General features: G+C 64.0%; 51 protein-coding genes (2 of these 51 cut by a window edge). 26 read left to right on the forward strand and 25 right to left on the reverse strand.

Annotated elements, in window-relative coordinates; genetic code table 11:
* Nucleotides 1-1,452, reverse strand: partial view of an HAL/PAL/TAL family ammonia-lyase gene (locus MESAU_RS16015; protein ID WP_015317081.1) — the 5' portion only. It extends 66 nt beyond the left edge of the window; the window shows 1,452 of its 1,518 coding nt (coding positions 1-1,452); the start codon lies at nt 1,450-1,452; its stop codon lies off the left edge, out of view.
* Nucleotides 1,449-2,450, reverse strand: a complete 1,002-nt coding sequence (locus tag MESAU_RS16020) for an ornithine cyclodeaminase family protein (protein ID WP_015317082.1) — start codon at nt 2,448-2,450, stop codon at nt 1,449-1,451. The genes MESAU_RS16015 and MESAU_RS16020 overlap by 4 nt, the downstream gene beginning before the upstream one ends.
* A 126-nt stretch (nt 2,451-2,576) precedes the next feature.
* Between MESAU_RS16020 and MESAU_RS16025 the strand changes: the two genes are divergently transcribed.
* The 12 genes from MESAU_RS16025 to MESAU_RS16080 all read left to right on the forward strand — a co-directional run bounded on the left by MESAU_RS16025 (nt 2,577) and on the right by MESAU_RS16080 (nt 17,098).
* Entirely contained in the window at nt 2,577-4,010 is a 1,434-nt protein-coding gene (locus MESAU_RS16025) for a DHA2 family efflux MFS transporter permease subunit (protein ID WP_015317083.1), read from the forward strand.
* Nucleotides 4,011-4,280: 270 nt separating this feature from the next.
* Nucleotides 4,281-5,267 carry an ABC transporter permease gene (locus tag MESAU_RS16030; RefSeq protein WP_041163416.1) on the forward strand — a complete coding sequence of 329 codons (987 nt, stop codon included), beginning with the start codon at nt 4,281-4,283 and terminating at the stop codon, nt 5,265-5,267.
* Nucleotides 5,268-5,354: 87 nt separating this feature from the next.
* A complete protein-coding gene (locus MESAU_RS16035) occupies nt 5,355-6,380 on the forward strand; it encodes a sugar ABC transporter substrate-binding protein (protein ID WP_015317085.1) in 1,026 nt (341 codons plus the stop codon).
* A gap of 90 nt (nt 6,381-6,470) precedes the next feature.
* Nucleotides 6,471-8,594: an ABC transporter permease gene (locus MESAU_RS16040; protein WP_015317086.1), complete on the forward strand. Its 2,124-nt coding sequence runs from the start codon at nt 6,471-6,473 to the stop codon at nt 8,592-8,594.
* Entirely contained in the window at nt 8,591-9,646 is a 1,056-nt protein-coding gene (locus MESAU_RS16045) for an NHL repeat-containing protein (RefSeq protein WP_015317087.1), read from the forward strand. Before MESAU_RS16040 ends, MESAU_RS16045 begins: the two co-directional genes overlap by 4 nt.
* Nucleotides 9,646-11,142, forward strand: a complete 1,497-nt coding sequence (locus MESAU_RS16050) for a sugar ABC transporter ATP-binding protein (RefSeq protein WP_015317088.1) — start codon at nt 9,646-9,648, stop codon at nt 11,140-11,142. Before MESAU_RS16045 ends, MESAU_RS16050 begins: the two co-directional genes overlap by 1 nt.
* A 381-nt stretch (nt 11,143-11,523) precedes the next feature.
* Nucleotides 11,524-11,934: a carboxymuconolactone decarboxylase family protein gene (locus tag MESAU_RS16055; protein ID WP_015317089.1), complete on the forward strand. Its 411-nt coding sequence runs from the start codon at nt 11,524-11,526 to the stop codon at nt 11,932-11,934.
* A 138-nt stretch (nt 11,935-12,072) separates the two neighbouring features.
* On the forward strand, nt 12,073-12,909 hold the full coding sequence (locus MESAU_RS16060; protein ID WP_015317090.1) for a metallophosphoesterase family protein: 837 nt from the start codon (nt 12,073-12,075) through the stop codon (nt 12,907-12,909).
* Nucleotides 12,906-14,063 (forward strand): ABC transporter ATP-binding protein, encoded by a 1,158-nt coding sequence (locus tag MESAU_RS16065; RefSeq protein ID WP_015317091.1) that lies wholly within the window; start codon nt 12,906-12,908, stop codon nt 14,061-14,063. The genes MESAU_RS16060 and MESAU_RS16065 overlap by 4 nt, the downstream gene beginning before the upstream one ends.
* Nucleotides 14,056-14,979 carry a carbohydrate ABC transporter permease gene (locus MESAU_RS16070; RefSeq protein WP_015317092.1) on the forward strand — a complete coding sequence of 308 codons (924 nt, stop codon included), beginning with the start codon at nt 14,056-14,058 and terminating at the stop codon, nt 14,977-14,979. Before MESAU_RS16065 ends, MESAU_RS16070 begins: the two co-directional genes overlap by 8 nt.
* A complete protein-coding gene (locus tag MESAU_RS16075) occupies nt 14,976-15,806 on the forward strand; it encodes a carbohydrate ABC transporter permease (protein WP_015317093.1) in 831 nt (276 codons plus the stop codon). The genes MESAU_RS16070 and MESAU_RS16075 overlap by 4 nt, the downstream gene beginning before the upstream one ends.
* 26 nt (nt 15,807-15,832) lie before the next feature.
* Complete coding sequence (locus MESAU_RS16080) at nt 15,833-17,098, forward strand: ABC transporter substrate-binding protein (protein ID WP_015317094.1); 1,266 nt, start codon at nt 15,833-15,835, stop codon at nt 17,096-17,098.
* A 50-nt stretch (nt 17,099-17,148) separates the two neighbouring features.
* On the opposite strand, the gene MESAU_RS16085 is transcribed toward MESAU_RS16080, so the two are convergent.
* From MESAU_RS16085 to MESAU_RS16135, 11 genes are all read right to left on the reverse strand, one after another.
* Entirely contained in the window at nt 17,149-18,036 is an 888-nt protein-coding gene (locus MESAU_RS16085; protein WP_015317095.1) for an amidohydrolase family protein, read from the reverse strand.
* Nucleotides 18,036-19,307: a vWA domain-containing protein gene (locus tag MESAU_RS16090; protein ID WP_015317096.1), complete on the reverse strand. Its 1,272-nt coding sequence runs from the start codon at nt 19,305-19,307 to the stop codon at nt 18,036-18,038. The genes MESAU_RS16085 and MESAU_RS16090 overlap by 1 nt, the downstream gene beginning before the upstream one ends.
* The gene (locus MESAU_RS16095; RefSeq protein WP_015317097.1) at nt 19,304-20,185 is read right to left on the reverse strand and encodes an AAA family ATPase; all 882 of its coding nucleotides are present in this window, start codon (nt 20,183-20,185) and stop codon (nt 19,304-19,306) included. Before MESAU_RS16095 ends, MESAU_RS16090 begins: the two co-directional genes overlap by 4 nt.
* A gap of 8 nt (nt 20,186-20,193) precedes the next feature.
* Nucleotides 20,194-21,198 carry a xanthine dehydrogenase family protein molybdopterin-binding subunit gene (locus tag MESAU_RS32240; RefSeq protein WP_015317098.1) on the reverse strand — a complete coding sequence of 335 codons (1,005 nt, stop codon included), beginning with the start codon at nt 21,196-21,198 and terminating at the stop codon, nt 20,194-20,196.
* 1 nt (nt 21,199) lies between these two features.
* Entirely contained in the window at nt 21,200-22,567 is a 1,368-nt protein-coding gene (locus tag MESAU_RS32245) for a xanthine dehydrogenase family protein molybdopterin-binding subunit (protein ID WP_015317099.1), read from the reverse strand.
* A 10-nt stretch (nt 22,568-22,577) separates the two neighbouring features.
* The gene (locus tag MESAU_RS16110) at nt 22,578-23,060 is read right to left on the reverse strand and encodes a (2Fe-2S)-binding protein (protein WP_015317100.1); all 483 of its coding nucleotides are present in this window, start codon (nt 23,058-23,060) and stop codon (nt 22,578-22,580) included.
* A gap of 53 nt (nt 23,061-23,113) precedes the next feature.
* Nucleotides 23,114-23,908 (reverse strand): FAD binding domain-containing protein, encoded by a 795-nt coding sequence (locus tag MESAU_RS16115; RefSeq protein WP_015317101.1) that lies wholly within the window; start codon nt 23,906-23,908, stop codon nt 23,114-23,116.
* Between the two features lie 10 nt (nt 23,909-23,918).
* Nucleotides 23,919-24,362 carry an SRPBCC family protein gene (locus tag MESAU_RS16120; RefSeq protein ID WP_015317102.1) on the reverse strand — a complete coding sequence of 148 codons (444 nt, stop codon included), beginning with the start codon at nt 24,360-24,362 and terminating at the stop codon, nt 23,919-23,921.
* A gap of 114 nt (nt 24,363-24,476) precedes the next feature.
* Nucleotides 24,477-25,304 (reverse strand): AraC family transcriptional regulator, encoded by an 828-nt coding sequence (locus tag MESAU_RS16125; protein ID WP_015317103.1) that lies wholly within the window; start codon nt 25,302-25,304, stop codon nt 24,477-24,479.
* 179 nt (nt 25,305-25,483) lie between these two features.
* The gene (locus MESAU_RS16130) at nt 25,484-26,482 is read right to left on the reverse strand and encodes an ABC transporter permease (protein ID WP_015317104.1); all 999 of its coding nucleotides are present in this window, start codon (nt 26,480-26,482) and stop codon (nt 25,484-25,486) included.
* A 61-nt stretch (nt 26,483-26,543) separates the two neighbouring features.
* Nucleotides 26,544-27,287, reverse strand: a complete 744-nt coding sequence (locus MESAU_RS16135) for an ATP-binding cassette domain-containing protein (RefSeq protein ID WP_015317105.1) — start codon at nt 27,285-27,287, stop codon at nt 26,544-26,546.
* A 449-nt stretch (nt 27,288-27,736) separates the two neighbouring features.
* Between MESAU_RS16135 and MESAU_RS16140 the strand changes: the two genes are divergently transcribed.
* Both MESAU_RS16140 and MESAU_RS16145 read left to right on the forward strand, forming a co-directional pair.
* Nucleotides 27,737-28,726 (forward strand): sugar-binding protein, encoded by a 990-nt coding sequence (locus MESAU_RS16140; RefSeq protein WP_015317106.1) that lies wholly within the window; start codon nt 27,737-27,739, stop codon nt 28,724-28,726.
* Nucleotides 28,727-28,913: 187 nt separating this feature from the next.
* A complete protein-coding gene (locus tag MESAU_RS16145; protein WP_015317107.1) occupies nt 28,914-29,696 on the forward strand; it encodes a FadR/GntR family transcriptional regulator in 783 nt (260 codons plus the stop codon).
* 20 nt (nt 29,697-29,716) lie between these two features.
* Here MESAU_RS16145 and MESAU_RS16150 read toward each other — a convergent pair whose 3' ends face one another.
* Nucleotides 29,717-30,655, reverse strand: a complete 939-nt coding sequence (locus MESAU_RS16150; protein WP_015317108.1) for an NAD(P)-dependent oxidoreductase — start codon at nt 30,653-30,655, stop codon at nt 29,717-29,719.
* Nucleotides 30,656-30,775: 120 nt separating this feature from the next.
* Between MESAU_RS16150 and MESAU_RS16155 the strand changes: the two genes are divergently transcribed.
* The 3 genes from MESAU_RS16155 (at nt 30,776) to MESAU_RS16165 (ending at nt 33,148) form a co-directional block, all read left to right on the forward strand.
* Nucleotides 30,776-31,672 carry an NAD-dependent epimerase/dehydratase family protein gene (locus MESAU_RS16155; RefSeq protein WP_015317109.1) on the forward strand — a complete coding sequence of 299 codons (897 nt, stop codon included), beginning with the start codon at nt 30,776-30,778 and terminating at the stop codon, nt 31,670-31,672.
* A 101-nt stretch (nt 31,673-31,773) separates the two neighbouring features.
* The gene (locus MESAU_RS16160) at nt 31,774-32,550 is read left to right on the forward strand and encodes a FadR/GntR family transcriptional regulator (protein WP_041163417.1); all 777 of its coding nucleotides are present in this window, start codon (nt 31,774-31,776) and stop codon (nt 32,548-32,550) included.
* Between the two features lie 154 nt (nt 32,551-32,704).
* The gene (locus MESAU_RS16165; protein ID WP_015317111.1) at nt 32,705-33,148 is read left to right on the forward strand and encodes an SRPBCC family protein; all 444 of its coding nucleotides are present in this window, start codon (nt 32,705-32,707) and stop codon (nt 33,146-33,148) included.
* Between the two features lie 95 nt (nt 33,149-33,243).
* On the opposite strand, the gene MESAU_RS16170 is transcribed toward MESAU_RS16165, so the two are convergent.
* Nucleotides 33,244-33,534: a DUF3175 domain-containing protein gene (locus MESAU_RS16170; RefSeq protein ID WP_015317112.1), complete on the reverse strand. Its 291-nt coding sequence runs from the start codon at nt 33,532-33,534 to the stop codon at nt 33,244-33,246.
* Between the two features lie 171 nt (nt 33,535-33,705).
* Here MESAU_RS16170 and MESAU_RS16175 point away from each other — a divergent pair, with 171 nt between their 5' ends.
* From MESAU_RS16175 to MESAU_RS16205, 7 genes are all read left to right on the forward strand, one after another.
* Complete coding sequence (locus MESAU_RS16175) at nt 33,706-34,935, forward strand: MFS transporter (protein ID WP_015317113.1); 1,230 nt, start codon at nt 33,706-33,708, stop codon at nt 34,933-34,935.
* A 159-nt stretch (nt 34,936-35,094) separates the two neighbouring features.
* Complete coding sequence (gene gntR, locus MESAU_RS16180) at nt 35,095-36,123, forward strand: HTH-type transcriptional regulator GntR (protein WP_015317114.1); 1,029 nt, start codon at nt 35,095-35,097, stop codon at nt 36,121-36,123.
* 308 nt (nt 36,124-36,431) lie between these two features.
* Complete coding sequence (locus MESAU_RS16185; protein ID WP_015317115.1) at nt 36,432-37,559, forward strand: sugar ABC transporter substrate-binding protein; 1,128 nt, start codon at nt 36,432-36,434, stop codon at nt 37,557-37,559.
* Nucleotides 37,560-37,635: 76 nt separating this feature from the next.
* Entirely contained in the window at nt 37,636-39,183 is a 1,548-nt protein-coding gene (locus MESAU_RS16190) for a sugar ABC transporter ATP-binding protein (RefSeq protein WP_015317116.1), read from the forward strand.
* On the forward strand, nt 39,180-40,160 hold the full coding sequence (locus MESAU_RS16195) for an ABC transporter permease (RefSeq protein ID WP_015317117.1): 981 nt from the start codon (nt 39,180-39,182) through the stop codon (nt 40,158-40,160). The genes MESAU_RS16190 and MESAU_RS16195 overlap by 4 nt, the downstream gene beginning before the upstream one ends.
* A complete protein-coding gene (locus MESAU_RS16200; protein WP_015317118.1) occupies nt 40,157-41,143 on the forward strand; it encodes an ABC transporter permease in 987 nt (328 codons plus the stop codon). The genes MESAU_RS16195 and MESAU_RS16200 overlap by 4 nt, the downstream gene beginning before the upstream one ends.
* Before the next feature lie 2 nt (nt 41,144-41,145).
* Nucleotides 41,146-41,694, forward strand: coding sequence for a gluconokinase (locus MESAU_RS16205; RefSeq protein WP_015317119.1), 549 nt, complete (start codon nt 41,146-41,148; stop codon nt 41,692-41,694).
* On the opposite strand, the gene MESAU_RS16210 is transcribed toward MESAU_RS16205, so the two are convergent.
* The 3 genes from MESAU_RS16210 to MESAU_RS16220 all read right to left on the reverse strand — a co-directional run bounded on the left by MESAU_RS16210 (nt 41,689) and on the right by MESAU_RS16220 (nt 44,535).
* Complete coding sequence (locus tag MESAU_RS16210) at nt 41,689-42,837, reverse strand: hypothetical protein (RefSeq protein ID WP_015317120.1); 1,149 nt, start codon at nt 42,835-42,837, stop codon at nt 41,689-41,691. The two genes, MESAU_RS16205 and MESAU_RS16210, sit on opposite strands and share 6 nt — an antisense overlap.
* A gap of 10 nt (nt 42,838-42,847) precedes the next feature.
* Nucleotides 42,848-43,297 (reverse strand): RrF2 family transcriptional regulator, encoded by a 450-nt coding sequence (locus MESAU_RS16215; protein WP_023769580.1) that lies wholly within the window; start codon nt 43,295-43,297, stop codon nt 42,848-42,850.
* A 251-nt stretch (nt 43,298-43,548) separates the two neighbouring features.
* Complete coding sequence (locus tag MESAU_RS16220; RefSeq protein ID WP_015317123.1) at nt 43,549-44,535, reverse strand: sulfate ABC transporter substrate-binding protein; 987 nt, start codon at nt 44,533-44,535, stop codon at nt 43,549-43,551.
* A 287-nt stretch (nt 44,536-44,822) separates the two neighbouring features.
* On the opposite strand from MESAU_RS16220, the gene MESAU_RS16225 reads away from it, so the two are divergent.
* Both MESAU_RS16225 and MESAU_RS16230 read left to right on the forward strand, forming a co-directional pair.
* Nucleotides 44,823-45,062 (forward strand): type II toxin -antitoxin system TacA 1-like antitoxin, encoded by a 240-nt coding sequence (locus tag MESAU_RS16225; protein ID WP_051041297.1) that lies wholly within the window; start codon nt 44,823-44,825, stop codon nt 45,060-45,062.
* Nucleotides 45,062-45,547 (forward strand): GNAT family N-acetyltransferase, encoded by a 486-nt coding sequence (locus tag MESAU_RS16230; protein ID WP_015317124.1) that lies wholly within the window; start codon nt 45,062-45,064, stop codon nt 45,545-45,547. Before MESAU_RS16225 ends, MESAU_RS16230 begins: the two co-directional genes overlap by 1 nt.
* A 44-nt stretch (nt 45,548-45,591) precedes the next feature.
* Here MESAU_RS16230 and MESAU_RS16235 read toward each other — a convergent pair whose 3' ends face one another.
* The 7 genes from MESAU_RS16235 to MESAU_RS16265 form a co-directional block, all read right to left on the reverse strand.
* Entirely contained in the window at nt 45,592-46,632 is a 1,041-nt protein-coding gene (locus MESAU_RS16235) for a sulfate/molybdate ABC transporter ATP-binding protein (protein ID WP_015317125.1), read from the reverse strand.
* Between the two features lie 12 nt (nt 46,633-46,644).
* The gene (gene cysW / locus MESAU_RS16240; protein ID WP_015317126.1) at nt 46,645-47,529 is read right to left on the reverse strand and encodes a sulfate ABC transporter permease subunit CysW; all 885 of its coding nucleotides are present in this window, start codon (nt 47,527-47,529) and stop codon (nt 46,645-46,647) included.
* A complete protein-coding gene (cysT, locus tag MESAU_RS16245; protein ID WP_015317127.1) occupies nt 47,522-48,373 on the reverse strand; it encodes a sulfate ABC transporter permease subunit CysT in 852 nt (283 codons plus the stop codon). Before cysT ends, cysW begins: the two co-directional genes overlap by 8 nt.
* Nucleotides 48,374-48,395: 22 nt before the next feature.
* The gene (locus tag MESAU_RS16250) at nt 48,396-49,424 is read right to left on the reverse strand and encodes a sulfate ABC transporter substrate-binding protein (protein ID WP_015317128.1); all 1,029 of its coding nucleotides are present in this window, start codon (nt 49,422-49,424) and stop codon (nt 48,396-48,398) included.
* A gap of 222 nt (nt 49,425-49,646) precedes the next feature.
* On the reverse strand, nt 49,647-50,369 hold the full coding sequence (locus MESAU_RS16255) for a M15 family metallopeptidase (RefSeq protein WP_015317129.1): 723 nt from the start codon (nt 50,367-50,369) through the stop codon (nt 49,647-49,649).
* 18 nt (nt 50,370-50,387) lie between these two features.
* Complete coding sequence (pbpC, locus tag MESAU_RS16260; protein ID WP_015317130.1) at nt 50,388-52,478, reverse strand: penicillin-binding protein 1C; 2,091 nt, start codon at nt 52,476-52,478, stop codon at nt 50,388-50,390.
* 212 nt (nt 52,479-52,690) lie between these two features.
* Nucleotides 52,691-57,671: the 3' portion of an alpha-2-macroglobulin family protein gene (locus MESAU_RS16265; RefSeq protein ID WP_015317131.1), read on the reverse strand. Its footprint extends 500 nt past the window's final position; 4,981 of the gene's 5,481 nt are visible here — the last part of the coding sequence; its start codon lies off the right edge, out of view; the stop codon is at nt 52,691-52,693.

The following is a 57,671-nucleotide window of genomic DNA, read 5'->3' on the forward strand; positions in this document are numbered from 1 at the left end:
TGCGTGGAGTGCTTCCGCATCGATGCCGAGCGGCCGGTCATGCTTGAGCGCGGGGACGAGCGCGCGTGTCGCCGTGTGGACGACTGATGTGCGTGGCGCCAGCGCCAATCCCTCACGCAGGTCGACGGCTTGCGCCGCCGCCATTAACTCGAAGGCGATCAGCCGCCGCCACAGCGTGATCATGTCGGCGCATTTCGAAACCACCAGCGGCGTCTGCGTGGCGTGATCCTCCACGCCTTCCGAAACCGGCAGGAAGTCAAGCATCACCGGATTGGCCTTGTGGCGGATGGCAGCCAGGATCGATGTCACCGTCTTCTGCAACGGCACGAAACCGGCCGAGGCGCCACCGACCGGCGACAGGTATTTCGGCAGGCCGTTCCGACCCGAACCGGTGAGCTGGATAAAGCGGGCGGCACTGGCGGCGGCACATTGAGCGATTGCCAGGCTTAGCGCCTCGAAGGCGAGCGCCAGCGAAGCGGTGTGAAAGTTGCCCGTCGACAGCACCAGCTCGTCGTCGCTCAGAACCAGCGGGTTGTCGGCGGCGGCATTGAGTTCGGTCTCGACGGCGCGTCTTGCCTGGCCGATCGCCTCGATCAGCGCGCCATGGATCGAGGGCATGCAGCGGATCGAGAGCGGGTCCTGTATGGTGGTGGGGGCCGGCGCTTCGTCGCGGGCGAGAAGATCGTGCAGCGCCTTGGCGGCTTCCTGCTGGCCGGCGGCGGGCCGCGCCATGTGCAGGCGGGGATCGAGGATGGTGCGGTTGGCGCCGAAACCTTCCATGGTCAGCGCGCCAGCCTGCTGCTGCTGGGCAAGAGCCGACAGCGCGTCCGTGACCGCAAGCGCGCCGCCGCCGGCGGAGACGGCGGAAGCGTTGATCAGCGACAGTCCATCCTTGGGCGCCAGGCCGATGGGGCCGAGGCGGGCCATCATCAGTGCCTTGACAGCCGGCATGCGCCTTCCCTGATAATCAGCTTCACCTTCGCCGATCAGCAGGCGGGCGATCGTGGTCATCAGCACCAGGTCGCCAGCGCCGATCGAGCCGAGCGACGGCATCACTGGATGGACGCCCGCGTTGAGGACTTCGACCAAGGCAACGAACACGGCGGGCGACAGGCCGGAGCCACCGGCCGACAACATTGTCAGACGGGCAAGCATGGTGGCGCGCACGGCCTCGATGGGCAGCGCTTCGCCGACCGCGCCGCTGCGGCCCTCGAGCAACTGGCGCTGGAAGGCGCTGGCGTCACCCTCGACCGATGTGCGAAGATTAGCGCCGAGCCCGGTGTTCAGGCCGTAGATCTGCTGGCCGGAGGCTGCCGCCTGGTCGAGCACCTTTCGCGCCTTCTCCAGCCTGCCGATGACATTGGCTCCGATCTCCACCTTGCGCGCCTCGCGGGCGACGGCGGCGACATCGTCGACACTGACGCCGGCCCCGGTGAGGACGAGCGCGCTCATGCGAAGCGCAGCCTTTGGCCGATGCCTTGCGCCTGCGCCTTGGCCAGCATCGCCTTGCCGAGCGCAATGTCGGACAGCGACAGGCCGCGATGCCAGAAGAGGATGGTTTCGTCGTCGCTCTGCCGTCCCGGCCTGAGGCCAGCGGCGATCTGGCCGAGTTCGGCATGCAGCGTCGTCTCGCTCAGTCGCCCGGTCTCGACATGCGCACGCAGCGAGCCGAACTTGCCGCCCTTGCACTGGCCCCAGTCGTCGACGACCATCTTCTGCATGATGTCGGTCAGCGACAGCTCCACCGCGCTCATCGTGCCATAGGGAATGACAAGCGCGCCCGGCTTGATCCATTCTGTCTTCAGCAGCGGCTGCGGCTCGGGCAGGCGTGAGGCTTCGACGACGATGTCGGCGCCCTTGACGCAACTCTCCCAGTCGGCGACCGCGGTGACGGGCTTGCCGAGGTCGGCGGAGAGTTTTGCGGCAAAGCCATCGCGGCTTTCGGGGCGACGCGAATGGACGCGGATCTCATCGAAATCGAAGAGATGGTCGAGCAGGCGCACATTCCAGTACGCGGTGCCGCGCGCGCCGATATGGGCGAGCACCTTCGCGTTCTTGCGCGCCAGGTGCTTGGAGCCGATGGCGGTGACGGCGCCGGTGCGCATGTCGGTGATGACCGTGGCGTCGAGAATGGCGCGCGGCGTGCCGGTGCGTGGATCGAACAAATTGAGGATGCCGAATTCCGAGGGCAGGCCGTGAAGATAGTTGTCGACATAGTCGCCAACGATTTTCACGCCGGCCGTATCGAGCGGCGCGACGTAGCCGCGCAAGACATTGAAATGGCCGTGGAAGGATGGGTCGGGTTCGAGGTGGACACGCGGCTCGATCACCGTCTGGCCCTTGCCTTGCGCAACGAGCCCGGCCTCGACGGCGTCGATGATCTCGCCATCGGCCATGGCAAGCGCTTCGATGTCGAGGGCGTTGAGGTAGTCGATATAGATAGGCTTCATGCCCGCACGGTTCCTGTTGTTTAAGACCGAGGCCCATTCATTCCATAACAGGCGGCGATGCGACACGAAAGTTTGTTGGTCCATCTCTGGACGCAGTTGGCTAAATGTTGTTGAAACCGACCCGACATGACGTCCATTCCCGAAAATGAAGCCTTGCACGAGACAGCCACGAATTCGCGGCGCGTGGCGCTGATCGTCGCCATCGCCTTCTTCATGCAGCTGCTGGATTCGACGATCATCTCGACGTCGCTGCCGCAGATGGGCGCTTCCTTCGGCGTGCCGGCGGTGGCGATGAGCATCGGCATCACCGTCTACATGCTGACCATGGCCGTGTTCGTGCCGCTGTCGGGGTGGCTCGCCGACCGGTTCGGCGCGCGTAACATCTTCCTCGCAGCCATCGCGCTGTTCACGCTGGCGTCGCTCGCCTGCGGCTTCTCTGGAAATTTGACCGAATTCGTCGTTGCCCGTGCCGTGCAGGGCCTGGGCAGCGCCTTGATGACGCCGGTCGGCCGCATCCTGGTCCTGCGCAACGCGTCGAAATCCGAATTGCTCAACGCCACGGCGCTGATCACCTGGCCGGCGCTCTTCGCGCCCGTGGTCGGCCCGGTGCTTGGCGGTTTCATCACCACCTATCTGTCCTGGCACTGGAATTTCTTCATCAACATCCCGCTCGGCGCGATCGGGCTGGTGTTGGTCGCCCGCTTCATACCGGGTGATCGTGAAGCCGATCCCAAGCCGCTCGACTGGCCGGGGTTTTTCCTGACGTCGCTGGGGCTCGCCTGCCTGCTCTATGGCCTTGAGCGCATCGCGCATCCGGAGGATGGGGCCTTGCCTACGGTGGGGCTGATCGCGGCGGGGATCGTCGTCGGCTGTCTAGCGGTGCGGCATCTGCGCCGCGCGCCGCATCCGCTGCTCGACCTCTCCTCGTTCAAGGTGCAGACCTTCGCCATCTCGACGCTTGCGGCCGGCACCATCTTCCGGGTGGCGATCAACGCCACGCCGTTCCTTTTGCCGCTGCTGTTCCAGGTCGGCTTCGGCCTATCGCCCGTCGATGCCGGCATGATGATCCTGGCCTATTTCCTCGGCAATCTCGGCATGAAAACGGTGACGACGCCGACGCTGCGTCGCTTCGGCTTCCGCTCGGTGATGGTCGTCAACGGCATCATCGCCTCGGTGTCGATCATGGCCTGCGCGGCGATCTCGCCGCAGACGCCGCAGCCGCTGGTGATGGCGCTGATGCTGATCGCCGGCCTGTCGCGCTCGATGCAGTTCACCGCGCTCAACACGCTGGCCTTCGCCGATATCGCCGCCGCGCAGCGTAGCTCCGCGGCGACCTTGTCCTCGATGCTGCAGCAAGTGGCGATGCTGTTCGGCGTCGCGGTGGCGGCGGCGATCCTCAACCTGTCGCAGATCGCGAGAGACCGGCCGGCGCTCGACCTCGTCGATTTTCGAGCAGCCTTCCTGCTGATCGGCATTATCGGGCTGGTGGCGTCGTTTCGTTTCCTGGTGTTGCCGAGAGGTGCCGGCGCCGAGGTCTCCGGCCATGTTGCCGGGAACTGAAATCGAATTTTCCGCCAGATCGCAGGGTTAAATTCCGTCTTCGCCTTTCGCCTTGGTGTTGTGCTTCGCCAAGCGCCGAGGTGGCGCAAACAATGGCCAAAAGTGCAGGAGTTTCCGGGCATTGCGCCAGATTCGGCAATCAATGCGTCCACTTTGCGAATCTCATCGCCAGCCCACGTTTTGAACGCGGATTCATTTGACGAAGCGGCGTTGAGCCGATTAGCTTTCTCTCCAGGGGTGGCAGCGCTGCCACCGGGGTGAAAGCAGACAATGAACATGGCCGGCTGGCTGAACTTCAGAAGCCTGAATCAGGAAGGCATTGTCTTTGCCATATCGGTGGTGCTGTTCGTTGCCGCGGCTATAGGCCTGCCAGGCTTCATCGATGCCAACAATCTGGTCGCCATTATCCGCTCCGTCTCGGTGCTGGGTATACTGGCGCTGGGCATGGCTGTCGTCATCATCGGCCGCGGCATCGACCTGTCGGCGGTTGCGATCATGGCCATGTCGGTCGCCTGGTACCTGCAACTGCTCAACAGCGGAACACCGGACGGGCTCGCCTTCGCCTATGTGCTGGCCGGCGTGCTCGCCATCGGCCTGCTCAACGGCTTTCTCGTCGCCTACGCCGATGTACCGGCGATCTTCGTCACGTTGGCGACCGGCTCCTTCGTCTTCGGCTATGTCCGTTCGCAATTGATCACGCAGGACGCCGTGCCGGTGCCGCAGGGCCATTGGGTGGAACTGCTCGGCGGTCTGCGCTTTCTCGACGTCCCGATCGAGGTGTTCGTCTTTGCGGGGCTGGCGTTCCTGTTCTTCCTATTCCTGCGCTGCACCAAATGGGGCCGCTACATCTATTTCGCCGGCGACAATCCGGTCGCGGCGCGCAATATCGGCATTCCGGTGCGGCCGATGCTGGTCCTGCGTTACGTGCTGTCAGCATTCGTCGCCCTGATCGCCGGCCTTTTGACCGCGGCCAGCCTGCATTCGATCAACACGCGTGTCGTCAATTCGACGCTGCTTTACGACATCGTGCTGGTGGCGGTGATCGGCGGCATCGGGCTGTCGGGCGGGCGGGGCGGGGTGCGCAATGTGCTGGTCGGCGCCGCGCTGATCGGCATCCTGCTCAACGCCATGACCATCATCGACATTCCGCTGCTCTACCAGAACCTGATCAAGGCGGCGATCCTGCTCGGCGCCATCATCGTCGACGGCATCATCAATCCGCGCGACGAACAGACCGCGCAACAAGGTGACATTTAGAGCAGATGGGCTAGCCCATCTTGCTCTGGGTACCCGGTCCGATCGGGACGATCGGCCGGCAATGAAAACCGAACCAGAGGATGAGACATGAAACTGATCAGAACCCTCATGGCGGCGGCCACGGCGCTGGCCGTCACCGCCTTCGTGGCGCCGACCTTCGCCGCCGACGATCCAGGCCCCGCTGCCTATGCACAAGCGCTGAAAGGCAAGCGCGTCATGCTGGTGCCGCTGGCGATGGGCTTCGACCTGGCGCAGGGCTGGGCGCACTATCTGAAGAAGGAGGTCGAAGCCTGGGGCGGCACGTTCGAAACGCGCGATCCCAACTGGGTTGTCGATGCCGGCGCGCAGGCGATCACCGACGCGATCTCGTCCGACACCAGACCTGATGTGCTGATCATCCATGCGCCGGACCTCAACTCCTATTCCAAGCTTATGAAGAAGGCGCAGGCCGCCGGCACCTATGTGATCCTGGTCGACAATCCGGCGAATTTTCCCGCCGATGCTTTCGTCGGCAGCGACTGGGACCGGCTCGGCCAGCTCGAGGCGGAAGCCGCGATCAAGGGCTGCGGCGAGAACTCGTCCAAGAAGATCGGGCTGGTGCAGGGCGACCAGGCCAACTCCTCCAGCCTTTACCAATATGCCGGCATCATGAAGGTGCTGGACAAGCATCCCGACTTTAAGGTCGTGGCCAAGCCCGATTCCAACTGGGATGCGACGACCTCGCGCAACGTGACCACGACCATGCTGCAGCAGAACCCGGACATCTGCTCGATCATCGACTTCTGGGATGGCGATGCCACCGGCGCATCGGCCGCGATCCGCGACGCCAAGCTCGACGGCAAGGTGTTTTTGGTCACCACCGGCGGCGGCGAAAAGGCGGCCGATTGCGACAAGCTGAACGACGGCACCTACGGCGCCGTGGTGATGACCGATCTTGCCCGCCAATCGGGCGACATGAACGCCATCATCAAATTCCTGCTGCAGAGCGGCCAGCCGGCCGGCACCTCCCACACCTACATCTACACGCTGGAGAAGGCGACGACCAAGGCCGACCTAAAGCCCGACAGCTGCTGGGACCTGAAGGCGCTGCAGGCCGAAGCGGCGGCAAAGTAAGCTGATCGTCTGCAACCGATATCGACGAGGTGGCCGGATTGTCCGACCACCTCTTTCTCTTGTGGCCCCAGACCTGGCAGCAGTGACCCGATGAGCTTTCGCGAACGCCTCCAGTCCTGGCGCTACAATCTCGTGCCCGACCATCTCGTCGGCGAGATCCTGACCAAGCGCTGGACCGACAACGCCATTCCCTTCCTGGCGCTGGTGGTGACATTGGCGACTTTCGGCTCGATCATTCCGGGCTTCTTCAAGCTTTCTTCCCTGCAGGAATCGACCCGCCAGCTCGGCGAGTTTTCGATGGTCGTCACCGGCATGACGGTGGTGATGCTGGGCGGCGGCATCGATCTCTCGGTCGGTTCGATCTTCGCGCTGTCCTGCTTTTCCGCCGTCTATGTCTTCTTTATCCTCGAACAGTCGATCTGGCTGGCGCTGGCCGCCTCGCTCGCCACCGGGTTGGTGTTCGGCGCGATCAACGGCTACCTCGTCGGCTACCTCAGGCTGCGGGCGTTCCTCACCACGCTGGTGACCTTCATCTTCGGGCGGGCGCTGTTCGACATCCTGGTCACCACCTATGCAGCCGATGTGCAGCTTTCGACCGCTACGTCCGACGTGCTCGATTTCATCGGCGACAGCACTTTCTGGGGCCTGTCCGTCTCGGTGTGGCTGGCGATCATCCTCGCCATCGTCACCCATATCGCGCTGACGCGCTCGCGGCCGGGCTGGCACGTGCTGGCGGTCGGCGGCTCCCGGCGTTCGGCGCACAATGCCGGCATCCGGGTGCGCCGTACCGTGTTCATGACCTACGTCTTTTCCGGCTTCTGCGCCTCGATCGGCGGCTTTCTCATTGCCTGCCGCTTGAGCGGGGCGGGGCCAGGCACCGGCCTCAATCTCGAGATCATGGCGCTGACGGCGGCGGTGGTCGGCGGCGTCAGCCTCGGCGGCGGGCGCGGCTCGGTGATCAAGGGGCTGATGGGCGCCATCATCGTGCTGACCATGACCAACGGGCTGATCCGGCTGGGCTATGGCACCGGTACCAACCAGATGGTGCTCGGCATCATGCTGGCGGTGGCGGTGACCATCGACATTCGCTGGCTCAAGAACCGCCACAAGGTGCTGAACGAGGTCTATGTCGCGCCGGTCTATCTCAGGATGGGCGAAACCCAGTCCGCGGTGCCGGGCTCGGGCACGCCTTACGCGCTCGACAACCGGCTGTCGGCGGCCGACCATATCGGGCTCGGCGAACTGGAAGGGCCGGAAGACGTCATCCTCGACCGCGACGACAATCTCTATTGCGGCACGCGCCATGGCGAGATCGTTCGCTTCTTCGCGCCGGATTATGTCAGGTCGGAGGTGTTCGCCCATATTGGCGGTTTTCCGCTGGGCTTGGCCTTTGACAAAGGGGGCAATCTGATCAGCTGCGTCGGCGCGATGGGGCTCTATTCCGTCTCTCCGGATCGCGCGGTCAAAAGGCTGTCGGCCGAGACGTCGCGCTCCTGGACCTCGATCGTCGACGATGCGCGGCTGCGCGATCCCAATGATTGCGATATCGCGCCGGACGGCCGCATCTATTTTACGGACTCGACCAAGCGCTATGACGCGCATGACTGGGCGCTGGACTCGATCGAGAACCGCGCCACCGGCCGCCTCCTGGTCTACGATCCCAGGGATGGGTCGACAAGGACGCTGCTCGACGGCTACCGTTACACCAATGGTGTCTGCATGGCGCATGACGGCAAGTCGCTGTTCTTCGCCGAAAGCTGGGCCTGCCGTGTGCATCGCTACTGGCTGGAAGGGCCGAAGGCGGGCACCGCCGAATGCGTCATCCGCGACATGCCGGGCTACCCCGACAACATCAACCGCGCGTCGGACGGCAATTACTGGATGGCGTGGCTGGGCATGCGCACGCCGAGCTTCGACCTGTCGCTGCGCCATCCCGACATGCGCAAGCGCATGACGCGCCGGCTGCCGCAGGACGAATGGCTGTTCCCCAACATCAACACCGGCGGCGTGGTGAAATTCAACGAGAAGGGCGGCATCGTCGAGGCGATGGGGGACTTGACGGGCGGCGCGCACCCGATGGTCACCTCTATGCGCGAGCACAAGGGATATCTGTTCGTCGGTGGCATCCTCAACAATCGCATCGGCCGCTACAAGGTTTCCGGCGCCGACCCGAACTGGACCAGCTCCGCCTCGTATTGGGGAGCGCAGCCATGATCCTCGACCCAATCCTGGATATGTTTCGCGGCAAGGCGGTGACGATCCCGCCGCTCGACGGCGCCTTCCGTCCCAACACGCGGCTGGATGAGGCGCTTGCGTTTGTCGGATTGACCGAACCGGACAATCTGCTGGTTGCCGATGGCGGGCTGCTGGCCTCCAGCGGCAACGCCATCTATTCGCTTGCCGCCGACACTGAACCGAAGGTAGTCGAGACCTTTCCTTCCCCAATCACGGCGCTGGCTCTGTCGCCATCGGGCCAACTGACGGTGGGGCTCGAAAGCGGCAGGCTGCTGATATCGGGCAAGGAAGTGTCGCTGCCGGCCGGCGTCAGCTGCATCACCGCTCTTGCCTACGCCGAGGACGGCACTTTGTGGTTGGCCAACGGGTCGACCGAGCATGCGCCATCGCAATGGGCCGCCGATCTGATGACGAAGGGCGCATCCGGTTCGCTTTGGAAGCGAAACGCGGCAGGCGGCGAGTTCCGCAAGGTGGCCGGCGGGATCGCCTTTCCCTATGGGCTCCAGCCCCTTGGCAGGGATGTGCTGGTGAGCGAGAGCTGGCGTCACCAACTCGTGCGCTTCGATGGCGCGACCGGCAATCGCTCGACCGTGATGACGCATCTGCCCGGCTATCCCGCTCGGCTGTCGCCGGCCGGCGATGGCGGGGCGTGGCTGACCTTGTTCGCGCCACGCAACCGGCTGATTGAATTCGTGCTGCAGGAAACGCACTACCGCCAGGACATGATCGACCAGGTGCCGCCGGCTTACTGGATCGCGCCGGCGCTCGCCTCCAGCCGCAGCTTCCTCGAACCGCTGCAATGCGGCGGCATCAGAACCATGGGCATCCACAAGCCGTGGTCGCCGAGCCGTTCCTACGGGCTGGTGGTCAGGCTCGATCAAAACATGCAGCCGCAATTCAGCCTGCACAGCCGCGCCAACGGCACGCGCCACGGCATTTGCAGCGTGGTGGAAAAGGGCGGCCAGCTGTTCGTTGCTTCCAGGGGTGGCGATTGCGTGCTGGCCGTCGACCTCGCCTCGGGAGGTTTCTGATGGAACCAATTATTCGCCTCGAAGACGTCACCAAGAATTATCGGGGCGTTCCGGCAGTCAAGAACGTCAGCTTCGAACTGCGCAAAGGCGAAATCCACGCACTGCTCGGCGAGAACGGCGCGGGTAAATCGACACTGACCAAGATCATCGCCGGCGTGGTCGATGCCACGTCCGGCAGGATGTTCCACAAGGGCCGGGAGATCGCCTACGCTTCGCCGCATGCCGCACTCGAGGCCGGCATTGCCATGGTGTTCCAGGAGACCAGCCTGGTGCCGTCGATGACGGTGGCGCAGAACCTCTATCTCGGTACTGAAAAATTCCTCAACCGGCTGCGCGGCACGTATATTTCAGCACAGCAGTTCCTGCAGTCGCTGAATTTTCCGGTCGATCCGAACGCCATGGTGGCGACGCTGGGCGCGGCCAAGCGGCAGATGGTCGAGATCGCGCGCGCCGTGCACCACAAGGCCGAGATCATCATCTTCGACGAGCCGACGGCGACCCTGACGCCGGAGGAGAAACGCCATTTCTTCGCGCTGATCCGGCGGCTGAAGGCGAACGGTGTCTCGATCGTCTTCATCAGCCACGCGCTGGAGGAGGCATTGATGATTGCCGACCGCATCACCATCCTGCGCGACGGCGAGCTGGTCATCACCGACGACACGCCGGCCTTCGACCGCGACAGAATTGTCGCCGCCATGGTCGGGCGCACTTTGTCGGGGCAGATCTACCGCCAGCGCGACGAAGCCAAGCTGCGCAAGGCGGGCCGGAAAGTGCTGTCGGTGCAGGACATTTCGATGAGCAATGTCGTGCGCAACAACTCCTTCTCGATCTTCGAGGGCCAGATCACCGGCGTGTTCGGGCTGATCGGCTCCGGCCGCACCGAGACCTTCAAGGTCGTGTCGGGCATCTATAAGCGCGATTTTTTGCGCGGCGGTACAATCGAACTCGACGACAGGCCGGTGCGCTATCTCGTGCCGAGCGAAGCGGTGGCGGACGGCATCGTCTATGTCACCGAGGACCGCAAGAGCGAAGGCATCTTCGAGACGATGAGCATCGCCGAGAACCTGTTTGGCGGCCTGCTGGCGGCCGGCCGTGAAAAGGCCTGGGTGATCAACCAGCAGGAGATGCACGCGCTATCGGCCGAGTGGACGAAGACGCTCAACATCAAGGCGATCAACGACAATGCTCGCGTGGTCGAACTCTCAGGTGGGAACCAACAGAAGGTGGTGATCGGCAAGGGGCTGGTGCAGCAGCCGCGCGTCGTCATTTTCGACGAACCGACGCGCGGCGTCGATGTCGGCGCCATCGCGGAGATCCACCAGATCATCAACCGGCTGGCCGACGAGGGCTTGGCCGTGGTGGTGATCTCGTCCTATTTGCCGGAGATCATGAACCTGTCGGATCGGATCCTGGTCTGCCGGCAAGGCCGCATCGTCGAGGAGTTTTCTCCGGCGGAGGCCACGGAGGAGAAGATCATGTACGCGGCGGTGCACTAGGGGGCGGGGAAGGCGGATGATCGCACCGTTGGATGGAACACCGGAGGTTAGCCGCCTCATCCGCCATTTCGTCATCCACGGGCGGAGCAAGGAGCGCAGCGACGCGGCGCAGACCCGAGGATCCATGCCGGGGCTCGGAAGCGCTGCTACGGTGCGGAATTTCGCTCTGCTGCACACTTCGATAGACGTCACGGAATGGATCCCAGGGTCTCCGCGACGGCGCTTCGCGCCTGCTTCGCCCAGGGATGACGAAGTTTAGTGCTTCGGCAAATCTGCAAACGCTTTTGCGCATCGAAAACTGAACCAGAAAAGCCGGTTAGCCGCCTTTGCTCGAGACCTGATTCAACGACCTGATCCACCGAGCCAACGAAAGGAAACGCCATGGCCACGACAAAACTCCTGAGCGATGCCGAGATGGAAAAAATCCCGGCCGTGAAGGCCGTGTTCGACGATATCCGCGCCACGCGCAAATCGGATTTCGTCAATAATTTCTGGCGCGGGCTGGCCAATGATCCGCCGGCACTGAAGCGGATCTGGGAGCAGTTGAAGGCTGTCATGGTCGCCGAGAGCGCTATCGATCCGCTGACCAAGGAGATGATCTACATCGCGGTTTCGACCGCCAATGGCTGCTCCTACTGCGTGCATTCGCACACGGCGACGGCGCGCGCCAAGGGCATGACAGACGCGCAGCACGGCGAATTGGTGTCGATCATCGGGCTCGCCGGGCAGACCAATCATCTGGTCACGGCCATGCAGATCCCGGTCGATCCGCAATTCGAGGTGAAAAGCTAGCCGTCAGCCAGCCTATCGGGATGGCGGGGAACATTTGTCCCCTGCCTGTTAAGGAAGTGACATGTAACGGCACTAAGGAGACCCACGCGAAGTCGCGCCGGTGGGTTTCCGGCAGCCGGCTCTCGCAGTGGAGCCGGCATGAAAATCGTCCAGATCACCGATACCCATTTCAGCCCGACCAAGCCGCATTTCAACGGCAATTGGGAGCCGCTGGCCGCCTGGATCGCGCAAAGCGGCGCTGACCTCGTCATCCACACCGGCGATCTCAGCGTCGACGGCGCCGACAAGGACGACGACATCGGCTTCTGCATGGAGCTGATGCGGGAAATCTCGGTCCCGATGCTGCTGGTGCCGGGCAATCACGATGTCGGCCATCTGCCGGGCTCCTTGCAGCCGGTCAATGCGGAACGCCTCGAGCGCTGGCGCCGGCTGGTTGGTCCCGATTATTGGACGGAGGACGCCGGAAACTGGCGATTTATCGGTCTCGACAGCCTGCTGATGGGCTTTGATGATGCCGAGGAAGAGGCCCAGTTCGAATGGCTGCGTGCGGCGCTGGAAAGCCGTGGCGGCCGGCGTGTCGCGCTCTTCGCCCACAAGCCGCTGTTCATCGACGCGCCCGGCGAAGATGACACCGGTTACTGGAGCGTCCGCCCGGCACAGCGGCAGCGTCTCTACGATCTCATCGGTGCCCATGATGTGGCGCTTTTCGCCAGCGGTCACCTGCACCGGGCATGGCAAGGCAAATACGAAAACACCGCGCTGGTCTGGGGTCCGTCGGCCGCCTTTGTCGTCGGCGACATGGAGCGCGACATGCCGGGCGAGCGGCTGCTCGGCGCCGTCGTGCATGAATTCGACGACACGGTCACCAGCGAGATCGTCGCTGTTCCCGGCATGACCGTCCACGTCCTCGATGACGTGGTCGAGGAAGTCTACCCGCACGAGGCGCACAAGGTCCGCAAGAAGGTCGCGTCATGAGCGCGCTCTCGCTTCGCGGCCTGAATAAATCCTTTGGCGGCAATGCCGTCCTGAACGGCGTCAGCCTCAATGTCGAAGCGGGCGAGTTCATCGCCCTGGTCGGTCCCTCGGGCTGCGGCAAGAGCACCTTGCTGCGCATTCTTGCCGGGCTTGATCATGCCGACAGCGGCGAGATCTTCGTTGCTGGCAAGGACATGTCTGCGGTCGCCGCGGCCGATCGCAACATCGCCATGGTGTTCCAGTCCTACGCGCTCTACCCGCATCTGACGGCCGGCCAGAACATCGCGGTTCCCTTGGCCATGAAGCGGCTGAGCCGGACGCAGCGCCTGCCGCTGGTCGGCTCCGCATTGCCGGGCCAGAAAGAAATCCGCGCCGGCATTTCGCGGGATGTCCGCGATATGGCGACGGTACTCAAGATCGATCATCTGCTCGACCGCAAGCCTGGTCAGATGTCGGGCGGCCAGCGGCAGCGTGTCGCCCTGGCGCGCGCCATGGTGCGGCGCCCCTCGATCTTCCTGATGGACGAGCCGCTTTCCAACCTCGATGCCAATCTGCGGGTGCACGCCCGTGGCGAGATCGTCGAACTGCATCGCCGCGCCGGCGTGCCGACGCTCTATGTGACGCATGACCAGGCCGAGGCACTTTCGATGGCCGACCGGGTGGCGGTGATGATCGGCGGCAATCTGCTGCAACTCGCCGCGCCCGAGGCGATCTACAACGATCCGGCCCATATCGAGGTCGCCCGTTTCGTCGGCCAGCCCAGGATCAACATCATACCGGCACTTGCCGAAAATGGCGGTGTCAGCTTCGAAGGCATCCGGTTGGCCCTGATGGAGAAGGTGGCAAACGGCCCGGTCAGCCTCGGCATCCGGCCCGAATTCGTCAAACTGTCTCCCAGTGGGCGGAGCGGCCTTGCCGGGCGGATCGAGCGCCTCGAATTCCTCGGTTCGGAAGTCATTGCCCATTGCCGGCTCGATGCGACCGGCGACATCGTCATCGCCAAGCTGGCGCCGCACGAGGCGAGGGACCTGATTGCGGGAATGCCGGTGGGTATCCTCCTTCCACCCGAGCATGCCATGGTCTTCGGGCCGGAGGGAAAGCGGCTGCGCACGGCGAGCGCCGCGCCCGCACGCCAGGAGCCGGCCTATGTCTAGCGTCGCGCTGGCTGGCAATATCCCGAGCGCCGCGGCCCTCCACAGGCGCAGCGAGGACCGCACCGCCTGGCTGCTGGCGGCCCCGGCGATCGTGCTCTTGCTGCTGTTCGTGCTGCTGCCGGTGGTCGCCGTCATCTTCCTCGGCTTCACCGATTTCGAACTCGGTTATGGCAAATTCCGCCTGGTCGGCTTCGAGAATTACGCGCATCTCCTGACCGACCGCACCTTCCGCAAATCGCTGTGGAACACATCGGTCTATACGGCGATCGTCGCACCGGTCTCGATCGTGCTTGGCCTTGGTGTCGCCTTGCTGATCGAAGGCGAACCTCGGGCTCGCGGTTTCTTCCGCACCGTCTATTTCCTGCCGGTCGCATCGCTGATCGTCGCCATGGCGACAGTCTGGCAATATCTCTTCCACCCGACCATCGGGCCACTCAACGCGCTGCTTGCGCTGGTCGGCATTCCTGGCCCGAACTGGCTCGGCGCCTCCAGCACCGTGCTCTACAGCCTGTCGATCATCGGCGTCTGGCAGTCGGTCGGCTTCAACATGGTGCTGTTCCTGGCTGGCCTGACGGCGATCCCGCGCGAGCTCTACGCCGCTGCTCACGTCGATGGCGCGAAATCGGCGCTCGACCGGTTTTTCCTGGTCACCTGGCCGATGCTCGGGCCGACGACGCTGTTCGTCGTCACGATCAGCATCACCAATGCGGTGAAGGTCTTCGAAACCGTGAAGATGCTGACCGATGGCGGGCCCAACAAGGCCTCCGAAGTGCTGCTGTTCACCATCTACCAGGAAGGCTTCGTCTACCTGCGCGTCGGCTATGCCTCGGCAATGACCGTCGTCTTCCTTGCGATCCTGGTCGTGCTGATGCTTCTCCAATACCGCGTACTCGACCGGCGGGTGCATTACACATGACCAGCCTGCCTGCCTGCCGCATCATCCGTTTCGCGCTGCTTTCGCTGGGCGCGTTGATGATCCTCGCGCCTTACATCTTCATGATCTCGACCGCCGGCAAGACGCAGAGCGACATCTTTACCTCGTCGCTGTCGCTCGTCCCCCAGCATTTCTACTTCGCCGAGAATTTCGCCAAGGCGCTGAGCAAGGTGCCGATGGCAACGCTGCTGTGGAACGGCGTCGTCGTGTGCGGCCTGATCTTCTTCTTCCAGGTGCTGGTCGCGATTCCCTGCGCCTACGCCATGGCCAAGCTGAAATTCCGTGCCGCGCGGCTGATGATGGTGCTGGTCATGCTCGGCCTGCTGGTGCCGATCCATGCCACGGCGCTGCCGCTCTATGTCGCCTTCGACAGGATGTCGCTGCTCAACAGCTACACCTCGCTGGTGGCGCCGTTCACCATCTCGGTGTTCGCGATCTTCATGTTCCTGCAGTTCTTCCGCGCCATGCCCGACGACCTCATCCACGCAGCAAGGCTCGACGGCATGTCCGAGCTCGGGATCGTCGCGCGCGTCATCGTCCCCAACGCCTGGCCGGCCGTCACCGCGTTTGCGATCTTTTCGGTGGTCGCCCACTGGAACGATCTCTACTGGCCGCTGATCGTCGTCAGCAAGCAGGCCTACGCCACGCCGCCGCTCGGCCTGATGTATTTCCGCGCCGCCGAGGCGGGCGACGATTACGGCGCGCTGATGGCCGCCACGCTGATCATCACCCTTCCACTCGTCGTCGCCTTCCTGTTCGCACAGAAGCGCTTCGTCGAAGGCATCACCATGACCGGTCTCAAAGGCTGACCGGGTCGAACCAGGAGTACGAGCACATGAAGCAACTTCCCAGGATTCTTGCAGCGGCGGCGATCTCGCTGACGACAGTCCTTCCGGCCTATGCCGACACGACGCTGACGGTCCATTATCCGATGCCCGGCTTCTTCAAGAACGTGATGGACACGATCTCGAAGAAGTTCATGGAAGAAAATCCCGACATCAAGATCCAGTTCGCCAGCCCGTCCGCCACCTATGAGGAAGGCATCCAGACCATCCTTCGCCAGGCCGGCACCGACGAAATGCCCGACATCACCTTCATCGGGCTCAACCGTCTGCGCATGCTCAACGAACGCGACGTTGCCGTCGATCTTGGCCCGCTGGTCAAGAAGGAAGGCAACATGGCTGAGCTCGGCTTCTCCGACACGATCCTGAAGCTGGCGCAGGTCAACGGCAAGCAGGTCGGCCTCGCCTTCGCCACTTCGAACCCGATCATGTATTACAACGCCGACCTGGTGAAGGCCGCCGGCGGTGATCCGGACAATCCGCCCAAGACCTGGGACGAGGTCATCGCGCTCGGCGGCAAGATCAAGGCGCTCGGCAATGGCGTCGACGGCATCGACTTCCGCTGGCAGGGCGACGACTGGATGTTTTCGGCGCTGCTGTTCGGCGCCGGCGGCAAGATGCTGAACGAGGACGAAAGCAAGGTCGCCTTCAACGGGCCGGAAGGCGAGAAGGCAGTCGAGATCCTGCAGCGGATGGTGAAGGAGGGCGGCATGCCGGTCTTCACCAAGCCGGCTGGCGAGCAGGCGTTCGCGGCCGGCAAGGTTGGCTTCGAGTTCCAGACCACCGGCGCGCTGGTCAACACCATCAAGAACGTCGGCGACAAGTTCACACTGCGGACGGCCAAGATCCCGCTGATCGATCCGGCCAACGGCCATCTGCCGACCGGCGGCAATGCCGTGGTCATCCTGACCAAGGATGCCGCCAGGCAGGACGCCGCCTGGAAATTCGCGAAATTCGCCGCCGGCCCCTATGGCGCGTCGGTCGTCGTGCCCGGTACCGGTTATGTCCCCAACAATGAACTCGCGGCAAAGTCTTCCGACTATCTCGGCGATTTCTACAAGAAGAACCCGCTGTTCCAGGCCGGGCTCAGCCAGATGCCGCTGATGGTTCCGTGGTATGCCTTCCCGGGCACCAACGGTGTGAAGGTGACGCAGACGATCGTCGACAATCTGTCGCGGATCGTCGACCAGTCGGCGACGCCCAAGGAAGCGCTCACCGACGCGGCAAGCGACGTCGAAGGCATGCTGCCGACGCAGTAAGGACTTGCCAGGGCATCGCCGCTGCAATGGCGCGGCGAACTCCCTGGCGGTCAAGCCGGCCGGTAGATCCGCTCCGCCGTATTCCAGAAGATATCAGCCTCGGCCGCCGGACCGTGCTTCGCTACAGCCGCGCGGTGGGCCTTGATCAGTTCGGCGTGGCTGGTCCACAACTTCTCGATGGGGAAGTTGGAACCGAACATCAGGTGATCCGCGCCCAATATCTCGATCGCGTTGTCGACGATATAGGCAATCAGCCCGGGGTCGTTGCGGTGGACGAAGGTGCCGAGACCGGAGAGCTTGGCGTAGACGTTCGGCGCCGCCGACAGCGTGCGCAGCCCAGCCTTCCAGGCTTCGGTGGTTTCCTGATCCATGCCGGTCAGCATGCCGGCATGGGTGAGGATGAAATTGGTTTCGGGGTTCTCGCCGACCAGCGTCAGCCCGTCCTTCATCTGGGCGGGAAAGAGCTGCAGGTCGAAGGACAAGCTGTAATCCTTCAGCCGCGCCACATTGGCCCGTACCCTGGGATCGATCACCTGATCGGGGCCAGTGGCGAAGCGGAAGGCTGGCGTCTCGTGCCAATGCAACTGCATGCGCACGCCGCGCAGCAGCGGATATTTTTTCAGGCGGTCGATCTGGGGTCTGATATCGTCCACCGTCATGTCGGTGTAGCCGACGATGGCGTGCGGCCAGCCGGTTTCATCAGCCGTCTTTTGCAGGAAGGCGACTTCCTTCTCGAAATCCTCCTTCGCCCAGTTGGTCTGGACGTAGACCGCTTTCTCGACGCCGGAATCTTGCTGGTCGGCGAGAAACTCCTCGATCGGGTAGTCGCGGCGGATCGGCTCGTAGGGGCCGAAGATGCGCGGCACCATCGGCCCGACCAGCCAGGGCTGGTCCTGCTGGCGCCAGATATGGAAATGCGCGTCGATGGCTTTCTGCATCACGATACCCTTTTCCAGATTGTCGCCGCCCGTGGGGCAGGGCGGGCGAGCGACAGGATGAAATCGGTGAGGCTGTTCACCGACGAGCCGTCGACCAGATCGTCGAGGTCGGGCAGGATGGCGCGAAGTGCCGCCGTTGCCGGCTGGAAGCGCGGGTCGCCGGCCAAAGGTGTCGCCAGCGACAGCCGGAACGCGCGGGCGCTCAGCCGGCGGATCGCCGTCTCCAGTTCGGCATGGTCGCCGCGCTCCAGCGCGTCGGACAGGATGATCACTGCCGCACCACGTGCGAAGGCGGAAAAACGCGGCACGGAGAGGAAGGCAAGCAGCGTTGGTCCCATGCGGGTGCCGCCGTCCCAGTCGTCGACCTGGGCGGCCGCGCGCGCCAGCGCCTGCTCGCGGTCGCGGATGCGCAGCGCTGACGTGATGCGGGTCAGACGCGTCCCGAAGGTGAAGATTTCTGCCCGGTCAGCGCCTTGCACGGCGGCATGCGCGAGCTTCAAATAATCAGACGTGTGGAGCTTCATCGAGCCGGACACGTCGATCAGGATCAGCAGTTTGCGCGGCACGGTCTGGCGGCGGCGCAGCAGCGGCGAGGGGACATCGCCATCGGCGCTGACGATTTCCCTGAGCGAGCGGCGCAGGTCGAGCTTGCCGCGCGAATGGGTGCGCACCGTGCGGAAGGAGCGGCGCGCGGGCAAGGCGTTCGACAGTCGACGACGAAAGGCGGTTAGCCTGTCGTCGTCGTGCTGGAAGTCGCGGCTGCTCAACTGTTCGATCGCCGAGGATAGCTCGCCGCCTTCCTGTCGCTGCTCGGCTTCGATCCGCTCGTCGTCGGCGCCGCCATCATCCTTGACGCGGGTTTCCTCGTCGCTGTCGCCTTCCACCACGGCTGATGTGTTGCCGTAAAAATGGCTTTGGAAATGCGCCTCGAATTCGTCGCGGCGGTCAGGTGGCGGCGCCAGGGTGGCGAGCGCTGCCTCGCGGATGTCGGCCATAGAGCGTGGCCCAAGCAAGGTTACCGCCTGCATGAAGCCGCAGACTTGTTCGGGGGCTATGGCAAAGCCGTAGCGGCGCAGCAGGCGGGCGAAGCCGAGCAAGGGCGCGGCGGCGGGAGGTACGCTCTCCTCGCCCCGTTTACGGGGAGAGGATGCCGGCAGGCAGGTGAGGGGCGGCGCCACCCTTTGCCCCTCATGGCGCCGCCCCTCATCCGCCCCTTCGGGGCACCTTCTCCCCGTGAACGGGGCGAAGGGATCGTTGACGTCCCCGCTCACGCCAGTGCCTCCTCGACGATGCGGCCAAGCTCGGGGGCGATGTAGGAGAGGTCTTCCTCGTCCTTGATCAACACGCCGATGGCGCGGCGGAAGGCTTCCGGCCACGGGCTGCCGCCCTTCTCCAGGATCGTCGCGGCATTGGCCCATTCGACGGCTTCGGCGATGCCGGGCGGCTTGGCGAGCGGACGGGCGCGGATGGTCTGCACCGCAGCCGCCACCGCGCGCGCGGTAGCCTCCGCGACATCGCCAGCACGCAGCATGATGATGGCGGCCTCGCGTTCGGCGTCGGGGTAGCCGATCCAGTGATAGACGCAGCGGCGGCGCAGCGCCTCGGCGAGTTCACGGGTGCGGTTCGAAGTCAGGATGACGATCGGCTGTGCGGCGGCACGGATGGTGCCGCGCTCGGGGATGCTGATCTGGAAGTCGGACAGGAATTCCAGCAGCAGTGCCTCGAATTCATGATCCGAGCGATCGATCTCATCGACCAGCAAAATACGCTGCCGCGGCGCCTTCAGCACCTGCAGCAGCGGCCGGGCAATCAGGAAACGGTCGTCATAGATGTCGATCTCGTGCTCGCCGGCATGGCGGATGGCGAGCAGTTGGCGCTGATAGTTCCACTCATAAAGCGCATGCGCGGCGTCGATGCCTTCGTAGCATTGCAGCCGCACCAGATCGCGGCCGAGCAGCTCGGCGATCGCCTTGGCGGCTTCCGTCTTGCCGACGCCCGGCGCGCCTTCGAGCAGCAGAGGCTTGCCGAGCCGGATAGCCAGAAAGATGGCGGTGGCGAGGCTGTCGTCGGCCAGATAGCGCGAGGCGGCGAGGCGCTCGGCCACCGCCTCCGGCGAGGTCGCGAGCGTCTCGGCGTTTACCTCGGGCATGTCGGTCCTCAGTTCGCGGCTTGCGCCTTGAGCGCGCGCAAAATGCGTTCCGGCGTGATCGGCAGCGTGTCGATGCGCACGCCGACCGCGTCGAAGACGGCGTTGGCGACCGCCGGGATTTGGGGGTTGGCGCACATTTCGCCCGGTCCCTTGGCGCCATAGGGGCCATCTGCCGAAGGCCGCTCCAGCACGATGATTTCGGTTTCGGCGAGGTCGCCGGGACCAGGCATCAGATACTGGTTGAAGTCGGTGCCGCCATGGTCGCGGTTGGGGTAGTAGGGCTCGGTCGTCTCGTAGAGCGCATGGCTGATGCCCATCCAGGAGCCGCCGACCAGCTGCTGCTCGACCATTTTGGGGTTCAACGCGCGGCCGATCTCGAAGACGTTCTTCACCGTCAGCACCGTGACCTCGCCGGTTTCGTCGTCGACTTCCACCTCGGCCACCGTGCAGGCATGCGCGTAGCAGGTCGACGGCTTCATCGCGCCGGTCTCCTTCTCCGGATAGGAGCGCGGGATCAAAAACATGCCGCGGCCTGAGATCGAGCGGCCGCGCTTGAAATGCGCCGACAGGGCGACATCGAAGATCGAGATCGATCTCTGCGGCGCGCCCTTGACCAGTATGTTGCCCTGGCCGTCGGTTTCGAGGTCCGAGGCATTCACTTCCAGTTCCTCGGCCGCCACTTCAAGCATCACCTGGCGGGCTTCCCTGGCGGCCTGGATGACCGCGTTGCCGGCGCGGTGTGTGCCGCGCGAGGCGAAGGTGCCCATGCAGTGCGGGCCGGTGTCGGTGTCGGCGGTGTCGACGACGACGCGGTCGGTCGGCACGCCGATCGTCTCGGCGCAGATCTGCGCCATGATCTGCTTCATGCCCTGGCCGAGATCGACGCTGGAAAGTGTGACCATGAAATTGCCGGTCGGGGTCGAATGCACCAGCGCCTGGGTCGGGTCGCCGCCAAGGTTCATGCCGGTGGGATAGTTGATCGCGGCGACGCCGCGTCCACGCCTGATCGCCATCTCAAGCTCCGTTCTTGTACGAGGACATCGCCATGTATTTCTCCGCCACCGGCCAGTGGGCGGCGCGCGAGGCTTCCTGCATGCATTCGATGAGTGCCGCGCCCTCGGTCGGCTGGCGATGCGCCTTCATGTCGCCGTCGCGATAGGCATTGATGAAGCGGAATTCGAGTGGATCCATGCCGATCAGCCGCGCCAGCTTGTCCATCTGCACCTCCAGCGCGAAATCGCCGATGGTGACGCCGAAGCCGCGCATGGCCGACGACGGCGTGCGATTGGTGTAGACGCAGTAGGTGTCGATCCAGACGTTGGGGATGGTGTAGGGACCGGGATAGTGCCCGGCGCCCTTCTGCGCGCCATAGGGCGAGTGGCGGGAGTAGGCACCGGCATCGGTGTAGCCGGTGACCTTCCGTGCGACGATGCGGCCATCGTTCATGACGCCGTCCTTGATGACGACTTTTTCGGCCGCGCGGGGCGAGGAGATCTGCATCTCCTCCTCGCGGCTGTAGATAAAACAGACTGGTCGCCCGGTTAGTTTTGCGCCGAGGATGGCAATCGGCTCGACGATGACATCGACCTTGCCGCCGAAACCGCCGCCGACCGTGCCGCCGACAAAATGCAGCTTGCTGCCCGGCATCTGCAGGATGATCGAGGTGTTGTCGAGGGTGAAGAACATCGCCTGTGTGTTGGTGTAGCAGGTGAAGCGGTCATTGCCCTCGGGCGCCACCACGCAACCAGTGGTCTCGGTCGGCGCGTGCTCGATGGGCGAGGACTGATAGCTTTGCTCCAGCACGTGATCGGCTTCGGCAAAGCCCGCCTCGACATCGCCGAAGCGCACCTTGCGGCACGCGCCGCTGTCATAGAGGTAATAGTTCTGGCCGTGATATTCGTTGACGATGGGCGCGCCGGGCTTCAGCGCTTCCTCCATGTCGAACACGGCGGGCAGCACTTCATAATCGACCTTGACCTTGGCGGCGGCTTCCTGGGCGGCCCGCTCGGTTTCGGCCAGCACCGCCACCACGGCCTCGCCCTTCCAGCGTACCTTACCGTCGGCCAGGACCGTCTCGTCTTCCGGTCCGACCTGGATCAGGATCAGGATCGTGTAGACATTGTGCGGCACGTCCCTGGCCGTCAGCACCTTGACCACGCCCGGATGTTTTTCGGCCTCCGACGTGTCGATCGAGCGGATGCGGGCATGGTGATGAGGGCTGCGCACCATCTTCAAATGCAGCATGCCGGGAAAGTTGCGGTCGGCGAAATAGGCGGTCTTGCCGGTGACGTGGCCTGGCGAATCCGAGCGTGGCCGCGGTTGACCGATCTCGTTGAGGTCATCCTTGCGAACGTCCGAGAAATAGCTTTTGCGCAGTTCCATCTTGTTTCCCTCAGGTCGCGTTCTGCGAATTGGCGCGGGCGGCGGTCAGCACCGCCTGGATGATCGGCTCGTAGCCGGTGCAGCGGCAGACGTTCCCGGACAGCGCCTCGACCACCTCGTCACGGCTGGGATTGGGCGTGTGGTCGAGCAGCACCTTGGCCGCCATGATCATGCCCGGCGTGCAGAAGCCGCATTGGCTGGCGAAGGCGTCGAGGAAGGCGCGTTGCAGCGGGTGCAGCACGCCGCCTTCGGCGAGGCCCGATGTGGTGGTGATCGTTGCACCGTTGCAGGTCTCGGCCAGCGTCAGGCAGGACAGCCGGAGTTCGCCGTCGATAATCACCGAGCAGGCCCCGCAAGTGCCCTGATGGCAGCCGCCCTTAGGCGAGGTGTCGCCGATCTTGTCGCGCAAGGCGTTGAGCAGCGTGGTGCCGCTTTCGACGAATTCGGCCTTCTCAGATCCATTGAGCGTGAACTGGACGGGAATCTTTGCCATTCTTCCTCCTTGCGCGCCTGCCCCGTAGGGAAAGCGCGCCCCCCCGATTGTGATTAGCCGAGCAGCAGCCGACCGAGATGGACCGGCAGAACTTCGGCGCGATACCATGCGCTTGCGATCGAGTCGGTGATCGGCGCGGTGCCTTCGCTGGCGGCGGCCAGTGCTGGCGCGATGCCGTCATGGTCAAGCCTTTTGCCGATTAGCGCCTTCTCCGCCGCCTCGGCGCGCACCGGCCGGTCGGCCATGCAACCAAGTGCGATGCGCGCAGAAGAGACGGTGCCGTCGGCAGCCTGCTCCAGCAGGGCGGCAATGCTCAGCACCGAGACGCCCTTGGGTTTGATCCGCGACACTTTGAGGAAGCGGAAGCTGTCGGCCTTCGGAAGCGCGAAACTGACTGACGTGACGATGGAACGATTATCGTCTCGCCCCGTCAGGAAGGTCTCGATAGGCATTTCGCTGTCGCCGGTGCTGACCAGGGCGTCGAGCGCCAGCAAGGCGACGGCGAAATCGCCATAGGGGCTTGGCGCAAACAGGTTGCCGCCGACGGTGGCCATGTTGCGGATGGCCGGGCCGCCGACAGCGCGCGCGGCCTTGGCAAGCTGGCCGAGCTCGCGATGGCGGGCGATCGCCGCCATGGTCACCGAAGCGCCGATGCGGACCGTGCCGCCGGAGACCGCGATTGCCGACAGGGCCGGGTCGGTCGACCTGACAAGGCTGGAGACCGAGACATCGCCTTCATTGGCGGCGCGTACGACAAGCGTGCCGCCGCCGAGATAGCGCGTGCCGGCGCCTTTCAGCGCCGCGCTGGCGTCTTTCACCGTTGCAAAACTCTGCAATGCCAGCGCCATGGCCCGCTCCTCAACTCTGGCCGGCAAAATGGCTCTTCAGGGCGTTGAAGCCGCCCTGGAAGACATTGGCGCCCATGCCCTCGGCCAGCTTGTCGGCTTCTTCGGGTGCTGCGTCGAAGCTGGCGGTCCATTCGGCATAGGTGCGGTCGCCATCGGTGACGCGCCGCAATTGCAGCGTAGCCCTGTGGTTGGTGAGCGGCTGCGGCGTTTCCAGGATCGAATAGCTGACGAGGAAATTGTCATCGGAGAAGTCGAGCAGTTTTTCGCGCAGGCGGGCACCGCTGGCCAGTTGGAAGTTGCGCACGCAGCCGATCGTGCTGGCATCCTTGCCGTCTTCGATATGGCTCTCGACCATGCGTGGATGCCAATCCGGCAACCCGTTAAAGTCGCGTATGCGCGCCCAAACCCTTTCGACCGGTGCGTCGATCACGCTGGAAATGGTGACTTTGGGCATATGATGTTCCCTTGCGAATTTCGTTGCGGCAAGGGTAGGGCGCTAGCGCGCACAGCGCTTATCAATGCGTCTTGAGCATCTATCAACCAGTCTGAAAAACAGATGGTTGCCGGCTCAGGCCATTGCCCGCGCGGCCTCGCGGTAGAGCGTCGGCGGCACGCCGACATGGTCACGGAAGAAGCGCGAGAAATTGCCTTGCGTGGTGAAGCCGAGATTGCAGGCGACCGAGATCAGCGGCTCGCGCGACCATTGCAACTGCCGCACCGCTTCCTCCATACGCAGCGTGTTCCAATAGACGTTGGGCGTCAGGTTGGTCTGTTCCTTGAACAAGGCGAAGAAATGCGGCCGCGAAAGACCAACGGCGCGGGCAACGTCGTCGAAGGAGATGCGTTCGCAGACATTGGCCTTCATCAGCTGGATCGCCTTGCGAACGCGGAAATCCTGCACGGTGTTTATGCGGCCGCGCGCTTCCTGCGGCGCCGAGGCGTCGGCGGCATCGAGCACCGAGTCGATGAATCGCTCGATCTCGTAGTTGGCGACATCGTCGACGCTCTCATTGTCGGTGAGATGGTCGAGCAGGCTGGCGGCCGCCTGGTGCAGCCAAGGCTCGAGCGCGATCGCCGCCCGCGAAAACAGCGGCGCGCTGGATGGCAGGTCGCGCCGGCGGCGGGCCCAGTCGGGATCGATGTAGAAGGCGAGAAACAGACCGGGCGTCCCGTTTTGCGACAGGACGTGGCTGTGGGGCTGGAAGGAATTGATGCCGGCGGCTGTGCGAGGGCCGAGGCGGACCGTCTCGCGGCCGATGGTCATCTCGCCGGCGGTGCCTTCGAGCCAGATGATCAGATGTGCCTCGACATGGGCATGGGTGACGAAGTCGCTCGCGACATTCAGGACAGAAACATGTCCGAACCGGCCCCAGTAGAGCCTGATCGCTTCCGTCATGGCATATCCTCCCGCAAGCGACTGGCCTCCCTTCGCTTGCAGGGAGGATTGTGCGGCCGGTTTTCGGCGTCCGTCAAGGCATCGGCTGTTGGCCGCTACCAATGGAGGTCGGCTTCAGCCGATTTTCAGACTGAGCGATAGGAACCAGAATGAATGGCGCTTCGACGGCGAAGAGCCCCTCAATCGCTGCGCCTGAAATTGCGGATGCGGTCGAACAGAACCGCCAGCAGGATGGCGCCGCCGATGAAGGTGCCCTGCCAGAAGGCGTTGATGCCGAGCAGGCCAAGGCTGTTGCGGATCACCTCGATGAGGGCGGCACCGACAATGGCGCCAAAGGCGGTGCCGACGCCGCCGGCCAGATTGGCGCCGCCGATGACGGTGGCGGCGATCACTTGCAGTTCCATGCCGTTGCCGAGATTGGTGGTGACAGCGCCGAGCCAGCCGGTTTCGATGATGCCGGCAATGCCCGCCGACAGCGCCGAGATCATGTAGACGGCGACCTTGATCTGGCGCACCGGCACGCCGGTCAGCGTCGCGGCGTGCTCGTTGCCGCCAATGGCAAAGATATGCCGGCCGAACTTCGTCCAGCGCAGGACGAAGCCGGTGATCAGGGCCAGCAGGATCGTGTAGAGCACCGGGTTGGCGATGCCGAACACCCAGGCGCCGCCGCCGAGTGCCAGCAGCTTGTCGTGGTCCGGGCCGAACTGGAAGACGACGGTGTTGTTGGAGGCGACCATGGCGAGGCTGCGGGCGATCGACAGCATGCCGAGCGTCACCACGAAGGGCGGAAAGCCCAGATAGGCGATAAAAATGCCGTTGAAGGCGCCGATGACGAGCGCGGTGGCGATCGAGGCCAGAATGCCGATCTCGATCGAATAGCCGGCATGCATGGTGACGGCCAGCACCATCGAGCACAGGCACAGCACAGAGCCGACCGACAGGTCGATGCCACCGGTGATGATGACGAAGGTCATGCCGAGCGCCACGATGGCGACGAAGGTGATGTTGCGGGTGATGTTGTAGAGGTTCTTCGAGGTGGCGAAGGCATCGGTGGCGAAGGACAGGAAGATGCAGGCCAGGATGACGGCGACCACCACCCAGAAAGTCTGGCTGGAGAACAGGCGCGACAGGAAAGTGTGCTGCTTCTGCGCGATCGTCTGGTCAAGGGTGACTGCCATTATCGACCTTTCCTGCCGGCAGCGAAACGCGCCAGCGCAATGAAACCCGGTTTTATCGCTCTCACGCCGCCTGCTCGATGGCGCCGGTGATCAGCCCGGTGACTTCCTCGGGCGAGCTCGACGCGATCGCCTTGTCGGCGACCTTCCTGCCGCGCCGCATCACGATGACGCGGTCCGCGACGTCGAAGACGTCGGGCATGCGGTGGCTGATCAGCACCACGGCGATGCCCTGGTTACGCAAATTGCGGATGAGGTTGAGCACTTCGGCGACCTGCCGCACCGAGATCGCCGCCGTCGGCTCGTCCATCAGCACGATCTTGGCCTGCGACAGCATGGTGCGGGCGATCGCCACGGCCTGGCGCTGTCCGCCCGACATCTGCTTGACGAGATCGCGCGGGCGCGTCTCGGATTTCAGCTCGGCGAAGATATGGCCGGCGCGCTTGTACATCGCCGCATAGTCAAGGATGCGGAACGGGCCGACGCCACGACGCAGTTCGCGGCCGAGATAGACATTGGCCGCCGCCGTCAGATTGTTGCAGAGCGCCAGGTCCTGGTGGACGATCTCGATGCCGTGCTGGCGCGCCTCGACCGGCTTGTGCAGGATGAGTTCCTTGTCTTCCATGCGCATCGTGCCATGGCTCGGGCGGAAATTGCCGGCGATCATCTTGACCAGCGTCGACTTGCCGGCGCCGTTGTCGCCCATCAGGCCGACGACCTCTCCAGGCTCGATCGACAGCGACACGTCGTTGACCGCCTGGATGGCGCCGAAATGCTTCGAGATGTTGGTGAGTTCGAGAACCGCCACCAGTCTTTGCCTCCCATGCCTGGCCCATCCGCACGCGGACAAGCGACAGCTTCCATTGGCTTTCCCCAGCTCCTCCCGGGGGCAGCGATGCGGTCATTTACGCGAATGGCATCGCGGGCGTCAATTGTCGAACAGGCAATTGTCAGACGAATAGCGCCATGCGGATTTTGAAAAATCCGTTTTGTAGGACAAATAGCATTGACGTTGGCGGCAAGCCGTTATTAGTTGAGCGTCGGAGGAAGACATGCCGGCTTTGACGACGCCATCGGCGGCGCCAACGGCAAGAAGGTTTTGGCGATCGTGCAGCGTCGTCGCTGGGAGGGTCGCATCTGAAAATGCTTATCGGCCTGGCCGGATTGAATGGGCGCACGCGTCTCAGTCATCTCGCATCCTGGCTGGTTTGTGTGGCGGGCACGCCGTGTCCGTCTGGTTGCAAAGGGAGGACTGACATGAGGAAAACAGTATTGCTCGCCGCCGTCGCCGCCACGGCGTTGGGCGCCGGGCCGGCTTTGGCCAAGAAGCAGCTCGTCATCGTGGTGAAAGGTCTCGACAATCCATTCTTCGAAGCCATCCACCAGGGCTGCGAGAAATGGAACAAGGAAAACGCCAGCTCGGAATATGAATGCTTCTACACCGGCCCGGCATCGACTTCCGACGAAGCCGGCGAGGCGCAGATCGTGCAGGATATGCTGAGCAAGGCCGACACGGTGGCGATGGCGATCTCGCCGTCCAACGCGCCACTGATCGCACAGACGATCAAGAGCGCCAATCCGTCGATCCCGATCATGACCGTCGACGCCGACCTCGCCAAGGAAGACGCGGCACTGCGCAAGACCTATCTCGGCACCGACAACTACCTGATGGGCAAGAAGATCGGCGAGTACATCAAGAAGGCCAAGCCGAATGGTGGCACGATCTGCACCATCGAGGGCAATCCGGCGGCCGACAACATCTTGCGTCGCGCGCAAGGCATGCGCGACGCGCTGACGGGCAAGGAAGGCCTCACGGCACTTGCCGGCGAAGGCGGCTGGACGGAAGTCGCCGGCTGCCCGGTATTCACCAATGACGACGGAGCCAAGGGCGTTCAGGCGATGACCGACATCCTCGCCGCCAATCCCAAGCTCGACGCGTTCGGCATCATGGGCGGCTGGCCGCTGTTCGGCGCGCCGCAGCCCTACCGCGACCTGGTCGGACCGCTCAAGGACCGGCTGGCCAAGAACGACTTCGTCATCGGCGCCGCCGACACGATCGGCGACGAGGTGGCCATCGCCAGGGACGGCCTTGTCACCGCTCTGGTCGGCCAGCGGCCCTTCGAAATGGGCTACAAGGCACCATCGGTGATGATCGACCTGGTCGAAGGCAAGAAGGTTGACGATCCGGTCTTCACCGGTCTCGACGAATGCACCAAGGATACGGTCGACACCTGCATCCAGAAATAGGCCGCGATTTCGGGGCGCTCGTCAACGAGCGCCCCGTTTCCTCCAATTCTTCAACAGGACGCCTTGGTTGGGGCAATCGGGGCCCGGCTTTGACGCGTCAGTGGTTTGGATTTTCGGCAACGGGATCGGTGCGCCGCGCGGGTTTGGATCAATCCGGGTGACTGGCGGCCGACCTATTGGAACGTGAATGCCGGACGAGAAGGCAAAGAAAAAAGCCGGCCGGGCCAAGGCGCAAGCCAGCCACGACCCGGCAGCCATGCGCAGGGTGGATGCGGCGCACTTTCCCGGGTCCAGCGTCCATGCCTCGCTCGCCAGCGAGATTGGCCTCAGGATCGTGCGCGGCGACTATCCGCCTGGCAGCATCCTGCCCAATGAGGCCAAATGGGCCGAAACCTTCAATGTCAGCCGTTCGGCGGTGCGCGAGGCGATCAAGATGCTGATGGCCAAGAGCCTTCTGGCGTCGCGGCCAAAGATCGGCAGTTGGGTCGAGCCGAAGGAGCGCTGGAACCTGCTCGACCGCGACGTGCTGGCCTGGTACGCAACCGCGCCGGATCGCGAAGCGTTCCTTCGCACCGTGCAGGAGTTCCGCCACATCATCGAACCGGAAGCATCCGCCTTTGCCGCCATGCGGCGCAGCGACGAGCAGATGGCCGAGATCAGCCTGGCCTGCCGCGAGATGGGCGAGGCGGCCAACCTGCCCGAGCGCATCCGTGCCGACACGCGCTTCCACCTCGCCATCCTGCGGGCCTCGGGCAACGACCTTCTGGTGCCGCTCGGCGTGTTGATCGAATCGGCGCTCGACCATCTCTTCATCTTCACCACACGCCAGGTCGGCGATCAACGGCGGGCACAGAAACTGCACGAGGCGATCGAGAAAAGCATCCGCCTGCAGCGGCCAGCCGCGGCGCGCAACGCCGTGCACAAGCTGCTTGCCGACACCGATGAGGGGATCGGAAGGGGCCGGCGCTAAGGCCAGCCGACCGTCCGGATTCAGATCGTCTGCTTCTTTCCATCCTTCGTCGGCATCAGGTCGATGCCATTGACCTTGGCGATGTGCGTGGCCAGCATCGGCACGAACTGCTCGGCCGGGCCGGTTGCGTGAGCGCCGGCGAAGGCGTTCTTGGTGGCGTTGCCGAGCGGATTAGCGATGCCGGCCGCCCCCGCCATCGATTCCAGATAAGTCAGGTCCTTGAAGGCATTGGCTATGGTGAATTTGTGGGCGTCGCGGTCGCCTTCCAGCGTCCAGCGCATGAAGGTCTGGTAGAAGCCGCAATCCATGCGGCCGTTGCGAATGACGCTGTCGAAACGCGGCGGCGAGATGCCGACCTTCTCCGCCAGTGCCAAGGCCTCGGAATAGAGGGCGGCGTAGCCCAGCGAGATGAAATTGTTGAGCAGCTTCATGCGGTGGCCGTCTCCGGTATCGCCGATATGCACGATGCGGCCGGCCCAGGTGTCGATCACCGGCTTGACCCTGGCAAAGACGGCGTCGGGCGCGCCGACCATGGCGTCGAGCGTGCCTTCCCAGGCTTCCTTCGGCGTGCGGCTGAGCGGCGCGTCGACATAGTCGACGCCGAGCGCCTTGAGTTCCGCGGCAAGTGCCACGGTCGAGACCGGATCCGATGTCGAGCAGTCGACGACGACCGCCCCCTTCTTCAAACCCTCCTTGATGCCATCGGGACCGCGAATGATAGCCTCGACCTCGCGCGAGCCGGTGACGCAGATGAAGACGATATCAGATGCCGCCGCCACATCGCGGGAAGTCGATGCCTCACGAGCGCCTCGGCCGAGAAGATCCTCCGCTGGTTTGCGGTTCTTGCGGCCGAGGAAGGTCAGGGAATATCCCTTGTCGACGATGTTCTTGGCGATGCCGTGCCCCATCAATCCAAGGCCGACAAAGCCGATCTTCTCACCCGTAGCGGTCGTGTTCATGCTGTCTGTCCTGTTCTGTGATTATCGATAATGTCGCCGCTGTTTTAGCCATAGACGGTTGCAGAAAGCAATATTGTCTGACAATACACGTAAATCCCAGGACTTTCGTGGAGACCAGAAATGACGAAGCGGATCATGTTCACCGGCGGCAGCGGCAAGGCTGGGCGCCACGTCGTGCAATATCTGGTGGAGCAGGGTTGCCAGGTGCTCAACATCGACACCAGGCCGCTCGACAATCCCAAGGTGCGCACGCTGATCACCGACATCACCGACAGCGGCCAGGTGTTCAACGCGCTGTCTAGCTATATGGGGCTGCACGAATTCGACCCCTCGCTACGCCCGCAGCCAGTGGACGCCGTGGTGCATTTTGCTGCCATTCCACGCATAATGATCACGCCCGACAACGAGGTGTTCCGCATCAATGCAATGGGCACCTACAACATCATCGAGGCGGCGGTGAAGCTCGGCATCCGCAAGGTGATCATCGCTTCCAGCGAGACGACCTACGGCCTGGTGTTCGCCAACGAGCCGCGCGATCCCGCGTATTTCCCGCTCGACGAGGACTATGACGTCGACCCGATGGACAGCTATGCGCTGTCAAAGATCGTCAACGAGAAGACCGCGCGCGCTTTCGCGCAGCGCAATGGCACGGATATCTATGCGTTGCGCATCGGCAACGTCATCGAGCCGCATGAGTATTCGCTGTTTCCGAAATGGTTCGCCGATCCTGGTTTTCGCAAGCGTATCGCCTGGAGCTACATCGATGCCCGGGACCTTGGCCAGATCACGCTGCGTGCCGTCGAGAAGGATGGGTTGGGCTACCAGGTGTTCAATGCCGCCAATGACGACACCTCGTCCGATCTGCCGACCGCCGAACTCCTGAAGCGGTTCTATCCCGACGTGCCGGTCAAGGGCGAACTCGGTGAATACGAGACGCTGCTGTCGAACCGCAAGGCGCGCGACATGCTCGGCTTCCGCCCGGAGCACAGCTGGCGCAAATACGTCAAGACCGCCTAAGCGAGCTCGAATCACGGCTGGGTTGTGCATAGAGGCCGGCTTTGCGGCCCCGCGCCCGCACCACGCTTGACAGCCTCCCTAAACCGGCCTTTCTGGACTGCATGCGGGACGCGAAGCCGAACAGGGAAAAATCGCCGAAAAAGGCTGTAGCCGCCGATCGTCCGGCCGGTGTTCGGCGAGCCGACGCGGCACGTATTCCGGGCTCCAGCGTGCACACATCACTGGCCAGCGAGATTGGGCTCAGGATCGTGCGCGGCGATTATCCGCCCGGCACCATCCTGCCCAATGAGGCCAAATGGTCGGAGACGTTCAGCGTCAGCCGCTCGGCGGTGCGCGAGGCGATCAAGATGCTGATGGCCAAGAGCCTGCTCGCATCGCGCCCCAAGATCGGCAGCTGGGTCGAACCCAGGGAACGCTGGAACCTGCTCGACCGCGATGTGCTCGCCTGGTACGCGACGTCGCCCGACCGCGAGGTTTTCCTGAAGACGGTGCAGGAATTCCGCCACATCATCGAGCCGGAAGCGACCGCATTCGCCGCCATGCGGCGCACCGACGAGCAGATGGCCGAGATCAGCCAGGCATGCCGGGAGATGGGCGAGGCGACCAACCTGCAGGAACGGACCCGCGCCGACACCCGCTTCCACCTCGCCATCCTGCGTGCCTCGGGCAATGATCTGCTGGTGCCGCTCGGCGTCCTGATCGAATCCGCCTTCGATCACCTGTTTGCCTACACGACCCGGGAGCTCGACGATTTGCAGCTCGCCCAGAAGATGCACGAAGCAATCGAAAAGAATATCCGCCTGCAGCGGCCGGATGCAGCGCGCAATGCCGTGCGCAAGCTGCTGGCCAATACCGACAACGTCATCCGTTCGCGATAGATTTCCGCGACACGGCCATTCGGCGCGGGTGTTTGCGCCTTGGAACTCGAAGCAATTCGGGGCCGGACCGCACAAAATTCAAAAGCCTGTGTCGGATCGGCTGTGCGGTACCCGTCCTTGGGGCATCGAACAGAGACCACGAAGGAGTATCGACATGCCCAGCACCGTACGTCTGCACCGTGTTCTGACCACCAGCCCGGAGAAGGTCTACCGCGCGTTCATCGAGGCCGATGCGCTTGCCAAATGGCTTCCGCCGAACGGCTTCACCTGCACGGTTCATCACTTCGAGGGCAAGGTCGGCGGTACCTTCAAGATGTCGTTCCGCAACTTCACCACTGGCGACAGCCATTCGTTTGGCGGTGAGTATGTCGAGCTCGTCGCGGGCGAACTCCTGCGCTACACCGACAGGTTCGACGATCCCAACCTGCCCGGCGAGATCCAGGTGACCGTGACGCTGAAGAAAGTGTCCGTGGGCACCGAGGTGAACATCACACAAGCCGGCATTCCAGACGCCATTCCCGCCGAAGCCTGCTATCTCGGCTGGCAGGAGTCGCTGCGCAACCTGGCCAAGCTTGTCGAACCGGAGATCAGACAATAGGGCGCCGACCGGCTGGATAGCGGTAATAAACGGGTTCCTCACCTCGTTTTTGATGGGGTGAGGAACAAGCTTGAGGAGCCATTGGCGGCGAAAGCCTAATCCTCTTTTGGCCGCCCGAATGCCGCACGCAATTCGTCCTTGGCGTCCTCGAGGATCTTCTTGCGAGCCGCGGGCAGGTTTTTTCCGGCCCTGTTGATGTAGAAATTCAGCATCGACATGGCGGACTGGAAGGGCTCGGCCTTGCGGCGGTGGCTGTGTTCGGCCGAACGCTTGAGCGAGGCGGCGATCTTCTTGGCGTCGTCGGATTCGAACACGTGGTCCTCGAGATCCATAGCATCGCTGTGCTCGGTCACCTCGGCCGACCATTTCTGCTTGGTGGCGGTCATGGCTGGACTCCTTTGCGGGTTATCGATCGGAAACTCCAGATGCTGGCGCCGGTTCCCGCGCTCGTACCTCCCTGGAGCCACGGATTTGCCCGCCGTGGCGCTGCTGTGCGCCGAGAATGCGTCGATAGTGGCCAAAACAGCAGCGGTTGAGGCCGCCGACAGGAAACGCCTTTGTCACGAACCGACTTGAGCCGGCCCAGCCCCGGTATCGACAGTTCCTACGCCTGGATGCGCCTGGCCATCTCGATGCTGCTGGCGACGATCGGTGCGGTCGGCATGTGGGCCGTTGTCGTGGTGCTGCCGGCGGTACAGGCCGAGTTCGGCCTCGACCGCGCCGCGGCATCCATGCCTTACACCGCGACCATGGTCGGCTTTGCCGCCGGCAATGTGCTGGTCGGCCGCGCCATCGATCGCATGGGTTACTGGATTCCGGCGCTGTTTTCCTCGATCGCGCTCTCCGCCGGCCTTCTGCTCGCGGCTTTGTCGACCTCGATCCTGCAATTCACCCTTGCGCAAGGCGTGCTGATCGGTCTCGGCACATCGGTGATCTTCGGGCCGCTGATCGCCGATATATCGCACTGGTTCAACCGCCGCCGCGGCGTCGCTGTCACCGCGGCCGCGGCCGGCAACTACCTCGCCGGAGCGATCTGGCCGACCATCATGCCGACGCTGATCAAGGCGGAAGGCTGGCGCTTCACCTATGCCGCCATCGGCGTCTTTTGCCTGGTCACCATGGTGCCGCTGGTGCTTTTGCTGCGCCGCGGCGCTCCGGAAGCGGCAGCCGCCGGCCCGGCCGGAAGCCGGTCCGTGCAGCCGATGCCAATGTCTCCGGCCGCGATGCAGATGCTGCTGGTCGTCGCGGGACTGGGCTGCTGCGTAGCGATGTCGATGCCGCAAGTGCACATCGTCGCCTATTGCATGGATCTTGGCTACGGCATGGCGCATGGCGCCGACATGCTGTCGATTATGATGGCCGCGGGCGTCGTCAGCCGGCTCGCCTCGGGCTTTGTCGCCGACCGCATCGGCGGTGTCAAAACCTTGCTTATCGGCTCCGTGCTGCAATGCCTGTCGCTGCTGTTCTACATCCCGTTCGACGGGCTCGCCTCGCTCTATGTCGTATCGCTGGTCTTCGGCTTGTCGCAAGGCGGCATCGTGCCTTGCTATGCGATCATCGTGCGCGAATACCTGCCCGCCAAGGAGGCCGGCCAGCGCATCGGCATCGTGATGATGGCGACGATTTTCGGCATGGCGATCGGCGGCTGGATGTCGGGCTGGATCTACGACCTGACCGGCTCCTATGCCGCCGCTTTCCTGAACGGCATCGCCTGGAACCTGCTTAACATATTGGCGATCGGGCTGTTCATGTGGAAGGCAAGGCATAGGGCTGCCGTAGCCGCCTGAGGAAGGCCAAGCACGGCCATTTGGTGGCTCGGCTTGACAACAGGCAGTCACTGCGCGACGCCAGGGCGGATGGGTGCGGCAACAGGCCGGTGAGATGGCGACAGCTGGAAAGATCGCATTGCGGGCGCGCTTCGATGGCCATGCGCATGGGCCAAGACCGTGATCAAGCCGCGTTCGCGCCGGGGCGGTGGCCGCCCAACCCTGTCGGATGTGGCACGCAAGGCCGGCGTCGGCGCCATCACCGTTTCACGCGCACTGCGCGACCCGGCACGTGTTTCCGAGGAACTGCGCCGTCAGATCCAGGCCGCCGTCGACGAACTCGGCTATGTGCCGGACCCCAATGCGCGTGCATTGGCCTCGGCGCGCGCCGAAGTGTTCGGCGTACTGGTGCCTTCGCTGACCAACAACGTCTTCGCCGAGGTGGTGCGCGGCATCTATGACTGCCTGTCGGACAGCCCGTTCCGCATCCAGCTCGGCAATACGCACTATTCCGGACTGGAGGAAGAGCGGTTGCTGCAGCTGTTCGGTTCGCAACGCCCGGCCGCGCTCATCATTGCCGGCATCGATCAGACGCCTGCTTCGCGAAAACTCCTGGAGAATGCCGGTTGCCCGGTGGTTCAGGTGATGGAGACCGGACCCGATCCGGTGGACATGATGGTCGGCTTCTCGCATCTCGATGGCGGCCGGACGGCGACCGAGCACCTGATAGAGGCCGGGTATCGCCGGATCGGCTTCATCGGTGCACGCATGGACCCGCGCTCGCAGCGGCGCCTGGCTGGTTACCGGGTGGCGATGGAGAAGGCCGGGCTCTCGGACCCGCGCCTGATCACCACCACGCCGGTGCTGTCCAGCGTGCCGCTTGGCCGCGAACTCTTCCGCGATGCGCTTGCCAAGATGCCGACGCTCGACGGCGTGTTCTGCAACAATGACGACATCGCGCTCGGCGTGCTGTTCGAATGCCATCGTGCCTCGATCGAGGTGCCGAAGACCATCGGCATTGTCGGCTTCAACGATCTCGACATGATGCAGGTGGCGTTTCCCTCGATCACCAGCATCCGCACCCATCGCTACGAAATCGGCAGGCGCGCGGTGGCCATGGCTCTTGCGGCGATATCGGGTGACAGGCCGCGGCAGCGGGTCGTCGACCTTGGCTTCGAGCTGAAGCGCCGCGAGAGCACAGCCCGCTGAACACGCTTTCGAGAACACCCGCGAATGACGCTTTACACAACGTCATGGTAGCGCTACCATTTTCCATTGGAGAGCGTCGCCACTCAAATGTTGGGCCTGTTTATTATACATAAGCAACAGCTCATGCTTGTTTATTATGTATAATATGATAGCCTTTTCCCAACCGAAGGAGACGGCAAGGGGAGGGATCGCGGAGGTCTTCGGCATCTGGCAGGCGTGACTGGGTAAGGCGGGAGGTGCCAGCCGGGAGCGCGAAATCGCATAAAAACTGAACCGACAAATCGGAACTGCAATCGGGAGGATTATCGATGATCAAGTCACTTGTCGGCGGCATCGTTGCTGCCAGCGCATTCGTCATGCTCAATTCGGCGGCCATGGCTGCCGGCCCGGAGATCGTCTCCGGTCCCGCCGCCCAGGCCGACTGTTTCGCGCCCTGGGACGCGAACACCAAGTTCTTCAAATTTCCGAAGAAGGAAGGTCCGTTCCGCATCGCCTTCGCCAATGGCTATATCGCCAACACCTGGCGCATCCAGATGGTGCAGACGGCCAAGGCCTATGCGTCGCAGCCCGACGTGAAGGCAAAGATCAAGGAATTCAAGGTCGTCTCGACGGGCGAGGACGTGCCGGCGCAGATTTCGGCGATCAACAACTTCATCGATTCCGGCTATGACGCCATCGTCACCGACGCGCAGAACCCGACCGCCTTCGGCCCGGTCATCAAACGCGCCAAGGAAGCCGGCATCGTGCTGGTCGCCTTCGACAATATTCTCGACACCAAGGACGCTATCAACGTCAATGTCGACCAGAAGGGACTTGGCGAATTGTGGGCCAAGTGGCTGGTCGCCAAGATCCCGAATGGCGGCAAGATCCTGGAAGTGCGCGGCGTCGCCGGCACCTCCGTCGACACCGATCGCCACAACGGCATCCATGAGGTGTTCGACGCCTCCGGCAAGAAGTGGGATGTGACCGAAGTCGCCGGCAAATGGGATGACGGCGTGGCGCAGAAAGTGACCGCCGATGCGATCGCCACCAACGGTCCGTTCGACGGCATCACCGGCCAGGGCGGCGACACCGGCATCGTGCAGGCGATGATGGACGCCAAGCATCCGTTCGTGCCGTTCGGCGGCGAGACCGAAAACGGCTTCCGCAAGTTCTGCGCGGCGCATTCGGCCGATGGCCTGAAGTGCACCTCCGCCGGCTCGGGCCCGGCCCAGGTCGCCGTCGCCATCAAGACGGCGATCGCGGCACTCGAAGGCGAAGTGGTGCCGCAGGAGGTGAAGCTGCCTCTGGCCGTCGCCACGGATCCGGACATGAAGGAAGGCACGGATTACTTCCCGAAGGAGTCCGACAATTTCTTCGTCGGCAATTCCTTCCCGACCTGCGGCATCAATTTCAGCGCCCAGGAAATCATGGGGCAGACCAAGGAAAACCAGTAGTCGCTTTCTATCGTCTGGCGCCGCGGCTGATCCCGCGGCGCCAGCCTGCAATCCCACAATCGCCCTGGGAGGGTTGATGGACGGTGCGGCTCCACTCTTTCGCATGGAAGGCATGTCCAAGCGCTATGGCGGCGTGCGGGCGCTGGAAAAGGCCGAACTGACGGTCGAGGCCGGCAGCATCCACGCCATTCTCGGTGAAAACGGGGCCGGCAAGTCGACGCTGATCAAGGTCATGGCCGGTGTCGTGGCGCCCGACGAGGGCCACATGATGCTGGACGGGCGCGAGGTGACCTTCGCGTCGCCGGGTGCGGCGAACAAGGCCGGCATTGTCTGCATCTTCCAGGAACTGTCGCTGATCCCCGAACTCAGCGTCGCCGACAACATCGTCATTTCCGATCCGCCCAAACGCTTCGGCATGATCGACCGCAAGGCGCAGCGGCGCATCGCCGAGGACGCGCTGGCGCGCGCGGGTGCCGGTGACATCCATCCGCTGGCGCTGGTCAAGGACCTGCCGTTGTCACGACGGCAGATGGTGGAGATCGCCAAGGCGCTGGCCAGGAAACCGCGCATCCTCATCCTCGACGAAGCGACCTCGGCGCTGACGGCGGCGGATGTCGCGAAGATCTTCGGCGTCTTGAAACGACTGCGCTCGGAAGGGCTGGCGCTGCTCTACATCTCGCACCGCATGAATGAGATCGCCGAACTGGCCGATCATTGCACCGTGTTCCGCAATGGCCGCAATGTCGCCAGCTACGAGGCCGGCTCGAAGAGCGACAACGAGGTGGTCGAGCTGATGATAGGCCGTGAATACAGCCATATTTTTCCGCCCAAGCCGGCGGCGGCACCCACTGGCGCCGCCCCCCGGCTCGAGGCGCGCAAATTGTCCTGGGCCGACCGGCTGCACGATATCTCGCTGACGGTCAGGGCAGGCGAGGTGGTCGGCCTCGGCGGGCTCGACGGCCAAGGCCAGCGCGAATTGCTGCTCGCCTTCTTCGGTGTGCTGCGCGGCCTCTCCGGCGAGGTGCTGATCGACGGCAAGCCGGTGACGATCACCAGCCCGGCAGCGGCCCGCGAGGATAGCGTCGGCATGGCGCTCATCCCGGAGGACCGCAAGACCGAAGGACTGATGCTGCCGATGACGGTGCGCGAAAACCTGTCTTTCGCCGCGCTCGATCGGCTGTCGAAAGGCGGCATCATCGATCGCGCCGCCGAACAGCGGCTGATCGACGACATGGTCGGCCTGCTGGCGATCAAGACGGCGGGCCTCGACATTCCGGTCGGCGCGCTGTCGGGCGGCAACCAGCAGAAGGTGGTGATCGCCAAATGGCTGATGCGCCAGCCGCGCATCATCCTGCTCAACGACCCGACACGCGGCATCGATGTCGGCACCAAACAGGAGATCTATCAGCTGATGCGCAAGCTGGCGGATGCGGGCGCGGCGATCCTGTTCTATTCGACCGACTATGACGAACTGATCGGCTGCTGCGACCGGGTCCTGGTGCTCTATGACGGCGCCGTCAAGCGCGAGCTGGTCGGCGGCGAGATCACCGAGCGGGCGCTTATAGCGAGCGCGCTCAACATCCATGGCGAGGAGAGCCCGGTGGGCCTGGGAGCAAGCGTGTGAAAGACTGGCGCTACTGGCTGGCCGAGCAGCGCGGAACGTTGCTGGCTCTCGGCATCTTCATCGTCATGTTCGTCATCTACACCTCGAACCACCCGGCGGGCTTCACCGCCAATGTCGTGCAGACGGCGGCGAACAAGGGCGTGCTGCTTGCCTTCGTCGCCATGGCGCAGACGCTGGTCGTCATCACCTCCGGCATCGACCTGTCCGTGGGCATGATCTTCCTGCTCACCAACTGCCTGGCCTCCTGGCTGGTGGTAGGCACGCCGTTGCAGACCACGCTCGGCGTCATCGCCGTGCTTGTGGCGGGCCTTCTGTGCGGCGCCGTCAACGGCGCCATCGTCATCTATGGGCGGCTGCAGCCGATCGTCGCCACCATCGCCACCGGGGCTGTCTACTACGGCATCGGACTGTTGTTGCGACCTTTCCCGGGCGGTTCGGTCAATGAGGACCTGGCCGACGCGCTGACCGGCCGCGTGTTCGGCTTTGTGCCGGCGAGCCTGGTGGTGCTGCTCGCCATCGTGCTGGTGATCTGGGTGCCGTTCAGCCGCTCGATCCTCGGCCGCGCGGCATACGCGGCGGGCTCTTCGGAAACGGCGGCCTATATGTCCGGCGTGCCGATCCGGCGCGGCAAGTTCGCCGCCTATACGCTGGCCGGGCTGCTGGCGGCGATCGGCGGGCTGTTCCTCACCTTCTTCACCTATACGGGCGAGGCTGCCTACGCGAGCGGCAACTCCTACACGTTGTTCTCGATCGCGGCGGTCGTGCTGGGTGGTGTGTCGCTGTTCGGCGGCAAGGGCAGCGCTATCGGCGCCATCTTCGGCGCCCTTGCCTTCCGCACCATTGGCGACCTGTTGTTCGTGTTCGACTTCGATCCGCTCTGGCAGCCGCTGTTCCAGGGCGTTATCCTGCTGGTCGCCGTCAGCCTCGGCGCCTTCGCCCTTTTTCGGGTCCGCAACCGGCTGGAGTGGTTCCTGTGAGCGAGACGACCTTGGGCGGCATTGCCGGCCGCATGCCGAAATTCATCCGCCGCGCCGACCCGGCGGTGCTGACCGCCTTTGCCTGCATCGTGGTGCTGCTGTTGGTCGGCAGTCTTTATTCGCGCAGCTTCCTGTCGCCTGAATATCTCCTGCAGCAGCTCAAGGTGGCCTCGTTCCTCGGCGTCATCGCCACCGGCATGATGCTGGTCATCCTGCTCGGCCAGATCGACCTGTCGGTGCCGTGGTCGGTGGCGGCGGGCGCGATGATGGCCTGCGCGGCGGCCGCCTACGGTCCGGCCGGGGTGGTGCTGGCGATCCCGTTCGGCATCTTCTGCGGCGTGCTGATCGGCATCGTCAACGGCATCGGCGTCGCCTATTTGCGCATTCCCTCAATGATCATCACGCTCGCCACCAATGCCGTCGCGCAAGGGCTGATGGTGGTCTATACCGGCGGCTTCTCGCCACAGGATTCGGCGACCGGCGCCATGCGCTACCTGGCCACCGGCTTCACCATTCCGGGCGTCCCCAACGCCGTCATCATCTGGGCGCTTATAGGGATCGCGATGGTGTTCGTGCTGACGCGCACCGGCTTCGGCCGCGCGGTCTATGGCATCGGCAACCGCGAGCGTGCCGCCTATCTCTCCGGCATCGACACGAGACGCGTGGTGATGATCGCCTTCGCTGTCTCCGGAGGGCTCTCCGCCTTCGGCGGCGTGCTGCTGGCCGGCTACGCCTCCAAGGCGGCGCAGTCGATGGGCGATGCCTATCTGCTACCGTCGATCGCAGCCGTGGTGCTGGGCGGTACCTCGATCCTGGGCGGGCGCGGCTCCTATCTCGGCACCGTCGCCGGCGTGATCCTGATCACGCTGTTGCAATCCATCCTCTCGGTCATGCAGATGCCGGAGGCGGGACGGCAGATCATCTATGGCGTCGTCATCGTCGCCATGCTCCTGCTTTATGGCCGCGCACCGGCGAGCCGCTGACGGTGGACGAAAACGCAGCGCAGGCGCCGACGGGCGCTTCCGGTTTGGCGCCTCCGGCCATCGTGGTGATGGGTGTCGCCGGCTGCGGCAAGTCAGCCGTCGGCATCGCGCTGGCCACCGCGCTCGATGCCGTCTTCATCGAGGGCGACAGGCTGCATCCGCCCGAAAACGTCGCCCGCATGGCACGCGGCGAACCGCTCACCGATCAACTGCGCGAAGGCTGGCTCGACGCGATCGGCGAGCAGATCCAGGCCTCGATCGGCAAGCGGCAAGGTGTGGTCGCCGCCTGCTCGGCGCTGAAGCGCGGTTATCGCGAGCGCCTGCGCGGTTTTTGCCCTGATATCGTCTTCCTCTATCTGGAGATCGATCCCGCCACCGCGCGGCGGCGCGTTGGCAACCGCAAGGGCCATTTCATGCCGGCAAGCCTGGTTGACAGCCAGTTCGCCATCCTTGAGCCGCCGGGGCAAGACGAGCGGGCATTGACGCTCGACGCGACACGGCCGGTCGACGAACTCGTCGCCCAGGCAATGCGCTTGATACGCCCGTCATGAGCCTTCTTCGGCGCTGATGCCGATGCCGTCCTGGGCTTCCGTCAACCGCTCATGGCGCGACCAGGACATCATCTGCTCGGGGCACTCTTTCAGCGCCTGCAGCAGGCGGTCGCGTTTGAGCAGGATGTAGTGTGCCTGCAGGGCCATGTTCTTGGCTCCGTCCCTGATTGTGTCCGCTGCCTGGAGCGCCGGTGCCGCCGGCACCAGCTCGGGGCTCAAGACGGCGCGATATTCCCGGAAGGGAACGACCTCGAAGGTCGACATCGCAAACAGGGCCGTCTTGCCGCGCGCGGCGAAATTCGCCGGTGCCGAGGCAAGGTGCGTCCAGCCGCTTTCGCCAAGCGCGGTTTCGGTGAAGGTCGAGCCGGCGTGGATTGTGTTGGTCATCATCACGACGCCGTTCTGCCTCAGCATCTTCTGAATGCGGATGGTGACCTGATAGGCGTCGTCACGGTCGAAGACGATCCGGCTTTTCAGGAACCGGTTCTCGACACGAACCATTGGCGGATTGAGAAAGCGCTGGCCGAATGCCGTCTCGGAAACGCCATGCGTGTTGACGCTGACCTGATGCGCTTCGATGCCGGCCTCATGCATGGCGCGCTTGCCGATCATTGTCTGGGCGGTGAACTGATCGCACCAGAGGATCGCGCCATGGCCGCGTTGCAAAGCGGCCTGCAAGTCCTCAAGCCCTTCCAGCCGGATCGCCGGCGTCCAGCGACGGGCGACCAGATGCGCGGCAAGCTGCATGCGGCGGCGATGGCGCGCCGCGAGCAATGCCTCGAACAGCTTGCGCGCATCGATGTCGCTGCCGAGCACCGCGCGGGTTGCGGCGGCATATCCGGGGAAATCCTTGCGCATATGACGCTTCAGGCGAAACCGCGACGCCCAATCGCAGATCGGCGACCACCAGCGCACCGGCAGCACCGCCGCGACCGCGAGATAGAAGAGGGCGGCCAGGCTTTCGCGAAGATCCCTGGCGGAGAAGCGGCGGAGCTTGCCGGCGTTAAGTTGCCTGCGGCTGAAGAAGCGCACGTCCTCGGCATATTCGGGGACAAAGACGTCGGCGATGATCTCGGTGCGGAAGCTGGCTGCCGATGGCTTGCGGGGGACTTTTCGGGATTTCGTGAACCTCGACAGCCTCATTCGCGCCGCTCTAGATCTGGGATGTCAACTCGACCGGAAAATCGTCATTGTCGGCATCGCGCATGGCGGCGAGGCTGCGGTTGTCCAGCACCTCGGCGATCGCCTGGCGCACTTCCAGCATCATGTGCCGGACCTGGCAGGTCGCTTCGTCGCAATCCTCGCAGCGCTGGTACTGCGTGCGGCTGGCGCAAGGTATCGGCGCCAGCGGACCGTCCAGCACGCGCACGACATGGCCGATCTTGATCTCGGAAGCGGGGCGGGCGAGGCGATAGCCACCTTCCTTGCCCTTGCGGCTCTGGACGAAGCCGGCGTTGCGCAATTCGCCCAGTATGGCATCGAGGAATTTCTTCGGGATGTTGTTGGCGACGGCGATGTCGTTGACGAAGGCCAATTGGCCAACCGGAAGGTTGGAAAGATGCACGAGGGCCTTGAGGCCGTATTTGCCTTTTTTCGTCAGCATGCCCGAGTCAACCCGTTGAAGCCCCAACCACCCCGCATCTGGCGGCTGTTTGTGTGCAAATGATGACGGCATTGCTTCCACACCCTGCCGTTTCGCGAAAACAAGCCATTGGAAAGGCATGTTTGGCACAAACGCGTTGATTGTTTGTAACGTTTTGCACGAAGGCGCCGGATTGCCCTATCGTCTGCCTAAACAAGAAAAGCCGGCCCCGGGGCCGGCTCTCCTGATCTTTCTATCGGACCGCTGAAACTTTACCGGCTGCCATAAGCTTGGTCGAGCAGGCCGCCGGCGGCGAAATGCTCTTTTTGGACCTTGTCCCAACCGCCGAAGACGTCTTCCACCGTCAGCAGGCGCACGTCCGGAAAATCGGCCTTGTATTTGGCCGCGACAGCCGCGTCGCGTGCGCGCAGGCCATTCTCGGCGGCAATGCCCTGGCCCTCGGGCGTATAGAGGAAGTCGAGATAGCTCTTGGCCAGGTCACGCGTGCCGTGTTCGTCGGCGACCTTGTCGACGATCGCCACCGGGAATTCCGCCAGCAGGCTGACCGAAGGGGTGACCTGCTCGAACTTGTCGTCGCCATATTCCTTGCGGATGCCGCGCGTCTCGGATTCGAAGGTGATCAGCACGTCGCCGATCTCGCGCTGCACGAAGGTGGTGGTCGCGGCGCGCCCGCCGGTGTCGAAGATCGGCACGTTGTTGAACAGCTTGGTAATGAACTCCTTCACCTTGGCGTCGTCGCCCTTGAAGGCTTCCTTGGCGTAGGCGGTGGCCGCCAGATAGGTGTAGCGCGCATTGCCCGACGTCTTCGGATTGGGAAAGATCACCTGCACGTCGTCGCGCACGAGGTCGTTCCAGTCCTTGATGTGCTTGGGATTGCCCGCGCGGACGAGAAACGAAGGCAGCGAATAGAAGGGCGAGGCGTTGTCTGGAAAATCCTTCTGCCAGTCGGCCGAGACGAGGCCCTTCTTGACCAGGAAGTCGACATCGGTGACCTGGTTGAAGGTGACGACGTCGGCCCCGAGGCCCTCGGCGATGGCGCGCGCCTGCGCCGAGGTGCCGGCATGGGACTGGTCGACGCTGACGCCCGGATGCTTGGCGATAAAGGCCTTGTTGACCTGCACGAAGAGTTCGCGGCCGACGTCATAGGAGGCGTTGAGCAGCTTGTCGGCCGACCAAGCCTGGGAGGATGCGAGGATGAGGCCGGCTGCGACGGCAACGCTGAGGAAAAATCGCTTCATGAAATGGCTCCGGATGTAATGTTTTATCGTCCGAGCATAGCGAGGGTACAAAGGGGCGGCGAGGCATAGATTCAGGGCTTGGCACTCGTTGCTAGAAAACCGTTTCCCAGACAGGCTGATCCTAGGTTTTTCTTTTGAGCGGCATCATACTGGAGCTCGGTTCACGTCAACCTTTTCCCAATGGAAAGGACGAATAGATACACATTTGTGTATGCGGCATGTTATGGTGAAGGAAAGGAGCCCTCCATGGCGAAAGCCGCAGCCGAACTCACGCTAAGCCTGTCAATCTGCGCATTCGCGAGGATATGCGCATACTGATTGACCGCGCCGCAAAGCTACGCGGGAAAACTCGTTCCGATTTCATGATCGATGCCGCCTACCGCGCGGCCGAGGATACGCTCCTCGACCAAACACTGATCAAGGTAGATGCCCAGAGTTACCGGCACTATCTCGACATCCTCGATGAACCGCCAAGCGGGGAAGGTTTTGCGCGTCTTATGAACGTGCCCAAGCCATGGCAGGACTGATGCTGTCGGCGCCCACGCCGCTGGCCGAGAACCACGATCTCGAACTTTTCCAAAGCGGAACGGAAAGTCTCGACCAATGGCTTCGCCGCCGCGCACGGGCCAACCAGGTCAGTGGCGCATCTCGTACTTATGTGGTCGCGGAAGGCACACGCGTTGTCGGCTACTACTGCCTGTCTTCGGGCGGGCTTGACCTGGCGGAAGCGCCCGGCATTGTTCGGCGCAACATGCCGGATCCCATTCCAATGGTCGTGCTCGGGCGTCTCGCGGTGGACACAGGCTGGCAAGGGAAGGGACCGGGTGCAGCGCTTCTGCAAGATGCCGTCCTGCGCGCCGGTCAAGCCGCGACGATCCTCGGGATACGCGGAATTTTTGTTCATGCGATATCGGACGAAGCGAAAGCCTTTTATGAGCGCCATGGCTTTGCGGCTTCCCCGAAAAATCCCATGACATTGGTGCTGTCGTTGAAAGGCCTGGTGAAAGGGTAGGCGGCCGCCCTCGACCGGGATAGGGATTGACGGCGGTCCTATCGCTACGCAGCCGGAAACAGCTTCCAGCGCCCCGGCCGGAACGCCACGCGGCTCTTCTGCGCCGCCGGATGATCGACCGGCAGTTCGATCTCGACCCGCTGGCGTTCGCCGCCGATCTCGAGCTCGACGCGCCTTGTGCCGGCGACGCGGCGGCTGGCGGCCACGGTGCCGGCGATGCAGCCGCTGCAGCCGTCCAGCAGTTCGACGTCATGCGGCCGGAAGTAGAGCATCGCGTCGCCCTCGGGCGCATGCGGCGCCGACAATCCGATCGGACGGTCGGCCAGCCAGATCTCGCCATTCTCGACCTTGACGGGAAGGGAGCTGGATTCACCGATGAAGCCGTAGACGAAAGGCGAGTTCGGCGTGTCGTAGATGTCGTCGGCGGTGCCGACCTGTTCGATGCGCCCCTGGCTCATCACCACGACGCGGTCGGCAAGCTCCAAAGCCTCTTCCTGGTCGTGGGTCACGAAGACGGTGGTGTGGCCGGTGCGGTCATGGATTTCGCGCAGCCAGCGACGCAGTTCCCGGCGCACCTGCGCATCGAGCGCGCCGAACGGCTCGTCGAGCAGCAGCACCTTGGGTTCGATGGCCATGGCGCGGGCGAGCGCCACACGCTGGCGCTGGCCGCCCGAAAGCTGCGCCGGATAGCGCTTCTCCAGCCCTGAAAGCTGGACAAGATCGAGAAGCTCGGAGGCGCGGCGGCGGATTTCGGGGGTCGACGGCCGCGTCGGCCCGTGCCGCACCTTGAGGCCGAAGCCGATATTGTCGGCCACCGTCATGTGGCGGAACAGCGCGTAGTGCTGGAAGACGAAGCCTACGTTGCGCTCCTGGATCGATTTCTGCGAAGCGTCCTCGTCACCAAAGAAGATTTTCCCACGCGTCGGGCGCTCCAGTCCGGCGATCAGCCTGAGCAGCGTCGTCTTGCCGGAGCCGGACGGTCCGAGCAGCGCGATCAGTTCGCCCGACTTGATGTCGAGCGAGACATCGTGGAGCGCCGGAAACCGCTCGAACTCCTTGCGCACGTTGGCAACGCGAACTTCCATGCAATGAACCTTCTAATGTCCGCGCGTCGCGGCGAGTTCGGCGCCGTAGCGCATCTCGAGCAGTGTTTTCAAGACCAGCGTGACGAGCGCCAGCCCGGCAAGCAAGGAAGCAACGGCAAAGGCGCCGACGGCGTTGTACTCGTTGTAGAGGATTTCGACATGCAGCGGCATGGTGTTGGTCAGGCCGCGTATGTGGCCCGACACCACCGAAACCGCGCCGAACTCGCCCATGGCGCGCGCATTGCACAAAAGGACGCCGTAGAGCAGGCCCCATTTGACGTTAGGCAAGGTCACGTACCAGAAGGCCTGCCAGCCATTGGCGCCAAGCGACAGCGCCGCCTCCTCGTCGCCATTGCCCTGTTCCTGCATGAGCGGAATAAGTTCGCGGGCGACGAAGGGGAAGGTGACGAAGACGGTGGCCAGCACAATGCCCGGCACGGCGAACAGGATCTGGATGCCATGTGCCTTCAGCCACTCGCCGAGCAACCCTTGAGCACCGAAGAGAAGCACGTAGACCAGACCCGAAATGACCGGCGAGACCGAGAACGGCAGGTCGATCAGCGTGGTCAGGAAGGCCTTGCCCTTGAACTCGAACTTGGCGATCGCCCAGGCGGCCGAGATGCCGAAGACGATGTTGAGCGGGACCGAGATCGCGGCCACCAGCAAGGTCAGGCGGATCGCCGAACGCGTGTCGGCATCGCTTAGCGATTGCAGGTAGGTGCCAACGCCTTTGGCGAAAGCTTCCTTGAAAACGATGATCAGCGGCAGCAGCAGGAAGACGGCGAGAAAGACGAAGACGATGGCCATCAGCACGGCGCGTGCCGGCCGGCTCTCGGTCACCGCCGCCGAGCGGCTCTCATGATACGGTTCGTATGATTTGATCTCGGGATCAGCCATAGCGCTTGCGGCTCCATGTCTGCACCAGATTGACGATCAACAGCATGATGAACGACAGCGCCAGCATGATCGCGGCGATCGCGGTCGCCGCCGGGTAATTGTATTCCTCGAGCCGGATGACGATCAGAAGCGGCGCGATCTCGGATTTGTAGGGCAGGTTGCCGGCGATGAAGATGACCGAGCCGTATTCGCCGACGCCACGCGCGAAGGCCAGCGAGAAGCCGGTGATGATGGCGGGCGCCAGGCCGGGAAAGAGCACGCGGGTGATGATCTGGAAGCGGCTGGCGCCAAGCGTGGCTGCGGCTTCCTCCACTTCCTTGTCGATCTCTTCCATGATCGGCTGCACGGTTCGCACGACGAAGGGCAGGCCGATGAAGATCAGCGCAATGACGATGCCGAGCGGCGTGTAGGCGACCTTGATGCCGAGCGGCATCAGCAATTTGCCGATCCAGCCATTCGGCGCGTAGAGCGTGGTCAGCGCGATGCCGGCCACCGCCGTCGGCAGCGCGAAGGGCAGGTCGACCATGGCGTCGACGATGCGGCGGCCGGGAAAACGGTAGCGCACCAGCACCCAGGCGACGAGCGTGCCGAAGACGACATTGACGACAGCCGCGATGAACGCCGTGCCGAAGCTGATTCGAAGGGCGTTGATCGTGCGGCGATCGGTGGCGATGGCCCAGAAATCGACCCAGCCGAGAGCGGCCGAACGCCAGATCAGCCCGGATAGGGGGATGAGGATGATGAGGGTGAGGTAGGCAAGCGAGAAGCCGAGCGTCAATCCGAAACCCGGAATGACGCTCGGCTGTCTGAACCGCCACCCCGCCCGCGCGGGTGCTGTGGTCATGTCGTCCCGATCTAGGTTTAGCTCACTGGGCCGGCTTGTAGATCTGGTCGAATATACCACCGTCGCCGAAATGATAAGGCTGCGCTTTCTTCCAGCCGCCGAAAAGCGGATCGTCGATGGTGATCAGCTTGATCGGCGGCAGCTTGGCGAGATCCTCGGGCGGAACCAGTTCGGGCTTGGACGGCCTATAATGGTTCTTGGCGATGATGGTCTGGCCTTCCTTGGAATAGAGGTAGCTCAGATAGGCCTCGGCCACCTTGCGTGTGCCCTTGGCGTCGACATTGGCGTCGACCACGGCCACCGGTGGCTCGGCCAGGATGGAGGTCGGCGGATAAACGATGTCGAAATTGTCGGCGCCGAACTCGTCGAGCGCCAGATAGGCGTCGTTTTCCCAGGCGATCAGCACGTCACCCAGGCCTTTTTGCGCGAAGGTCACGGTCGAGCCGCGCGCGCCGGTGTCGAGCACGGGAGCATTGGCGTAGAGCTTGCCGACGAAGTCCTTGGTCTTGGCTTCATCGCCGCCATCATTGGCGTTGGCATAGGCCCAGGCCGCGAGATAGTTCCAGCGTGCGCCGCCCGAGGTTTTGGGGTTGGGCGTGATCACCTGGACACCGTCCTTGACGAGGTCGTTCCAGTCGTGGATGCCCTTGGGATTGCCCTTGCGGACAAGGAAGATGATCGTCGAGGTGTAGGGCGCCGAATTGTTTTCGAATTTGGTGCGCCAGTCTGGATTGATCTTCTTTGACTTCGAGACGATGGCGTTGATGTCGCCTTCGAGCGCCAGCGTCACCACATCGGCGTCGAGGCCATCGATCACCGCGCGGGCCTGGGCACCCGATCCGCCATGCGACTGCTGGATGGTCACCGTCTCGCCGGTCTCCGCCTTCCAATGCGCGGCGAAGGCCTCGTCATAGGCCTTGTAGAGCTCGCGCGTCGGATCGTAGGACACATTGAGAATGGTGGTGTCGGCAAACGCGAAACCGAGCGTGCCGAACTGGATAGATGTGGCGACCAGTGCGCCGAGCAGTTTCCTGAAATGAGGTTTGGTCATTTCTGCCTCCGTTAACCCGCGCCAAATCTAGCAAATTTATAGAAATAAGATGCATTGAATGTTGCCTTTTTTGTCCTCTTGAAGGAAATCTTCGGCGATCTGTCGCTGTTATGAGAAATATTTTCCTCGCGGTCGCTCCGCGCCGGAGTCGGCCACCATCCGGCCTATCTAGGGATGCGCGGTTGCCGGGCAAGGCTGGTTGGGCAAGGGTGGTTGGGCAGGTTACTCGGCGGTCACCGGGAAATCGAAGCGCTGCTTTTGAAATGGCTCCCGGGCCAGCGCAAAATGCCACCATTCGCGCGCGTAGTTCTTGAACCCGCCAGCACGCATGGCATCGACGAGCAGCTTTCGGTTTGCCGCGGCTTTGGCGCCGAGCGGGCGATGCGCGGTCTCGCTCATCGGGTCGAAACAATCGAAGCCGGTGCCGAAATCGAGGGTGTCGGCATCGATCGCGCCGCAGGCCGGTTTCGGCACGGGGGTACTGTCGACAGGCGCGATGGCAACATCGACGGTGGAGCCGCGCGAATGGCTGGACCGATCACCGACGTAGCCCTTGGCAATGAGATCGCCACGCTTGACCGTCGGATACCATTGCGGGTCCGGCGGTCCACCCGCGGCCGTCCATTCACCCATGTCGGCAACGGCGCGGGCAGGGCGATAGCAGTCGAAGACGACCAGCGTCAGGCCTCTGGTGGCGATCGCCCGCTGGACTCTGGAAAGTGCCTCGGCGGCCTCCCGGGTCAAAATGCAGACCGGCGCGTCATAGCCATTCACCTTGCGGTGCAGAAAATTGTCGGCGTTGGCGTAGCGAATGTCCTGGCGGATCGATGGGGCGACATCGGCGAGGCGAACGAAACCCGCGGGGAGGGGATCGGCAGGCGCCGGCAGGGCCGAGCCGGCAATCATCAGCGCACAAAAGCCAATGCGCTGAATCGCCTGGCGCATTCTATTCAAGGATCGCTTTCACTGGACGAAGACCTTCACACTGGCAGCCCGTCCTGCGGCGTCGATGACGGTGAGCGTCGAATAGCCCGCGCCGTCGGGCAGCCAGGTCGCGGTGCGGCGGCGGTCGAGGCCGATGAGGGGCTTGCCATTGGCCAGCCAGCGGAACGGGGCGCGGCCGCCTTGCAATTTCAGCACCAGCGGCGAGGCGTCGGCCGAGTTGGTGGAGAGATCGACGCGGGCGCCGTCCGGCGGGAAGATGATGCTCGGCGCCGGTTCGGTCGGCGTCGCCTGCACCAGGCCATCCGCGCCGGCGCCGAAGCGGGCGAGCGTCACAGGCAGGTCCTCGCGCTTGGGTGTGAAGGCACCGGGCGGTTTGCCTGGCAGCGGTACGGTGGCGAGGCCCGAGCGGACAAAGCCTTCGAACAGGATCGGGGCGGCCGAGACATAGCCGGAGAGGCCCGGCACCGCGCCGGCATCGGGCCTGCCGACCCAGACGCCCAGCACATAGCGGCCATCGAAGCCCACCGACCAGGCGTCGCGGTAGCCGTAGGAGGTTCCGGTCTTGTAGGCGATGCCGCGCTGCAAGGCACCTTCCGGCGGTTTTACTCCGGAGAGGATGTCGATGATCTGCCAATTGGCCTGGTCGCTGAGGATGGTGGCGGTCGAACTCACGGCATTGGCCGGTTCGGTGCCGTCGCGCAGCGAGTGCGTCTTGCCGCCATTGGCGAGCCCCGTATAGAGCTGGACGAGGTCGCGCAGCGTGACGCCGACGCCACCAAGCCCGATGGCCAGCCCCGGCGCCTCATTGACCGGCAGGATTGGGTTGACGCCCGCCTGGCGGAAGCGCGCCGTCAGCCGCGCCGGACCGACCGCGTCGAGCACCCGGATCGCCGGCACGTTGAGCGACAATTGCAGCGCCTGGCGGATCGAGACATCGCCCTGATAGCCCATGTCGAAATTCTTGGGTCTGTAGCCGCTGAAATCGACCGGGCTGTCCTCGATCAGCGTCTCCTGCGCCACCAGTCCCTGTTCGAAGGCGAGGCCATAGATGAACGGCTTCAGCGTCGAGCCGGGCGAGCGCACGACCTTGGTCATGTCGATCCAGCCGGAACGGCTGGAATCGAAGAAATTGGCCGAGCCGACTTCGCCCAGAATGTCGCCGGTGCGGGCATCGGCCAGCACCATGGCGACCGACAGACGCGGCCCGAGCCTGGTGGCGGCGTCGCGGGCCACCTGCTCCAGTCCCTGCTGGACGCTTTTGCGAATCGTCAGCTTGAGCGGCTGGCCGGGGACGGCCTTGGGCAGCATCGCGTAAGAGGCATGCGGGGCGAGCGCCGGCAAGCGCCGGCGCAGGCCCAACACATCGTCAAGCGCCGCGCGTGCGGCCTCGCGTTCGCCGATCAGGCCTGATGAGACCATGCGGGTGAGCACACGGTCGCGAGCTGCGTGGGCGATCTGCAGGTTGCGGTCAGGACGGCGTTTTTCCGGCAGTTGCGGGAGGGCCACCAGAAGCGCGGCTTCGGAAACGGTGAGCCGCTTTGGCTCCTTGCCGAAATAGGCGAGCGAAGCGGCACGCACGCCCTCCAGATTGCCGCCATAGGGCGCCAGTGTGAGATAGCGTTCGAGGATCTCGCGCTTCGACAACCGCCGCTCGATCTGGATGGCCCGCAGCATCTGCTTGAGCTTGGAGCCGAGGCTGCGGCTCTCGCGCGGCTCGATCAGGCGGGCGAGCTGCATCGACAGGGTCGAGCCGCCGGAGACGATGTGGCCGCTGGTTGCGAACTGGCCGGCGGCGCGCGCCAGCGCCAGCACGTCGACACCCTCATGGTCCCAGAAGCGCTTGTCCTCATAGGTGACCAGCATGTCGACGAACTGCTTGTCGACCTGGTCGAGCCGGGTTTCCAGCCGCCAGTAGCCGTCCGGCGTGGCAAAGGCGCGCAACAGCTGGCCGTCGCGGTCCTGGACTTCGGTGGAGACGGTGAGCCTTTCAGGAAGCGGGGGCGGGAAGGCGCGGTCGAGTTGCCAGAGGGTGGCGACGGCAATCGTGAAGAAGGCGGCAAGGGAGGCAACTGCGATGGCAGCGCGACGGAGGAGTTTCTTGGAAAGCATGGCGCCGCCCCTCATCCGGCTGCCGCCACCTTCTCCCCGTTTAGTGACGGGGAGAAGGGAGCTGTGGCATGCATTGGCGCCTTTCCTGCGACGTTTAAAGCTGGCGAAAGCTTTGGTGCAGGCTTCTTTCTCCCCGTCTCTATACGGGGAGAAATGCCCGGCAGGGCAATGAGGGGCGGCGCGAACCTCACGTTCATTTCCGCCAAGGCACCTTACGGTGCCTTGATCTCCATCATGCCGGTAGCTGTGCGGGCCGAATATTGCGGACGGTACATGTCCTCCACCGTTGCCGCCGGATGGGCATAGGTGCCCGGCGTCACGGCGCGCACGACATAGGCAAGCGTCAGATTGTGGTCGTGGTCGCCATCGGCCGGGTTGAATGCCGCGACGAAGCGATCGTCGCGGAATTCCAGATGCGCGGCGTCGGTCTGTGCCAGCCAGGAGAAGTTCGTCAACTGGGCGCTGGAGACCAGGCCTGGATTGTCGATCTCGAAGCCGGCCGGCAACAGGTCGGTGACCAGCAGGCGCGACGGCCAGCTGTTCTGCTCGGTGACCTTGAGCACGACGACATAGCGTTCGTTCTGGGTTGCCTCGGTCACATTGGCTTCAGTGCCGTCGAGCTTGTAGTAGGTGCGGCTGATGGTGAAGCCGTCACCGCCGGCCGGCAAGGGCTGGATCGGCGACGCCACGGTGGTGACGACGGCCTGCAGCGGGGTCTTGCCGGTGTTGGCGATTTCGAGCGGGCTGTCGATAAGCTCGGAGCCGTTGACCTGGTTGGAATAGCCGCCGGAATGCGGCGCGCCATTGACGGTGAGCGCGATAGAGTCGTTGCCCTCCTTCAGCGCGCGCGCCGCCAGCAGCATCCAGGAATCGTCCTGAGTGCTGGTCCAGCGGGCTTCGGCGCGTTCCCTGGTCACCAGTTTGATCAGCTCGGGCACGATGGTCGATACCGGCTTCGATTCCGCCGCCAGCGACAGCATCGCCGCGCCGTCACGCAACGCCGAACCGTAGTCGGAGCGGTACCAGTCGTACTCCGTGCTCGACTTGGCGAGCTGCAGCGCGGTCTTGAACGTCGCCTCTGAACGCTGCGTGTCGCCGTAGAGCGCCAGGCTCGCCGCCAATTGGGCAACGGCCATCGGGCTCGAGAAGGCTTCGAGCTGGGTGTCGGCGTAATAGCGCAGATCGCCGATCGAGGCCTTCTTGTTGCGGGCGAGCACATAGAGGGCGTAGGCGATCTCGCTGCCGCGGTCCTGTACGCTCTGGTCGTAGCCGAGCGAGTTCTGCAGGTTGTTGAGGGCCTGGTTCATCGCCAGAGCCGGCACGTCGTATTTCTGCTCCCGCGCCCTGGTCAGGAATTCGCTGACATAGGCGTCGAGCCACAGGTCGCCGGAGCCCGGACCCCACAGGCCGAAGCTGCCGCTCGATGACTGGTAGCTCAGGACCTTGTAGATCGCATCCTGAATGCGGCCGTGCAGGTCAGGGTCGCTTTCCATGCCGACGCCGGATGCCATCTCGTTGACGTAGAGAAGCGGCATGGCGCGGCTGGTGGTCTGCTCGGCGCAGCCATAGGGGTAGCGATCAAGTGTCATCAGCAGCGAGGGCACGTCGAAGGCTGCCGCCTGCGAAACGCCGACACTGACCGAAGCGCCGTCGAGCAGGCTGGCCGCCAAGAGTTCCTTGTCGACGCGCAGCGCGCCGCCATTGCCCTTGAGGTCGACCACAAGGCGCGTGGTGACCGGCAATTGCGCCGGGCGCACCGGCACATAGAGCGTCTGCTCGACCTTGGTGCCGTCGGCGTGCGCCAGTTTGATGGTGAGCGAGGCATTGCCCGCTGTCCTGGCGATCAGCGGCACGGTCAGCGTCTGGCGCTTGCCCTGGGCGAGCGTCAGCTTCTGGGGCAGGGGCTTGTCGCCCGTCGACAGGTCGCCCGTCGTATCGATCGACAGCGCGTAGTCGCCGGCCGGGCCGTCGGTGTCGGCCACGTCGAGGCGCATGACGGCGTTGTCGCCAGGCGCCAGGAAGCGCGGCAGGCCGGCGGTAATCACTATGGGATCGCGCACGATCACGTCCGCCTGGGCATGGCCGACCGCTTCCTTGGTCCAGGCGACGGCCATGACGCGCACGGTGCCGTTGAACTGCGGGATATCGAAGTCGATCCGCGCCTTGCCGTCGGCATCGAGCTGGACGATGCCGGAGAAGAAGGCGACCAGCTTTTCGGTGGGCGGGCTGCCCTGCGCCTGCATGTTGGCGCCGTCGCCGCCGGTCCGGAGCTTGCCGGTGGTGCCCAGCGAGCCATCGATCAGGCGGCCGTAGATGTCGCGGATCTCCATGCCGAGCATGCGCTGGCCGAAGAACCAGTTCTCCGGATCCGGCGCCTTGTAGTTGGTCAAATTGAGGATGCCGACATCGACGGCGGCAACCATGACATAGGCGTTCGTGCCCGGCTGCACTCCGGCCACGGAAACCGGGATCGACAGCTGCTGGCGCGGCACGGTCTTGTCGGGCGGCGTCAGCGTGATGGCGAGCTTCTTGGCGCCCGGATCGACCGTCAGCCACTTCACGCCGATGGCGCGGGCCGGCATGCGCGTTTCCTGCGCATCGCCCGGCCGGAACAGGGTTGCCGTGACGTAGGCGCCGGCACCCCAATCGTCACCGACGGGGATATCGACGGTGCCGCCGCCTGCCGGTACGGTCGCCGTGATGGTCTTCAACAGCTTGTCGGAACCGATGTTGATCAGAAGTTCGCCGGCAAAATGCGGCGAGATTTTCAGCTTCGCCACTTCGCCCGTGGCATAATTGTCCTTGTCGAGCGCGATCTCAAGGCCATCAGGCGTTTCGGTGGTCGTCGAGGCGACATACCAGCCGGCGTCGAACTCGTAGCTGGTCGCCGGCCCCTCGGGATCGGATGTCTCGACCTCGAGCCGGTACTGGCCCCAATCGACCGGCACGGAGACGGTGGCGTCGCCGTCGGCGCCGAGGTCGACCTGGCCGTTGGAAATCGACTTGGTGAAGGAGACCGGCTCGTAGTTCCAGGAGTTGTTGGAGCGGTACCACTGGTAATTGCGTTCGACCTTGACCAGTGTCCATTGCGCGCCTTTCAGCGCCTCGCGCTTGCCGTTGGGATCGACGGCGATCAGGCTGAACTTGGCGGTGCCGCCCTGCGGCACTTCGCCATCGGCGAAGTCCGGTCGGATGCCGATCATATGGCCTTGCGGGCGGATGCCGATGTTGAGCGAGCGCTCGATGGCGCGGCCGCCGGTTTCGCGCATGCGCACCGTCACCTTGCCGTCGACCAACTTGGTGGTCGAGGGCAACTGGTCGACGGTAACAGGGAAGGTCGCCTTGCCGTCATCGCCGACCACCGGCAGGTCGGTGAGCGGCGTGACCGTCGGCTCCGCCGACTGCTCGTCGGCGAGGCCGAAGGAAAAGTTGGGAAAGCGGTCCCAGTCACGAGAGGTCGACAGCGTCAACTCCCCTTCCAGCGCAAGGCCCGCCGCCGGCGCGCCATAGAGGAAGCGGCCGTCAATGTCGATGTTGGCGGTTTCGCCCCGCGCAATCTCCTGCTTGTCGGCTTTCATGTCGAATTCGATGCGATCCGGCACGAAGTCCTCGACCAGGAACATCTGGCTGGCCACCGCCGGCTGCTTGGGATCGGTGTGGATCGACACCGACCATGTGCCGCGCATGGCGTTGGGTTCGAGCGGCAGGTCGACGGCATGGCCGCCGGCCGAGGCGCCGTCACTGACGATGCGGCGGTCCTCGACGCCATCGGGGCGCGAGAAGATGAAGGTCAGCGGCAGGTTCTCGACCGCCTTGCTCGCACCATCGCGGGCAAGGGCGGCGACATGGACGTCCTCGCCGGCGCGGTAGATGCCGCGCTCGGTCCAGGCATAGACGTCGAGCGCGCCTGGTGCCGCGCGTCCGGTGACGCCACGGTCGGACAGGTCGAAGCCGGCCTTGGCCATGTCGAGGAAGACGAAGTCATTATCGCCCTGCTTGGCCATCAGCACGGCCGGCACCATGCCGCCGTCACCGCGCGTCAGGCCGGGGTTGAAAACGGCGTGGCCGTCGGCATCCGACGTCGCGGTGCCGAGAACCTCGTTGTTCCTGGCAACCAGCGTCAGTTCGGCGCCGGCAATCGGCTTGGCGCTGCCCAGCGAACGGGCAAAGACATTGAGCCCGTCCTGGCCGGTATAGGTCGACAGGCCGATGTCGGAGACGACGAACCACTGCGTGGCCAGCGAACCGTAGTCGTCACTCTTGTCGTTGACGGGCTGCGCGGTCAGCACATAGACGCCGGGCTTGCGCTGCGGCAGCGCTTCGTCGACGGGGAAGGAGGTGGTGACTTCCTTGTTGAGGTCGTTGCCGATGTCGAGCTGGCCCTGCCAGACCGGTGCGCCCATCTGCTCGGAAATGTTGGAGATGTCATAGCCGTCGAGCTGGTGCAGGAACTGGTAGCCCGACAGAAGCTGCGCCAGCGAACGGTCGCCGATGCGGTAGAGCTTCATTTCGGCGGCGTTCATGTTGACGGTGACGACCGGGATGCCGCGGCGCGCGCCGGCCGGCAGCACGAAGCTGTCGCCGGTGAAGCGGGCGGACGGCGCGCGGTCCTGTACGTAGATCGACAGCACCACGGGGGCGGCGGTCACTTCGCCGATCGCCGCCGGCAGGCCGGCGCGGAAGGTGACGTCGTAATGCTGGCCATGCTCCAGGCCCTCGACGCAGATCTGCTTGTCCTTGGCCTCGACGCCCTTGGGCGGCGCGTTGTCGACGGTGACGAACTGCGCGTAGTCGACGCCGGTCTTGACCAGTTCCTCGGAGAATTGCGCGCAGATGCGCGGCGCGCTGGTGTCGGCATCGATGCTGTGATCGACAACGCGGAATCCTTTGCGGGCTTTCAGATCGGCATAGTCGGCCTGGACCGCGGGCGAGCTTTCCAGCGCAAGGCTGGCCTCATAGGCCTGCAGCGCCGGCCGGTAGAGATCGCGCTTGTCGAGACCGTTGCCGAGCAGCGCCAGCACTTCGGCGCGCGTCTTGGTGGTGCGCAGCAGCTTATAGGCGTTGAAGGCGGCCGACGTGCCGTTTGCCGGCAAAGTCGAGGCTTCGGAGGTGTTGGCCGCAGGCTGCACGGCCAGCGTTTCGCGCGCCAGCTTGAGCCAGAGCTGGCCATCGTCAGGCATGACCGAGACCGCG

It is taken from the genome of Mesorhizobium australicum WSM2073 (genome assembly GCF_000230995.2).
GTDB lineage: Bacteria > Pseudomonadota > Alphaproteobacteria > Rhizobiales > Rhizobiaceae > Mesorhizobium > Mesorhizobium australicum.

Coding starts and splice junctions, on each gene's coding strand:
- MESAU_RS16020 (WP_015317082.1), bottom strand. CDS start 2,450: ATGAAGCCTATCTATATCGACTACCTCAACGCCCTCGACATCGAAGCG.
- MESAU_RS16025 (WP_015317083.1), top strand. CDS start 2,577: ATGACGTCCATTCCCGAAAATGAAGCCTTGCACGAGACAGCCACGAAT.
- MESAU_RS16030 (WP_041163416.1), top strand. CDS start 4,281: ATGAACATGGCCGGCTGGCTGAACTTCAGAAGCCTGAATCAGGAAGGC.
- MESAU_RS16035 (WP_015317085.1), top strand. CDS start 5,355: ATGAAACTGATCAGAACCCTCATGGCGGCGGCCACGGCGCTGGCCGTC.
- MESAU_RS16040 (WP_015317086.1), top strand. CDS start 6,471: ATGAGCTTTCGCGAACGCCTCCAGTCCTGGCGCTACAATCTCGTGCCC.
- MESAU_RS16045 (WP_015317087.1), top strand. CDS start 8,591: ATGATCCTCGACCCAATCCTGGATATGTTTCGCGGCAAGGCGGTGACG.
- MESAU_RS16050 (WP_015317088.1), top strand. CDS start 9,646: ATGGAACCAATTATTCGCCTCGAAGACGTCACCAAGAATTATCGGGGC.
- MESAU_RS16055 (WP_015317089.1), top strand. CDS start 11,524: ATGGCCACGACAAAACTCCTGAGCGATGCCGAGATGGAAAAAATCCCG.
- MESAU_RS16060 (WP_015317090.1), top strand. CDS start 12,073: ATGAAAATCGTCCAGATCACCGATACCCATTTCAGCCCGACCAAGCCG.
- MESAU_RS16065 (WP_015317091.1), top strand. CDS start 12,906: ATGAGCGCGCTCTCGCTTCGCGGCCTGAATAAATCCTTTGGCGGCAAT.
- MESAU_RS16070 (WP_015317092.1), top strand. CDS start 14,056: ATGTCTAGCGTCGCGCTGGCTGGCAATATCCCGAGCGCCGCGGCCCTC.
- MESAU_RS16075 (WP_015317093.1), top strand. CDS start 14,976: ATGACCAGCCTGCCTGCCTGCCGCATCATCCGTTTCGCGCTGCTTTCG.
- MESAU_RS16080 (WP_015317094.1), top strand. CDS start 15,833: ATGAAGCAACTTCCCAGGATTCTTGCAGCGGCGGCGATCTCGCTGACG.
- MESAU_RS16085 (WP_015317095.1), bottom strand. CDS start 18,036: ATGCAGAAAGCCATCGACGCGCATTTCCATATCTGGCGCCAGCAGGAC.
- MESAU_RS16095 (WP_015317097.1), bottom strand. CDS start 20,185: ATGCCCGAGGTAAACGCCGAGACGCTCGCGACCTCGCCGGAGGCGGTG.
- MESAU_RS32240 (WP_015317098.1), bottom strand. CDS start 21,198: ATGGCGATCAGGCGTGGACGCGGCGTCGCCGCGATCAACTATCCCACC.
- MESAU_RS32245 (WP_015317099.1), bottom strand. CDS start 22,567: ATGGAACTGCGCAAAAGCTATTTCTCGGACGTTCGCAAGGATGACCTC.
- MESAU_RS16110 (WP_015317100.1), bottom strand. CDS start 23,060: ATGGCAAAGATTCCCGTCCAGTTCACGCTCAATGGATCTGAGAAGGCC.
- MESAU_RS16115 (WP_015317101.1), bottom strand. CDS start 23,908: ATGGCGCTGGCATTGCAGAGTTTTGCAACGGTGAAAGACGCCAGCGCG.
- MESAU_RS16120 (WP_015317102.1), bottom strand. CDS start 24,362: ATGCCCAAAGTCACCATTTCCAGCGTGATCGACGCACCGGTCGAAAGG.
- MESAU_RS16125 (WP_015317103.1), bottom strand. CDS start 25,304: ATGACGGAAGCGATCAGGCTCTACTGGGGCCGGTTCGGACATGTTTCT.
- MESAU_RS16130 (WP_015317104.1), bottom strand. CDS start 26,482: ATGGCAGTCACCCTTGACCAGACGATCGCGCAGAAGCAGCACACTTTC.
- MESAU_RS16140 (WP_015317106.1), top strand. CDS start 27,737: ATGAGGAAAACAGTATTGCTCGCCGCCGTCGCCGCCACGGCGTTGGGC.
- MESAU_RS16145 (WP_015317107.1), top strand. CDS start 28,914: ATGCCGGACGAGAAGGCAAAGAAAAAAGCCGGCCGGGCCAAGGCGCAA.
- MESAU_RS16150 (WP_015317108.1), bottom strand. CDS start 30,655: ATGAACACGACCGCTACGGGTGAGAAGATCGGCTTTGTCGGCCTTGGA.
- MESAU_RS16155 (WP_015317109.1), top strand. CDS start 30,776: ATGACGAAGCGGATCATGTTCACCGGCGGCAGCGGCAAGGCTGGGCGC.
- MESAU_RS16160 (WP_041163417.1), top strand. CDS start 31,774: ATGCGGGACGCGAAGCCGAACAGGGAAAAATCGCCGAAAAAGGCTGTA.
- MESAU_RS16165 (WP_015317111.1), top strand. CDS start 32,705: ATGCCCAGCACCGTACGTCTGCACCGTGTTCTGACCACCAGCCCGGAG.
- MESAU_RS16170 (WP_015317112.1), bottom strand. CDS start 33,534: ATGACCGCCACCAAGCAGAAATGGTCGGCCGAGGTGACCGAGCACAGC.
- MESAU_RS16185 (WP_015317115.1), top strand. CDS start 36,432: ATGATCAAGTCACTTGTCGGCGGCATCGTTGCTGCCAGCGCATTCGTC.
- MESAU_RS16190 (WP_015317116.1), top strand. CDS start 37,636: ATGGACGGTGCGGCTCCACTCTTTCGCATGGAAGGCATGTCCAAGCGC.
- MESAU_RS16210 (WP_015317120.1), bottom strand. CDS start 42,837: ATGAGGCTGTCGAGGTTCACGAAATCCCGAAAAGTCCCCCGCAAGCCA.
- MESAU_RS16215 (WP_023769580.1), bottom strand. CDS start 43,297: ATGCTGACGAAAAAAGGCAAATACGGCCTCAAGGCCCTCGTGCATCTT.
- MESAU_RS16220 (WP_015317123.1), bottom strand. CDS start 44,535: ATGAAGCGATTTTTCCTCAGCGTTGCCGTCGCAGCCGGCCTCATCCTC.
- MESAU_RS16230 (WP_015317124.1), top strand. CDS start 45,062: ATGCTGTCGGCGCCCACGCCGCTGGCCGAGAACCACGATCTCGAACTT.
- MESAU_RS16235 (WP_015317125.1), bottom strand. CDS start 46,632: ATGGAAGTTCGCGTTGCCAACGTGCGCAAGGAGTTCGAGCGGTTTCCG.
- cysW (WP_015317126.1), bottom strand. CDS start 47,529: ATGGCTGATCCCGAGATCAAATCATACGAACCGTATCATGAGAGCCGC.
- cysT (WP_015317127.1), bottom strand. CDS start 48,373: ATGACCACAGCACCCGCGCGGGCGGGGTGGCGGTTCAGACAGCCGAGC.
- MESAU_RS16250 (WP_015317128.1), bottom strand. CDS start 49,424: ATGACCAAACCTCATTTCAGGAAACTGCTCGGCGCACTGGTCGCCACA.
- MESAU_RS16255 (WP_015317129.1), bottom strand. CDS start 50,369: ATGCGCCAGGCGATTCAGCGCATTGGCTTTTGTGCGCTGATGATTGCC.
- pbpC (WP_015317130.1), bottom strand. CDS start 52,478: ATGCTTTCCAAGAAACTCCTCCGTCGCGCTGCCATCGCAGTTGCCTCC.